The organism is Streptomyces sp. NPDC048644 (assembly GCF_043199105.1).
Taxonomy (GTDB): domain Bacteria; phylum Actinomycetota; class Actinomycetes; order Streptomycetales; family Streptomycetaceae; genus Streptomyces.
On the sequence record NZ_JBICVO010000005.1, the window covers coordinates 225,019 to 282,689 of the forward strand.

At 71.3% G+C, this 57,671-nt stretch carries 44 protein-coding genes and 2 pseudogenes (1 of these 46 running past the window's edge); 22 read left to right on the forward strand and 24 right to left on the reverse strand.

Annotation, left to right across the window (positions count from 1 at the left end):
* Nucleotides 1–318 precede the first annotated feature (318 nt).
* Entirely contained in the window at nucleotides 319–1,209 is an 891-nt protein-coding gene (locus ACGFNI_RS13455; RefSeq protein WP_393683392.1) for a hypothetical protein, read from the forward strand.
* Nucleotides 1,210–1,917: 708 nt separating this feature from the next.
* Entirely contained in the window at nucleotides 1,918–2,358 is a 441-nt protein-coding gene (locus ACGFNI_RS13460) for a DUF3631 domain-containing protein (protein WP_393683394.1), read from the forward strand.
* Nucleotides 2,359–2,622: 264 nt separating this feature from the next.
* Here the strand turns inward: ACGFNI_RS13460 and ACGFNI_RS13465 are convergent, their stop codons facing one another.
* Entirely contained in the window at nucleotides 2,623–2,991 is a 369-nt protein-coding gene (locus ACGFNI_RS13465; protein WP_393683395.1) for an amphi-Trp domain-containing protein, read from the reverse strand.
* Between the two features lie 507 nt (nucleotides 2,992–3,498).
* Nucleotides 3,499–4,116, reverse strand: coding sequence for a GAP family protein (locus tag ACGFNI_RS13470; RefSeq protein WP_393683397.1), 618 nt, complete (start codon nucleotides 4,114–4,116; stop codon nucleotides 3,499–3,501).
* A 109-nt stretch (nucleotides 4,117–4,225) separates the two neighbouring features.
* Between ACGFNI_RS13470 and ACGFNI_RS13475 the strand changes: the two genes are divergently transcribed.
* The 3 genes from ACGFNI_RS13475 to ACGFNI_RS13485 all read left to right on the forward strand — a co-directional run bounded on the left by ACGFNI_RS13475 (nucleotide 4,226) and on the right by ACGFNI_RS13485 (nucleotide 7,142).
* Entirely contained in the window at nucleotides 4,226–5,056 is an 831-nt protein-coding gene (locus tag ACGFNI_RS13475) for a cation:proton antiporter (protein WP_393683398.1), read from the forward strand.
* Nucleotides 5,057–5,246: 190 nt separating this feature from the next.
* Entirely contained in the window at nucleotides 5,247–5,573 is a 327-nt protein-coding gene (locus ACGFNI_RS13480) for a carboxymuconolactone decarboxylase family protein (protein ID WP_393683400.1), read from the forward strand.
* A 138-nt stretch (nucleotides 5,574–5,711) separates the two neighbouring features.
* Nucleotides 5,712–7,142, forward strand: a complete 1,431-nt coding sequence (locus ACGFNI_RS13485) for a DUF2252 domain-containing protein (protein ID WP_393683402.1) — start codon at nucleotides 5,712–5,714, stop codon at nucleotides 7,140–7,142.
* A gap of 267 nt (nucleotides 7,143–7,409) precedes the next feature.
* On the opposite strand, the pseudogene ACGFNI_RS13490 reads toward ACGFNI_RS13485, so the two are convergent.
* Nucleotides 7,410–7,566, reverse strand: a pseudogene (locus tag ACGFNI_RS13490) (tyrosine-type recombinase/integrase); the annotation flags it as partial.
* Nucleotides 7,567–8,101: 535 nt separating this feature from the next.
* Between ACGFNI_RS13490 and ACGFNI_RS13495 the strand changes: the two are divergent.
* Nucleotides 8,102–9,166, forward strand: a complete 1,065-nt coding sequence (locus tag ACGFNI_RS13495) for an HNH endonuclease (RefSeq protein WP_393683403.1) — start codon at nucleotides 8,102–8,104, stop codon at nucleotides 9,164–9,166.
* Between the two features lie 214 nt (nucleotides 9,167–9,380).
* Here the strand turns inward: ACGFNI_RS13495 and ACGFNI_RS13500 are convergent.
* Nucleotides 9,381–10,233: pseudogene (locus ACGFNI_RS13500) on the reverse strand (AraC family transcriptional regulator).
* 49 nt (nucleotides 10,234–10,282) lie between these two features.
* On the opposite strand from ACGFNI_RS13500, the gene ACGFNI_RS13505 reads away from it, so the two are divergent.
* Nucleotides 10,283–10,714, forward strand: coding sequence for a DUF2000 family protein (locus tag ACGFNI_RS13505; protein WP_393683405.1), 432 nt, complete (start codon nucleotides 10,283–10,285; stop codon nucleotides 10,712–10,714).
* Nucleotides 10,715–10,914: 200 nt separating this feature from the next.
* Nucleotides 10,915–12,993, forward strand: a complete 2,079-nt coding sequence (locus ACGFNI_RS13510) for a restriction endonuclease (protein ID WP_393683406.1) — start codon at nucleotides 10,915–10,917, stop codon at nucleotides 12,991–12,993.
* 52 nt (nucleotides 12,994–13,045) lie between these two features.
* Here the strand turns inward: ACGFNI_RS13510 and arsB are convergent, their stop codons facing one another.
* The 4 genes from arsB to ACGFNI_RS13530 all read right to left on the reverse strand — a co-directional run bounded on the left by arsB (nucleotide 13,046) and on the right by ACGFNI_RS13530 (nucleotide 17,180).
* The gene (gene arsB, locus ACGFNI_RS13515) at nucleotides 13,046–14,164 is read right to left on the reverse strand and encodes an ACR3 family arsenite efflux transporter (protein WP_393683408.1); all 1,119 of its coding nucleotides are present in this window, start codon (nucleotides 14,162–14,164) and stop codon (nucleotides 13,046–13,048) included.
* A complete protein-coding gene (locus ACGFNI_RS13520; RefSeq protein ID WP_393683409.1) occupies nucleotides 14,161–14,475 on the reverse strand; it encodes an ArsR/SmtB family transcription factor in 315 nt (104 codons plus the stop codon). Before ACGFNI_RS13520 ends, arsB begins: the two co-directional genes overlap by 4 nt.
* Before the next feature lie 173 nt (nucleotides 14,476–14,648).
* Nucleotides 14,649–15,302 (reverse strand): response regulator, encoded by a 654-nt coding sequence (locus ACGFNI_RS13525; protein ID WP_393683411.1) that lies wholly within the window; start codon nucleotides 15,300–15,302, stop codon nucleotides 14,649–14,651.
* A gap of 108 nt (nucleotides 15,303–15,410) precedes the next feature.
* Nucleotides 15,411–17,180, reverse strand: a complete 1,770-nt coding sequence (locus ACGFNI_RS13530; protein WP_393683413.1) for a sensor histidine kinase — start codon at nucleotides 17,178–17,180, stop codon at nucleotides 15,411–15,413.
* Nucleotides 17,181–17,415: 235 nt separating this feature from the next.
* Here ACGFNI_RS13530 and recQ point away from each other — a divergent pair, with 235 nt between their 5' ends.
* Nucleotides 17,416–19,473, forward strand: a complete 2,058-nt coding sequence (gene recQ, locus ACGFNI_RS13535; RefSeq protein WP_393683868.1) for a DNA helicase RecQ — start codon at nucleotides 17,416–17,418, stop codon at nucleotides 19,471–19,473.
* A 138-nt stretch (nucleotides 19,474–19,611) separates the two neighbouring features.
* On the opposite strand, the gene ACGFNI_RS13540 is transcribed toward recQ, so the two are convergent.
* Both ACGFNI_RS13540 and ACGFNI_RS13545 read right to left on the reverse strand, forming a co-directional pair.
* Entirely contained in the window at nucleotides 19,612–20,898 is a 1,287-nt protein-coding gene (locus ACGFNI_RS13540; protein ID WP_393683414.1) for a sensor histidine kinase, read from the reverse strand.
* 320 nt (nucleotides 20,899–21,218) lie between these two features.
* On the reverse strand, nucleotides 21,219–21,992 hold the full coding sequence (locus ACGFNI_RS13545; protein WP_393683416.1) for a hypothetical protein: 774 nt from the start codon (nucleotides 21,990–21,992) through the stop codon (nucleotides 21,219–21,221).
* 550 nt (nucleotides 21,993–22,542) lie between these two features.
* On the opposite strand from ACGFNI_RS13545, the gene ACGFNI_RS13550 reads away from it, so the two are divergent.
* Entirely contained in the window at nucleotides 22,543–22,845 is a 303-nt protein-coding gene (locus ACGFNI_RS13550; RefSeq protein ID WP_393683418.1) for a hypothetical protein, read from the forward strand.
* Nucleotides 22,846–23,030: 185 nt separating this feature from the next.
* On the opposite strand, the gene ACGFNI_RS13555 is transcribed toward ACGFNI_RS13550, so the two are convergent.
* Both ACGFNI_RS13555 and ACGFNI_RS13560 read right to left on the reverse strand, forming a co-directional pair.
* The gene (locus ACGFNI_RS13555; protein ID WP_393683420.1) at nucleotides 23,031–24,548 is read right to left on the reverse strand and encodes a glycosyltransferase family 39 protein; all 1,518 of its coding nucleotides are present in this window, start codon (nucleotides 24,546–24,548) and stop codon (nucleotides 23,031–23,033) included.
* 222 nt (nucleotides 24,549–24,770) lie between these two features.
* Complete coding sequence (locus ACGFNI_RS13560; RefSeq protein WP_393683421.1) at nucleotides 24,771–27,644, reverse strand: D-alanyl-D-alanine carboxypeptidase family protein; 2,874 nt, start codon at nucleotides 27,642–27,644, stop codon at nucleotides 24,771–24,773.
* 239 nt (nucleotides 27,645–27,883) lie between these two features.
* On the opposite strand from ACGFNI_RS13560, the gene ACGFNI_RS13565 reads away from it, so the two are divergent.
* From ACGFNI_RS13565 to ACGFNI_RS13575, 3 genes are all read left to right on the forward strand, one after another.
* Nucleotides 27,884–28,660 (forward strand): GPP34 family phosphoprotein, encoded by a 777-nt coding sequence (locus ACGFNI_RS13565; protein WP_393683423.1) that lies wholly within the window; start codon nucleotides 27,884–27,886, stop codon nucleotides 28,658–28,660.
* 302 nt (nucleotides 28,661–28,962) lie between these two features.
* Nucleotides 28,963–29,829 carry a helix-turn-helix domain-containing protein gene (locus tag ACGFNI_RS13570; protein WP_393683425.1) on the forward strand — a complete coding sequence of 289 codons (867 nt, stop codon included), beginning with the start codon at nucleotides 28,963–28,965 and terminating at the stop codon, nucleotides 29,827–29,829.
* Nucleotides 29,830–30,042: 213 nt separating this feature from the next.
* A complete protein-coding gene (locus ACGFNI_RS13575) occupies nucleotides 30,043–30,252 on the forward strand; it encodes a DUF397 domain-containing protein (protein ID WP_393683427.1) in 210 nt (69 codons plus the stop codon).
* 90 nt (nucleotides 30,253–30,342) lie between these two features.
* On the opposite strand, the gene ACGFNI_RS13580 is transcribed toward ACGFNI_RS13575, so the two are convergent.
* A complete protein-coding gene (locus ACGFNI_RS13580) occupies nucleotides 30,343–31,221 on the reverse strand; it encodes a hypothetical protein (protein WP_393683428.1) in 879 nt (292 codons plus the stop codon).
* A gap of 154 nt (nucleotides 31,222–31,375) precedes the next feature.
* Here ACGFNI_RS13580 and ACGFNI_RS13585 point away from each other — a divergent pair, with 154 nt between their 5' ends.
* The 4 genes from ACGFNI_RS13585 to ACGFNI_RS13600 all read left to right on the forward strand — a co-directional run bounded on the left by ACGFNI_RS13585 (nucleotide 31,376) and on the right by ACGFNI_RS13600 (nucleotide 36,240).
* Nucleotides 31,376–32,599, forward strand: a complete 1,224-nt coding sequence (locus ACGFNI_RS13585; protein ID WP_393683430.1) for a PLP-dependent aminotransferase family protein — start codon at nucleotides 31,376–31,378, stop codon at nucleotides 32,597–32,599.
* A gap of 183 nt (nucleotides 32,600–32,782) precedes the next feature.
* The gene (locus ACGFNI_RS13590; RefSeq protein ID WP_393683432.1) at nucleotides 32,783–33,415 is read left to right on the forward strand and encodes a DUF2690 domain-containing protein; all 633 of its coding nucleotides are present in this window, start codon (nucleotides 32,783–32,785) and stop codon (nucleotides 33,413–33,415) included.
* A gap of 84 nt (nucleotides 33,416–33,499) precedes the next feature.
* Nucleotides 33,500–34,285, forward strand: coding sequence for an SDR family oxidoreductase (locus ACGFNI_RS13595; protein WP_393683434.1), 786 nt, complete (start codon nucleotides 33,500–33,502; stop codon nucleotides 34,283–34,285).
* Between the two features lie 383 nt (nucleotides 34,286–34,668).
* On the forward strand, nucleotides 34,669–36,240 hold the full coding sequence (locus ACGFNI_RS13600) for a sodium:solute symporter family protein (protein ID WP_393683436.1): 1,572 nt from the start codon (nucleotides 34,669–34,671) through the stop codon (nucleotides 36,238–36,240).
* Between the two features lie 34 nt (nucleotides 36,241–36,274).
* Here the strand turns inward: ACGFNI_RS13600 and ACGFNI_RS13605 are convergent, their stop codons facing one another.
* Nucleotides 36,275–37,396, reverse strand: coding sequence for an ADP-ribosylglycohydrolase family protein (locus ACGFNI_RS13605; RefSeq protein WP_393683438.1), 1,122 nt, complete (start codon nucleotides 37,394–37,396; stop codon nucleotides 36,275–36,277).
* A 201-nt stretch (nucleotides 37,397–37,597) separates the two neighbouring features.
* On the opposite strand from ACGFNI_RS13605, the gene ACGFNI_RS13610 reads away from it, so the two are divergent.
* Nucleotides 37,598–38,557, forward strand: a complete 960-nt coding sequence (locus ACGFNI_RS13610) for a D-2-hydroxyacid dehydrogenase family protein (RefSeq protein ID WP_393683440.1) — start codon at nucleotides 37,598–37,600, stop codon at nucleotides 38,555–38,557.
* 78 nt (nucleotides 38,558–38,635) lie between these two features.
* Entirely contained in the window at nucleotides 38,636–38,908 is a 273-nt protein-coding gene (locus ACGFNI_RS13615; RefSeq protein ID WP_393683442.1) for a hypothetical protein, read from the forward strand.
* 22 nt (nucleotides 38,909–38,930) lie between these two features.
* Here ACGFNI_RS13615 and ACGFNI_RS13620 read toward each other — a convergent pair whose 3' ends face one another.
* The 3 genes from ACGFNI_RS13620 to ACGFNI_RS13630 form a co-directional block, all read right to left on the reverse strand.
* Entirely contained in the window at nucleotides 38,931–41,594 is a 2,664-nt protein-coding gene (locus ACGFNI_RS13620; protein WP_393683444.1) for a bifunctional FO biosynthesis protein CofGH, read from the reverse strand.
* A gap of 43 nt (nucleotides 41,595–41,637) precedes the next feature.
* Entirely contained in the window at nucleotides 41,638–42,039 is a 402-nt protein-coding gene (locus ACGFNI_RS13625; protein ID WP_393683446.1) for a VOC family protein, read from the reverse strand.
* Nucleotides 42,040–42,269: 230 nt separating this feature from the next.
* The gene (locus tag ACGFNI_RS13630) at nucleotides 42,270–43,094 is read right to left on the reverse strand and encodes a TIGR03619 family F420-dependent LLM class oxidoreductase (RefSeq protein ID WP_393683448.1); all 825 of its coding nucleotides are present in this window, start codon (nucleotides 43,092–43,094) and stop codon (nucleotides 42,270–42,272) included.
* Nucleotides 43,095–43,237: 143 nt separating this feature from the next.
* Between ACGFNI_RS13630 and ACGFNI_RS13635 the strand changes: the two genes are divergently transcribed.
* Both ACGFNI_RS13635 and ACGFNI_RS13640 read left to right on the forward strand, forming a co-directional pair.
* Nucleotides 43,238–44,752 carry a CehA/McbA family metallohydrolase gene (locus tag ACGFNI_RS13635; protein ID WP_393683450.1) on the forward strand — a complete coding sequence of 505 codons (1,515 nt, stop codon included), beginning with the start codon at nucleotides 43,238–43,240 and terminating at the stop codon, nucleotides 44,750–44,752.
* Nucleotides 44,753–44,856: 104 nt separating this feature from the next.
* The gene (locus tag ACGFNI_RS13640; protein ID WP_393683452.1) at nucleotides 44,857–45,762 is read left to right on the forward strand and encodes a zinc-binding dehydrogenase; all 906 of its coding nucleotides are present in this window, start codon (nucleotides 44,857–44,859) and stop codon (nucleotides 45,760–45,762) included.
* A 124-nt stretch (nucleotides 45,763–45,886) separates the two neighbouring features.
* Here ACGFNI_RS13640 and ACGFNI_RS13645 read toward each other — a convergent pair whose 3' ends face one another.
* From ACGFNI_RS13645 to ACGFNI_RS13675, 7 genes are all read right to left on the reverse strand, one after another.
* Entirely contained in the window at nucleotides 45,887–47,452 is a 1,566-nt protein-coding gene (locus ACGFNI_RS13645) for an APC family permease (RefSeq protein WP_393683454.1), read from the reverse strand.
* A 303-nt stretch (nucleotides 47,453–47,755) separates the two neighbouring features.
* Complete coding sequence (locus ACGFNI_RS13650; protein WP_393683456.1) at nucleotides 47,756–49,258, reverse strand: aldehyde dehydrogenase family protein; 1,503 nt, start codon at nucleotides 49,256–49,258, stop codon at nucleotides 47,756–47,758.
* Nucleotides 49,255–50,994 carry an amidohydrolase family protein gene (locus ACGFNI_RS13655; protein WP_393683458.1) on the reverse strand — a complete coding sequence of 580 codons (1,740 nt, stop codon included), beginning with the start codon at nucleotides 50,992–50,994 and terminating at the stop codon, nucleotides 49,255–49,257. Before ACGFNI_RS13655 ends, ACGFNI_RS13650 begins: the two co-directional genes overlap by 4 nt.
* Nucleotides 50,995–51,085: 91 nt before the next feature.
* On the reverse strand, nucleotides 51,086–52,216 hold the full coding sequence (locus tag ACGFNI_RS13660; RefSeq protein WP_393683460.1) for an LLM class flavin-dependent oxidoreductase: 1,131 nt from the start codon (nucleotides 52,214–52,216) through the stop codon (nucleotides 51,086–51,088).
* 97 nt (nucleotides 52,217–52,313) lie between these two features.
* A complete protein-coding gene (locus ACGFNI_RS13665; RefSeq protein WP_393683462.1) occupies nucleotides 52,314–53,099 on the reverse strand; it encodes an SDR family NAD(P)-dependent oxidoreductase in 786 nt (261 codons plus the stop codon).
* 83 nt (nucleotides 53,100–53,182) lie between these two features.
* Nucleotides 53,183–54,133 carry a TIGR03619 family F420-dependent LLM class oxidoreductase gene (locus tag ACGFNI_RS13670; RefSeq protein WP_393683464.1) on the reverse strand — a complete coding sequence of 317 codons (951 nt, stop codon included), beginning with the start codon at nucleotides 54,131–54,133 and terminating at the stop codon, nucleotides 53,183–53,185.
* 32 nt (nucleotides 54,134–54,165) lie between these two features.
* The gene (locus ACGFNI_RS13675; RefSeq protein WP_393683870.1) at nucleotides 54,166–55,392 is read right to left on the reverse strand and encodes an amidohydrolase family protein; all 1,227 of its coding nucleotides are present in this window, start codon (nucleotides 55,390–55,392) and stop codon (nucleotides 54,166–54,168) included.
* 437 nt (nucleotides 55,393–55,829) lie between these two features.
* Here ACGFNI_RS13675 and ACGFNI_RS13680 point away from each other — a divergent pair, with 437 nt between their 5' ends.
* Nucleotides 55,830–57,671: the 5' portion of a BTAD domain-containing putative transcriptional regulator gene (locus ACGFNI_RS13680; protein ID WP_393683466.1), read on the forward strand. Its footprint extends 1,101 nt past the window's final position; only the first 1,842 of its 2,943 coding nucleotides appear in the window; it begins with the start codon at nucleotides 55,830–55,832; its stop codon lies beyond the right edge, outside the window.

Sequence of the window (57,671 nt, forward strand, 5' to 3'; positions counted from 1 at the left end):
CCCCAACGGCTCGCCTGGCCATCTGCTGCGGTGATCCCCCACCGCGGGCATTCACGCAACAGAGCCAAGCGAGGCGACTGAAACGTGTGCAGGCGCTGATGAGGGCGGCGCCAGAACGTTGAAGATCATTATTCGCCCAATGCCGCTCACCAGCGATTTGTACCTTGAGTCTGCCTACTAACATCTACTGCCGTGGCTTAATGGGTCGCTTTGCTGACGATGCGTTACTGGGCACCCGCTGAGCCGCTGATCATCAGCTGTCGGCGCAAGGCATCGAGGCCGCGCGACCAACTCACAGGTCGTGCCAGCATGTCCGCCATGAGCAACCAGCCCACGCTCGATCAGGACAGGACAATCCGATTGGTATTGGAGCTGTCCAGGCGTACGGGGCGGGCCGTCCCCATCCGCCGAGCTCTCGCCCAGATCACGCTTCCAAAGCCAAAACAACGACTCAGGAGAAAGACTGAAGGCACGGACCCCGAGCCTCCTCGTCGGCCCACAAAGCCTGGCCCATTACATGAGCTGGTCGGGCACCGGCGACATCATGCACTCGACGTGCTCTTGCTCGTGTACGCAGCAACATCTGGAGGAGACTTCGGCGTTAGCCACTTTGCGACGACTTGGTCCCGCTCCATCGGAGCATCCTTTGAGAAACGCAGCGCGTCGTCGCAGATGACCAAGATATGGAACCAGCTGGCCGAGGCCCAGTTAGTCAAGCGCGCAGGTCAACAGGGTCGCCGAGCCAGGGTCATCAAACTCCGGGAAGACGGGACTGGCGCCGACTACACAGTGCCCGTCGGCGGCGCCCTCGAAGAGGTCTACTTCAAGCTGCCCTTCGCCTACTGGCTTGAGGGGTGGCACAGTCGCCTCTCCCTGCCAGCGAAGGGTGTACTGCTCGCCGCCATGAGCCGTCGGTCGTCGGACATAGCGATCACCGATGACGGCTTCTCTCGCTGGTACGGGTTCTCCGCCGCCACGGTTGCCCGAGGACGGGAGCAGCTCATCCAGCTAGGGCTCCTTGAGGAAACGGGAGAGGAGGAATACCCGTCCCTCAACCTGATCAACGGCGTCGGTACACGGCCACTCTACTCGCTGCGGCACCCCTTCACCCTGAGCCAACGACCGCCTGAACAACGTCCAGCCGGAATCGTGATCCCAACGCCCGCCACTGGAGCCATGAACCCTATGGCCTCGGATGTGCCCAGATGAGTTGTCCCTCGGGAAATTTCTTCCCTGCGAGCTTGCAGGAGCGCGGGCCTGCGAGCTTGCAGGAGCGCGGGCGGCCCTGGCTACCTCCGGGAGCCGCCCCCGGAAATCGACCACACTTCGCTACCTACTCGGAGGCCGCGATCAACACCAATCACCCCACGGGGGCGGGGCAGCTACCAGAACCACGCCCTGCAAGTCAGCCTCGGAACAACGGCGAAACCCAACCGCCCTCCTCGTTACACATCGCAGGTGCTGGCGGGGTAGTGGTCCTGCTCGCCGCCGCCCCTTGGGCCTTAGCCGCCGTGGCAATCACTCTCGTGATTGCGGTCGTGTTGCCGGCGGTTTGGTCGAAGAGCGCCGACCGCCGTAGCGCTGCCATGAATGTGGTGGACCGCATCTTGGGTGTCGTCAGGCCCCACAGTAACTCCGCGCCTCCGCGATCGGGAGAGTGGCCAACCCCGGTCACATGCTGCGCAGATGCGCGCACGGAACGGATTCAGCACACATGAGGCTGGGAAACCCCGCGAACACGTGAGAACTATGAAGGGGAGTTTTCCCAGGCCAGGCGCACTGCAGCCGACGTACCCGCAGGCCACAGCCTTGATCAGGAAAAACTCCTAAAGCGGGTGTCGCAGGTTCGAATCCTGCCGGGGGCACAGAGAAACACCTGGTCAGAGGCCCTTCCGTCTGGTGGACGGGAGGGCCCAGGTGTGTGACCGGCTCGCCGCGTGGCTTCGGACGCTGCTCGGCATCGCCGCCGACCTGGTGCCCCCGACGCCGGTACAGGACCGGGCGGCGGACACCTGGGAGCCGCTGGTGGTCGTCGCCGAACTTGCAGGCGGCTCCTGGCCGGAGCAGGCCCGCGAAGCATGCGTGGCCATGTGCGCGGCCGGGGTGGGCCAGGACGACGAGTCGGCCCTGAAGACCCGCCTGCTGCGGGGCGTACGCCGTGTTTTCGCGCGCGATGGCGATCCCGACATCATGCGCACGCGAGACCTGCTGAAGGAGCTCCTCAAGGACCAGGAGGCTCCGTGGGCGGAGTACCGCAACACGGGTCTGACCTCGCGCTACTTGGGGATCCTCCAGATGCTTCCCGACCTGCTGACCCACCGACGCGGTCCACGGCCGGCCGCGCCGCGACCACCCTGACCGCCCAGGAGGTCTTCATCGATGCGGACGAGCCCGAGATCGAAGCAGGGGTCGACGGTACGGCACTGACCTTGCCAACAGTCGTACGATGCATGATCCGGCCCCGGGCCCTGCACGTACGGATACCACGCGACCGCCCTGGCGTGCCCCGGACGAAAGCCCCCATGGACTGGCGGCGGTAACGGAAGCCGGCGCTGAGCTGAGGAGCCGTCGTCCATCGAGGTAGAGAGGGCGTGGTGGTCAGCCCGAGGTCCCCGGCACGACTCAGGGCGTTTTCGTAGCGGACCGCTTCGCGCTTTTGGTCCTGCTGGTGGCCGTGCTGCTCCGACCGGGCTTGGCAGGCACGTTCTTCCGCCCCCTGGCCTTCTCGGTGCCTGCGACCGTTCGCGATGGCGCTTTCCGGGTCGGCGCGGTCGGCCACTTGAACTCGATCTCCAGCTCGACCTCCCCGTTACCGATCTCGACCTCTATCTCGCTGCGAAGGTCGTCGGGGATCCGCAGGCTCAGCGTTCCGGGGCTGAGTTCCAGTTCGGCATCCCCGCCTTCCCTCAGCGCGGCTGCGAGTGCCGTGAGCTGGTCAGCCGCCTCAAGGCGTGACAGCGAGCGCTTCTGCTCAAACTTGAGGTCCTTCATGGGTGTCTCCGATCCAGCAGAAAGAGTAGATAACGGCCATTCTGGTGTCATGTGCGGGATGGGACATCCGCATGGCCGGGCGCAGTCGCACGGCTGGCATTCCGGCGCCCCTGGCCCACGCCACGCTCAGGTCTCCGCATCCGGTCGTCCCGCGGCGAATGCGATGGTCGGTGAACTCCGCACGACACGGCCTCCGGGCGCATCGCCGACGGTGCGTCCCTCCCCCGCAGAGCGCATCCACCGGCAGCCGGAACAAGAAGCCGGAGACGGCCCTGGGCTTGTCGGGGACCGGGCGGATGTCGTCCCGGCCGGTCACGGCCGATGCCATGGCAGCCATGGCAGCCATCGGTGCCACACCGACATCGGGGCACAGCGGGCGATGTCGAAACAGGGTCAGGCCCAAGCGCGCGTGGCGACCGCCTCGTTCTTCAGCCGATGACGTGCCAGGCCAGGCCGGAAGTCCGGGAGGCTTGGCGGACAGGGTGGCACGCCGCTGTCGATTGCCTGCTACCCCACCAGGCTGTTGATGGTGAGGGCGATGAAGAACACGATCACGATCTCGCTGACCACCCACGAATTGGTGTTCATCCAATCGCGCACCTTGGGAAGGAAGGCCCGTCCCCGTTTGCCGAACGCGAGCAGGAGGAGCGCCGGCAAGGCCAGGAACAGCAGTGTGAGCAGCAGGAAGGGAAGAAGGTGCCACCAGGGATCGCCGTGGCTCGACAGGTAGGCACCCACGGCAACCGAGGTGACGATGTCGGTGGGGAACAGCCCCAAGAGGAGGAAGCCGAGCCTGAACGAGAGTCTCGGGTTCGCCGTCTCCAGCTTGCCCATCCACTTCGGCGGCTTCGATGTCTTCCTTGTCAGGAAGACATGCGCCATAGCGGCCAACAGCAGTACGCCGACGATGACGTTGACGGTGTCGTTGGAACCACCCTCACGGGGAGCACCGCTGCTCGCCAGGTACGCGACCGAGACGGCGAGGGTGATGGAGAGGGCGGCGCCGACGAGATACGCCGCGGTGTTCCGCTGCCACTTCTCGCTGGTCGCCAGGAAGATGGCGCTGAGAATCTGCGGGCCGGCGACCATCACGAACGCCATCGGGAGGACGGCCAGAAGGTTCACGGTCGGAGCCTTTCAGTTCGGACTGCCCGCGCCCTCCATCACACCCGCCCGAGCCCAGCCAGCAGTGCAGGCGCCAGCCCTGAGGTTGCTTTTTCCGCCGGATGCCGCAGTGGCGGATCACGGAAAGCCGATTGCCGGACTTGTCGAACCGCTGGAGATCCCCGGCACCGTCGCCTCCGAGGAGGGCGTGGACGGAGTGTTCTTACGGGCACTCGTGGTGAGCACCGTGATCGGCCTGGCCTTCGGCGGGCTCGGCGGACGGCTGCTGACCCTCTCGCGAGCCCGGGGCTGGGCGGCGGGTGAATGGCAGCAGGTCGTCGTCCTGGCGGTGGCGTTCTGCGCGTACAGCGTGGCGACGGCCTTGGACGGGAGCGGCTTCATCGCCACCTGGATGGGCGGGTTCGCGTTCGGCGTCGCACTGCGCAAGGGCAAGCCGGCGGACGGGAAGCCGGCCAAGGAGGGGCCCGCCGACCTGGCCGAGTACGTGGGCGTGCTGCTGGGGAACCTGAGCTTCCTGGTCTTCGGCGCGGTCCTGCTCGGCCCGGCGCTGGAGCACCTCGGCTGGCGGATCATCACGTACGCGGTGCTCAGCCTGACGGTGGTCAGAATGCTTCCGGTGGCCCTTGCGTTGGCCGGCACCGGCATGCGGCTGCCCACCGTGGCCTACCTCGGCTGGTTCGGACCTCGCGGCCTGGCCTCCGTGGTCTTCGGACTCCTCCTGGTGGAGGACGCCGTGCCCGGGATCGCACTGCTGGGGCAGGTCATCGCGGTCACCATCGGCCTCAGCATTCTGCTGCACGGCATGTCTGCCCCGTACTTCGCCGACCGCTACGGGAACTGGTACGACGCCGAGAAGGCCACCGCTCCCGACCTTCGCGAGGCCCAGAACGCGCCGGCAGGCGCCGGGAAACAGCACAGCGGTTCGCGACGCCTGCGCTGAGAAAGCGCGGGATCGGCCAGCGCGGCCCGCCGCCCTCGGCCGGAGCGGCGGGCCTCCGTCGGGACGGACGATCACCCCCAGGCGTGGGGCCCGGATGCGTTCTACGGTTGAGAGGAACCCCCACTTCCGCGGATCCGTTCTTCCGTCTCACCCCCCGACCAGCGGAAACACACCCAGGAGTGCATACGCCATGTCCACTGCATCCGACACCCCCGTCCTGGACACCCTCGCCGCCATGACGGTCGACTCGATCGAGCGATGCGGGTTGCCCCCGGACCTGCTCATGCTCACGCGCATCGCGGCACTCGCCGCCTCGGACGCCCCGCCCATCTCCTACGCGGCCCACATAGACCCCGCTCTCAAGACCGGCGTCACCGCTGACCAGCTGCAGGACGTCCTGGTCGCCATCGCGCCCATCGTGGGCACCGCCCGTGTCATGACAGCAGCGGGCAACGTCGCCAAGGCGCTCGGCATCGCCATCGCCGTCGCCGATGCCGAGATCGACGCCCAGGGCTGAGAGCAGCCGCTCACCCGGCCTCGATGATCCGCACGGCCGACATCGGGCAGAAGGCCACAGAGCTGCCCTTCTGCCCGAGGTCCCCTGTGCCGGGCGTCCAGGCGGCCGCAGTACCGGACCAGGCGGGAGGGGCCTTCGATGTCCCAGAACGCGATCACAGCCATGCGCGCGGCACCCCACACCACGCCCGAGGAACGCGCGGCTCTCGGCAAGGAGGCGCGGCGCCGCTCGCCGCGGTCGGGCCACGCCGTGTACAAGCCGTCTCCCGACCGGCCGGACCCGCTGGCGATCCTGGAGGCGCAGTCCGCGGCACGGGTGCAGGAACTCGTCCCGATCCGCTACGGCCGGATGGTGGAGGCCCCGTTCCGCTTCTACCGGGGCGCCGCCGCGATCATGGCGTCCGACCTGGCCGACAGCCCGGTCTCGGGGATCACGGCCCAGCTGTGCGGGGACGCGCACATGCTGAACTTCCGTCTGCTCGCCTCGCCAGAGAGACAGTTGATGTTCGACATCAACGACTTCGACGAGACACTGCCGGGCCCCTGGGAGTGGGACGTCAAGCGGCTCTCGGCGAGTCTCGTCATCGCGGGCCGGGCGAACGGCTTCGACGACGCCGAGCGCACCCGCATCGTGAGGTCCACGGTCCGTTCGTACCGCGAGGCGATGATCCGCTTCGCGGGCACGGGCAACCTCGGCGTCTGGTACGCGAAGATCGACCAGGACCTCCTCGAGGCCCTGGCCCCGAGCCGGCTCCACAAGCACGGTCAGAAGAGCCTGGCCCGCGCCATGGCGAAGGCCCGCACCCGCGACACCCTCCAGGCTTTCGACAAGCTCACCGAGACGGTCGACGGCCGGCCCAGGATCGCGGCGGATCCCCCGCTGCTCATCCCGGCCGGCGACCTCCTTCCGGACGTCGAGCGCAGCGCGCTGGAGCGCCGGTTCCGCGATCTCATCGAGCGGTACGGCCGCACTCTGGCTTCCGACCGGCGCACGCTCCTGGAGGACTACCGACTGGCGGACGTCGCCCGCAAGGTGGTCGGCGTCGGCAGTGTCGGCACCCGATGCTGGATCTTCCTCCTGCTCGGCCGGGACGGCCAGGACCCGCTCTTCCTCCAGGCCAAGGAAGCCGACACCTCCGCACTCGCCGCACACGCCGGCACGAGCCGGTACACCAACCAGGGCGAGCGGGTGGTCTCGGGCCAGCGGCTGATGCAGGCCGCGAGCGACATCTTCCTCGGCTGGGAACGAGTGGACGGGATCGACGGCAAGCAGCGCGACTTCTACGTCCGCCAGCTGCGCGACTGGAAGGGCATTGCCGTGCCGGAGAAGATGCGGCCGGAGGACATGCAGGCGTTCGGCGAACTGTGCGGGGTCACCCTGGCCCGTGCGCACGCGCGGTCCGGCGACCGCATCGCGATCGCCGCGTACCTGGGCAACGGCGACTCGTTCGACCGAGCACTCGCCACATTCGCCGAGGCATACGCCGACCAGAACGAGCGCGACCACCAAGCCCTGGTCGACGCGGTACGCGCAGGCCGACTACCCGCGGAAGAACTGCCGGCCGCCTGACCCGGGAGAGGACACCCGGCACGCCCTGCCGCTCGTCAACAGATCCTGGAAGTCCCGCTGTCGAGCAGCCTCCGGCCAGAACGGATTCAGCACACATCAGAACGGGAAACCCCGCGAACGCGCGAGAACTGCGGAGGGGTATATTCCCAGGCCAGGCTACCTACACCCGACGTTTGCACAGGTCACGGCCTTGCCCAGAGGAAACTCCCAAAGCGGGTGTCGCAGGTTCGAACCCTGCCGGGGGCACCAGCGGAAAGACCCCCAGCCGTGGAGGACGCCACGTCGACGCTGAGTCTGCTGGCGGACGTACAGAACCCGCTGCTCCAGATCGACGTCGGCCCAGCGGAGCCCGACGATCTCGCCCCGGCGGCCCCATCGTGATGGCAAGGACCAAGGCCGCGTACAGCAGGGCCTTTCGCACTGCTCTGAACTCCTACGCCCCATCAACTCCGGCACACAGCAGATGAGTAACAACTTCCTCTACGAGTTCAAGGCACCCGGCTGCGCTCCGCTCCGCCGAGCGCGTTTTCCGGCTCTGGCTGCGCCCGCGCTTCTGCCTTCGGCCCGCTCGGCGCTGCCGCCGCCGACGCGCGCCCACATGGATAGGCCCGGAGGAACATGAGACGAAAAGCAAGCCCGCGGCTTCAAGACATGCCTCCGGCGGGGGCGCTCAGACTCTGGGACAGACGGGGCACCGTCGCGAGTGCCGACCGGAGCGTGGCGAGGGTCGTGGGCTCCCGTCCCGACCGCCTTCGCCCCAGGTAGAGCTGAGCAGTCGCGGCCGGTCGTGTGGTTCCAGGAAACCGGGAGCGAGTCCAGTCGGCGGAGGACCACGATCGCCTTGCAGCAGTTGGTCCCTCCCGTTCTTCCTAGCCGCTCAGGGCAAGCAGGCCATCGGATCAGGGCAGTCACGTGGGCAACCGCCAGCCGATGTCAGCCCTGAGGCATAGCGTGCGTTCATGCGTCGAGGAGCGATCACACGAGAAGCCGTGCTCATGGCCATTGCAGAGCACGACGAGTTGGGCCGCGAAGCCTTCCTGGTGAAGTACGGCTTTGGGGAGGCGCGGTCCTATGTCCTGGTACATGAGGGGCGGGAGTACGACTCCAAAGCAGTCGCCGGGGTGGCGCACAAGTGGGACCAGGGTCGGGCTCTCGCGCCAGACGAGTTCAGCGGGGGCAAAGACCATGCCGCGGCATGGCTCAAGCAGGTGGGCTTCCAGGTCAAAGCCATCAAAAACCCGGATTGGGCCCGCGACGAGATCATCCTCGCCTGCCACCTGGTGATGGAGAACAGCTGGAAGGGGCTGGATGGCCAGGACAGCCGAGTGGTGGAGCTGTCTGCCCTGCTGCAGCTGCTCCCCATCCATCCTGAAGCGGAGCGCAACGAGAAGTTCCGTAACTCCAACGGTGTCGCTCGCAAGACGTTCGACATCGCTACCCGGCACCCGGAGTACCGAGGAAAGCCCACCAACGGCGGCGCGCTAGATGTCGCGGTGCTGCACGAGTTCCTCGCCCGGCCGGAGGAAATGACCGACGCCGCGCGGCTCATCCGCCAGGGCATCGCGACGAGCGAACTGCAGTCCCTCGCACCAACTGAGGACGAGGAGTTCGATGACGACTACGGTGCGCCCGAAGGGCGATTGCTCATGCGCCGGCACAGGGCGCGTGAACGGAACAAGGGCCTGCGCAAGAAGAAGATCGCTTCTGTTCTTCAGCGCGGCGGACGGCTCGCTTGCGAGGCGTGCGGTTTCGACTTCGAGAGGGTATACGGGGACCGCGGCGCCGGGTATATCGAGTGCCATCACGTTCTTCCGCTCCACGTGGCGGGGGAGGGGCGGACCAAGCTCAGCGATCTGGCCCTCATATGTGCCAACTGTCACCGCATGATCCACCGGCGTGCGCCGTGGCCGACTCCTCGGGAGCTGCGGGCCTCCATAGAGCAGAAGCATGCAGCTGACAGGCGTGCAGCGGAAGCCTTGGCGCGACCGCGCAGGCCGGCCGACGAACAGATGCCGAACCCGTGATCTGACATCCAGCACTGCCATTAACGTCTGCGCACAACGGCAGGCCCGGGGGATCGTCGACGGCAGACAGCACCGGGACCGCCATGCCACTCAGCCGCCTTCAGCCGAACTCCCAAGCCCAGGGCTCCCACCGACAGTTGCTCCTGAGTGGATTCGGCCGTCGTGCCCAGGTCAGGGCCCGACCTCCCCGCAAGGCACGCTGGCCAGCCCCTCGTCACCGCCCGCCCCTACCTGCAGGCAGTGGCTTCGCCCCAAGCCGCCCTCCCCCGGCCGGCGGTCGGCCGGCGTAGCGGCCCGGGGTGGTGCCTGTGAGGCGTTTGAAGTGGCGGGTGAGGTGTGACTGGTCGTGGAAGCCGGTTTCAGGTGCTACCTCTGCTGGGGGGGCGGCCGTCGAGGAGGAGGCGGCGGGCGTGGGCGACGCGGCGGGAGAGCAGGTACTGGTGGGGGGCGATGTCGAAGGAGGCGGTGAATGCTCTTACCAGGTGTGCGGGGTGGGCGCGCACCAGCTCGGCGGCCTCGTTCAGGCGGATGCCGTGGGGCAGTCGCTCGTCGAGGAGGTCCCGCAGGTGGTGGGCCACGCCGCGGGCGGGCTGCGGTGGGTGGGTGAGGAGGCGGGGGCGCAGGTGGTTGCGCAGGCGTTCGGTGATCAGGGCGAGGCGGCTCTCGGCTTCCAGGTCGTCGCCCGGGGGCGTCAGGGCCGTGTGCAGCTGTCCGATGCGCCGGCGCAGCAGGGGGTCGGTCAGGTCGGGGCCGTCCACCGCCGGGCCGATGAAGCTCTCGTCCAGCTGGGTCAGGTCCAGGTAGAGGACCCGTTTGCGGAAGCCCTGCGAGGTGGCGGACGAGCCGTTGTGCGGCACCTGTGGGGGGAGCAGGGACACCGTGTCGTGCGGGGTGCCGTGTTCGCGTCGGTTCAAGTCGTAGCGGACCGCGCCGTCGTCGACGATCAGCAGCGTCCATACGTCGTGGAGGTGCATCGGGTAGGCGTGCTCGGTGAAGTGGGCGTGGAGGACCTCCGCGACGCCAGGGATCCGCGGGCGCCACGCGGAAACCTCTTGCCATGCCTCCATGCAAAGAACGTACAAGAAGAGGTGGCAGGGCGGTTGGCAGCCTCGGAGCATGACGAATGAGAACCCCGGTGCACGCTTCGATACCAAGATCGCTGTTCTGCTGCGCGAGGATCTGGAGCCCTGGCAGCGGCTGAATGTGACCGCGTTCCTTGTGAGCGGACTCGGCTCGGAGCTGCCCGAGGTCATCGGCGAGCCGTACGCCGATGCCGACGGCACCCCGTATCTGCCGATGTTCCGCCAGCCCGTCCTGGTCTTCGCGGGGACGAAGGAGACGCTGACCGCCGCGCACGGCCGCGTCCTGTCCCGTGCGCTTCCCCGGTCGGTGTTCACCTCCGACCTCTTCGCGACCGGTAACGACCGGGACAACCGCGCGGCGGTACGGGCCGTGCCGAAGGACCAGTTGGATCTGGTGGGTCTCGCCGTGTACGGGCCGCGCAACGCGGTGGACAAGGTGCTCAAGGGGGCTCGTATGCATCCCTGAGCCGTACGGGTTGAGAGTTGATTGAGGGTTGAGAGTGTGGTGGTGGGGCCGGCCGGGGGCGAGGGCCGGGCTCCGGCCAGGTGTGGCAAGCGGATGGGCGGGTGGCCGGCTGCCGATTAGAGTCGTCTCATCACTGCTGGTTATGGGGCCAGGGACGGGTGCCTGCGCGCCGGGGCTCTGGTGGGGAGGGCCTGTAGGGCATGAGTCGTCGCTCCAATGGGTTGGTCGGCATCTGGGCTGAGGCGCAACGCCAACAGCAACGTCAGCTGGAGGCGCAAGCCAGGCAACAGCGGGATCAGGAACGGCAACAGCGGGCCTATCAGCGGGAGATGGCGCGCAGTCATCGCGAGCAGAAGGCGGCGTACCGGCAGCAGCGGGAGGCCGATGCGAGGCGGCGGACGGAGGGGCTCGACGCGCGGGTCGAGTCGTTGCAGGGTCTGTTGGCGGCAGGGTGCCGGGCTCCGGCTTTCCGGGCCGGCACGCTGGCCAGGTCCGAGCGGATTGAGCCTTTTTCCCCGGGCGGGCTCGCCCATCCCCTCCGGATGCCGGACCCCAACCAGTATCAGCCGCAGGGTGGTTGGTCGGCCGGCCGGCGGGCTCAGGCGCAGGCGGAGGCGCGGGCCAGGTTCGAGCACGACTGGCAGGCCGCGCAGGCCGCGGAGGCGCAGCGTCAGCAGCAGCTGGCCGCGTACCGGCATCAGTACCAGCAGTGGGCCGACGCCCAGTTGGGGGAGATCCGCCGGCACAACGCCGGTGTCGCCGAGATGACGGCGGGGCTTCGCAACGGTGATGCCGAGGCCGCGGTGGAGTACTTCTCCGCCGCTCTCTACGCCTCGACCGGGTGGCCGGACGGCCTGCCGCGTCAGGTGTCCGCCGCGTACGACTCGGGTGCGCGCCAGTTGGTGCTGAACTGGGAGCTGCCCAAGTACGACGTCGCCCCGGAGGCGAAGTCGGTGCGCTACCTGCCGTCCACGGATCAGGAGAAGGAGACGGCGCGTCCGGTGGCGCAGCGCCGCGCGCTGTACCGGGACGTTCTCGCGCAGTGCGTCCTGCTGGTGTTGCACGATCTCTTCGCGGCGGACGAGTTCGGCGCGCTGGAGTCGGTGGCGTTGAACGGGTTCGTGGACGATCACGACCCGGTGACCGGCAGGCGGGCGCACCTGTTCCTGGCGACCGTCATGGTGTCGCGTGCCACCTTCGCCGGGCTGCACCTGGAGCAGGTCAACGCGGTCGACTGTCTGGTGGACGGGCTCCGGGGGCAGTTGTCCCCGCGTCCCGACCAGGGCACGACGGTGCGGCCCGGTCGGGTTCCCGAGGACATCGGCAACGGCGTCGTCACGCACGGAGGGGACGAGGAGCCGGATCTGTACGCGATGGATCCCCTCGCCTTCGAGTCCCTGGTCGCGGAGCTGTTCCGGGCCATGGGGATGCAGGCGGTGACGACGCAGCGCTCCAACGACGGTGGTGTGGACGTCGATGCGCTGGATCCGGCGCCGATCCGTGGCGGCAAGATCGTCGTGCAGGTCAAGCGCTACCGCAACACGGTGCCCCCGACGGCCGTCCGTGACCTGTACGGCACCGTCCAGGACACCGGCGCCAACAAGGGCGTGCTGGTCACGACGTCCCGGTTCGGCCCCGGCTCGCACACGTTCGCCAACGGCAAGCCGCTGGAGCTGGTCCCGGGTTCCGAACTGGTCGATCTGCTGCACCGCTACGGGCTGCGCGGCCGGCTGGGCGGCGGCGACGGCACCGTACCGGCTCCGCGGACGGCGCCGGAGAGCGAGCCGGCGGCTGACGACCACAACGTGCTGGGCATGTACTGGTCGGGCAGCGTCGCCCTGGACGTCTGCGCGCTCGTCTGCCAGGGCAACCGGGTTCTGGACGACGACCACTTCGTCTTCTTCAACAACCCCCGCACGCCCGACGGCGCGGTCCGCGCGCTCCCCCCTGCCGCGCCGGACAGGGCGGCCGTCCGGGTCTCCTTCGACGCGCTGCCCGAGCGGGCCGACCGCCTCGTCATCGTTGCCGCCGTGGATCCCGTGGCCAACCCCGGGGCCGACCTGTCGGGGTTCACCGCCGCCGGTATCCGGCTGCTGGACTCCGCGGGGACGCCACTGGACCGGCTGGAGGTCTCCGACGGCCGCCCGGACGAAACCGCCCTGGTGCTCGGGTCCTTCCGCCGTCGCGCCGGCGGCGACTGGGACTTCGTCATCGGCGGCAAGGGGTACAGGGGCGGCCTGGAGGAACTGGTGCGGGAGTACGGGATCGACGTGGACTAGGGAGCGGGGTCAGGGTGGGGAGTGGCGCCGGGTGCGTGGCGCTCCCGGCTGTTCACGGGAGGCCCCGGCCGGTGGCGGGTGTGGCCTGCGGTGCGGGGGTGAACTTCCGGCGCCAGGCCAGGGATACGTGGACCAGGGCGATCAGGACGGGCACTTCGATGAGCGGGCCGACGACTCCGGAGAGCGCCTGTCCCGAGGTGACGCCGAAGGTGGCGATGGCGACGGCGATGGCGAGTTCGAAGTTGTTGCCCGCCGCGGTGAAGGCGAGCGTGGCGGTGCGGTCGTAGGCCATCCCCAGGCCCTTGCCGAGGAGGAAGGTGCCGAAGAACATGACCGCGAAGTACACCAGGAGGGGCAGCGCGATGCGGACGACATCCAGGGGCTGCGAGGTGATCGTCTTCCCCTGGAGGGCGAAGAGGATGACGATCGTGAAGAGCAGGCCGTAGAGGGCCCAGGGGCCGATCCCGGGCAGGAATCGCTGCTCGTAGCCTTCGCGGCCCATCTTCTTCTCGCCGATGCGGCGGGTCAGGAAGCCGGCCAGCAGCGGGATGCCGAGGAAGACGATGACGTTGAGGGCGATGTGCCACATGGAGACGTCGAGGCCCTGGCCGTTTCCGAGGTGGAGCCAGCGCGGCAGCAGGTCCAGGTAGAGCCAGCCGAGCAGGCCGAAGGCGATGACCTGGAAGACGGAGTTGAGGGCGACGAGGACGGCGGCGGCCTCGCGGTCGCCGCGGGCCAGGTCGTTCCAGATGATCACCATGGCGATGCAGCGGGCCAGGCCGACGATGATCAGGCCGGTGCGGTACTCGGGCAGGTCGGGCAGGAAGATCCAGGCCAGCGCGAACATCACAGCGGGGCCGACGATCCAGTTGATGACCAGCGAGGACACCATCAGCTTCCGGTCGCCGGTGACGGTGTCGAGCCGGTCGTAGCGGACCTTCGCGAGCACCGGGTACATCATGACGAGCAGCCCGATGCCGATCGGCAGGGAGATCCCGCCGATCTCGATCTTCGCCAGGGCGTCGTTCAGGCCGGGGATCAGCCGCCCCAGGCCGAGCCCGGCGCCCATCGCGATGAGGATCCAGACGGCCAGGAAGCGGTCCAGGGTGGAGAGTTCGGCGACGACGCCGGTCTCGGGTGCCGTGGTCGCTGCGGTATCGGCGGAGGTCACGGGCAGGCCCGCTTTCTGTCGGCGGCGCCGGTGGCGCGGGCGGCGGCGGCCAGGTCCGCGAAGGCGCCGGCCACCGTCTCGATGACGTCGGGCCGCAGCCGGTAGTACGTGAAGCGTCCGCACGGCTCGGTCTCCACGACGCCGGCCTCGCGCAGCACGCGCAGGTGGTTGGAGAGGTTGGTCTGCCGGGCCCCGGTCTCCTCGACCAGGTGCGTCGTGCAGAGGGTCTCCTGGGCGAGCAGGGTCACGATGCGGAGCCTGAGCGGATCCGCGAGCACCCGGATCAGATCAGTGTCTACTGACGTCAGCATGGGCTGATGTTCTCATGTCGGTGGCGGCTGACGCCATCGGGCGGCGGTGAGGCGATTCGCGTCTCAAGAGAGCCGGGAAAGATCCGGGAGAGAGCCGGGAAGGGTCCGGGACAGGATCCGGGAGAGATCCGGGAGAGCCCGGCCGGGTCAGCCTGCCGGAGGCCGTGTCGAGGTCAGGCGCCGAGGCCCGCGTCCCGTGCCAGGAGGGCTGCCTGTACGCGGTTGTCGCAGTGGAGCTTGGCGAGGATGCGGCTCACGTACGTCTTGACCGTGGCCTCGCTCATGTGGATCCGGCGGCCCGCGTCCGCGTTGGAGAGGCCCTCGCCGAGCAGTTCCAGGACGGCCAGCTCCCGTTCGGTCAGGGCGTCGAGGCGCCGGCGTGCCTGTTCGGCGCGGTGGGCGGAGGCGCCGGCCGCCAGGGAGTTCACGACGTGCCGGGTGGCTCCGGGTGACAGGTAGGCGTCGCCTGCCGCGGCGGCGCGTACCGCGCCGATGAGTTCCGCCGGGGCCGAATCCTTCAGCAGGAAGCCCGCGCTGCCCTCCGAGAGGGCCCGCAGGACGTTCTCCTGCACGCCGAACGTCGTGAGGATCAGGACGTGCGCTCCGGGGACGGCCCGGCGGAGTTCGGCCAACGCCGTCAGGCCGTCCATGACCGGCATCTGGATGTCGAGCAGTACGACGTCCGCCCGGTGGGTGCAGGCCAGTTCGACCGCCTCGCGGCCGTCCGCCGCCTCGGCGACGACGTCGATGTCGTCGGCGGAGTTGAGGATCAGCCTGATACCGGCGCGGATGAGCGGCTCGTCATCCGTGATGAGAACCCTGATCACGACTCTCCTGCGGGCCTTCGGGCGGTCATGCGGACGGGTGCCCCGCCATCATCCATGACCCGGCGGCCCGCCCGGGGGCCAGGGCTTGCGGCACCGCCGGCACACCCCTTACGACGCGACCTCGAAGGTCTTCTTCTCGACCAGCTTGTCGTTCCTGAAGCAGAAGCGGAAGACGACGTCGCCGTCCGTCCTGTCCAGGCTTTCCGAGGACATCAGGCTCAGGCAGGTGACCCCGTGGGGCTCGGGCGGCGCGCCCTTGTCCAGGTCAGCGGTCAGGAACGTCCTGCCGTCAGGCAGCTGCTTGCGCACCGCCGCCTCGGACTGTCCCACCTTCACCGCGTCGTACTCCTTCCGCTCGATCATGCCCCTGTCCAGACCGCGGAAGATCACTACCGCGAGGGCGACGACGACGGCCACGGCGATCAGCGCCAGCACTCCGCACCCGATGGCCACGCCCTTGCGTCGCCTGTTCCTGCTCACTGCCTTCACCAGCTCCTTCGGCAGACCGTTCCGGTGGATGAAGGAGCCACTGTCACCGGGGAAGCCGGCCGGCGTCTGCCCCCGGAAGTCGTCCTGCGGTGCGACGAACGGTGACGGTGCCGGTACGGGCGCGCCGCCTTCCGTCGCGGTGCGCGGCAGCACACCTGCCAGCCGGAAACCGCCGTCGTCCGTGGGGCCCGCGTGCACGATGCCGCCGGCCAGCCGGGCCCGCTCGGCGAGTCCGGCCAGGCCCTGGCCGCCGCTCACCACGCCCCTGTCGGGGTGCACGGGCGCGGGCACCGGGCCGTTGACGACCTCCACGGCCAGCGCGTCCGTGTCGTAGCGCAGGGTGAGGGTGATCGGTGCGCCCGGCGCGTGCTTGTGGGCGTTGGTCAGGCCCTCCTGGGCGATGCGGTACGCCGCGTGCCCTGCGGCCTGAGTGAGCGGCCACGGTGCGCCGGTGCGCCGCAGTTCCACGGCCGTCCCGGTGCTCCGCGACGTCACCGCCAGGCCCTCGATGGCGTCGACTCCCCCCGGTGCGGCCCGGGTGTCCGCCGCCGCTTCGGGCATCTCCGTGCCGTCCCGCAGCAGCCCCACGACCTCGCGCAACTCCCGCATCGCGGCCACCGACGCCTCGCGCAGCACGCCCACGGTCTCCCGCTGCCGGCCGGTCAGCCCGGGGCCGACCTCCAGTGCGCCGGTGTGCACCGAGATGAGGGCGAGGTGGTGGCCGAGGCTGTCGTGCATGTCCTGCGCGATGCGCTGGCGCTCCCGCAGCCTGGCCTGGGAGACGACCATCTCGCGCTCGCGCAGCAGTTGGGCGTGGTACTCGTGCAGCATGTCCGCGAGGGTGCGGTTCTGCGTCCAGTAGCGGCCGACGAGTCCGGGCACGACCATCACGGCCAGCAGCAGCAGCGCGCCGAAGACGAGGTCGGAGAGGGAGAAGTTCCAGAGGAGTGGCGGGGAGAGAAGGGCGAGGAGGTAGGCGAGGGCGAACGTGCCGGCCGCCCGGCCCGGCGGCGCGACCCGCCGGCCCGCCGACCAGGAGGCGATAAGGACGAGCGGGACGAAACCGGCCCAGGCGCCCGCCCCGGCGCTCGCCACCAGCAGCGTGCCTGCGGGCAGGGCGCGGCGCAGGAGCGACAGCAGCGCGGCGGCCACCGCGACGGCGGCGATCCGCACCGGGCTTGCGCCGTCCAGACTCTCGGCGCCCGCGCCCAGCAGCCCCAGCACCGCGCTGAGCAGCATCTCACCGGCGATCCGCCCGGGGGGCCACATCCCGGGGGCGAAGAGGCCCCCGACGGCGCCGGCCAGCCGCTGCGCCGCCCGGAGCGGCACCCGCGCCGGCGTACGGGCAGCCGGCTCGGCGGGGTCGTCGGTACGTTTCAGGAGTCTCACCCAGCCACGGTAGAGGGCTCCCGCATGCCGGGGCAGCGGCCTTTGGTCGTTGCCGGCGGAGACGAAAGTCTCGGGGCGGGGGCAGGGGCGGAAGCTATCGGGCGGGGCGCGGGTAGCACGGTGGCGGTGGCGACGGCTGAGTTATCCACAGGCTCGACGCGGGTGGTCGAATTGCTCGTACGCTTCAGGCATGGGTGAGGCGGACGTGGATGTGAACGTGGACGTGAACGTGGCGATGGCCGAGGGCAGGGAGGCAGGGGACGCGACGGAGACCGGCGAGGCGGTGCAGGTGCTGCGCCGCGTCTTCGGGTACGACGCGTTCCGCGGAAGCCAGCAGGACATCATCGAGCATGTCGTCGGGGGCGGGGACGCCGTCGTCCTGATGCCGACCGGTGGCGGCAAGTCGCTGTGCTACCAGATTCCGTCGCTGGTGCGGCCCGGGGTCGGCGTGGTGATCTCGCCGCTGATCGCGTTGATGCAGGACCAGGTCGACGCGCTGCGGGCGCTCGGGGTGCGGGCCGGGTTCCTCAATTCGACGCAGGACTTCGAGGAGCGGCGGCTGGTGGAGGCCGAGTTCCTCTCCGGGGAACTCGATCTGCTGTATCTCGCCCCGGAGCGGCTGCGGGTCGAGCAGACGCTGAATCTGCTCGACCGCGGCAAGATCTCGCTCTTCGCGATCGACGAGGCGCACTGTGTCGCCCAGTGGGGCCACGACTTCAGGCCCGACTACCTGGCCCTGTCGATGCTGCACGAACGCTGGCCCGATGTGCCGCGCATCGCGCTGACCGCCACCGCCACGGGAGCGACGCACGCCGAGATCACCTCGCGGCTGAAGATGGAGGACGCCCGCCATTTCGTGGCGAGCTTCGACCGGCCCAACATCCAGTACCGGATCGCTCCGAAGAACGAGCCGAAGCGGCAGCTGCTGGAACTGCTGCGGACCGAGCACGCCCAGGACGCCGGCATCGTCTACTGCCTCTCGCGCGCCTCGGTGGAGAAGACCGCCCAGTTCCTGGTGCAGAACGGCATCGATGCCGTGCCCTACCACGCCGGTCTCGACGCCCGGGTGCGCGCCGAGCACCAGTCGCGCTTCCTGCGGGAGGACGGGCTTGTCGTGGTGGCCACCATCGCGTTCGGAATGGGCATCGACAAGCCTGATGTGCGGTTCGTCGCGCACCTGGACCTGCCGAAGTCCGTGGAGGGCTACTACCAGGAGACCGGTCGCGCCGGACGTGACGGGCAGCCGTCGACGGCGTGGCTGGCGTACGGGCTGCAGGACGTGGTGCAGCAGCGGAAGATGATCGACGGTTCGGAGGGCGACGACGCGCACAGGCGGCGGCTGTCGGCGCACCTCGACGCGATGCTCGCGCTCTGCGAGACGGTGCAGTGCCGACGGGTGCGGCTGCTGGCGTACTTCGGCCAGGAGAGCACCCCGTGCGGCAACTGCGACACCTGCCTGGCGCCGCCGCAGACCTGGGACGGCACGGTCCCCGCGCAGAAGCTGCTGTCGACGATCGTGCGGCTCAAGCGTGAGCGGGGGCAGAAGTTCGGGGCCGGCCAGATCATCGACATTCTGCTCGGCCGCAAGACCGCGAAGGTCATCCAGTTCGACCACGACGGCCTGAGCGTCTTCGGGATCGGCGAAGAGCTCAAGGACACCGAATGGCGGGGCGTCGTACGGCAGTTGCTGGCGCAGGGACTGCTCGCCGTCGAGGGCGACTACGGCACGCTGGTGCTGACCGAGGCGAGCGGTGAGGTGCTGCGCGGCGGGCGTGAGGTGGCGATGCGGCGGGAGCCGGAGAAGGCGCCGCGCGCCGCGAAGGCGAAGTCCGGCTCGAAGGGACGCCGGGCGCCGGTCGATCTGCCGGAGGCCGCGCTGCCGGCCTTCGAGACGCTGCGGTCCTGGCGGGGCCGCACGGCCAAGGAACAGGGCGTCCCGGCATACGTGATCTTCCACGACGCCACGCTGCGGGAGATCGCCCTCGCTCAGCCGACGACCACCGCCGAGCTGGGCACGATCAACGGCGTCGGCGAGAACAAGCTCGCGAAGTACGGCCAGGCGATCCTGGACGTGCTGGCCGGACGGGACGAACCGGCGGGCGAGACCACCGAAGCCCCCGCACCGAGCGGCGGTGCCGCCGCCACTGCCGCACCCGCAGCGCGTACGGGCACGGGCGCCGCCCCCGGGGCGACGGGGTCACGCGGCCCGGCCGCAACCGCAGCCGCGCCGACGACGGACGAGGCCCCGCCGGAGGACTGGGACGCGCCGGAACCGGAGGACATCGATTGGTGAGCACAGGGGGATGACGGGGGGTGACGGGGGACCTCGGGCGTGAGCAGCGGCCGGACGGCGCCTGCCGGTGCGGGGGGGCGGACGGTGCCTGCCGTGCGGGGGGCGGGGGCGGCAGGTGGTCGTCCGCGCTGTGGCGGGTCAGGGGGTACGGGGATGTACGGGGGAAGGGTGAGACAGATGCAGGAGGGTGCGGGCGCCGCCGTCGGGGGCGTTGTCGAAGCGGAGAGTGATGCCGAGGACCGCGGCCTGGCCGACGGCGATGGTCAGGCCGAGGCCGTGGCCCTTGCCGCGGCCGGGAGCGTCGGTGCGGAACCGCTGCGGACCGTGGTGCAGCAGGTCGTCGGAGTAGCCAGGACCGTGGTCGCGCACCTCGACGGTGGGAGCGCCGTCGGGTGCTGCGCCGACGGTGACCACGACCGGGGGCCGGCCGTGGCGGTGCGCGTTGACGACGAGGTTGGTGAGGATACGGTCCAGGCGCCGCCGGTCCGTTTCGACGACCGCGGCGGCCTCGATGCGCACCTCGGTGTCGAGGCCGGTGGCCCGGACACTGCGCTCGACCAGCGCGCCGAGGTCGTACGAGTCGAGGTCGGCGCGCTCGGTGCCGGAGTCGAGGCGGGAGATCTCCAGGAGGTCTTCGGTCAGCCGGTGCAGCGCCCGCAGGCGGTCGTTGATCATCTCCTTGGGGCGGCCCTCAGGAAGCAGCTCCGCGGAGGCGAGGATTCCGGTGAGCGGGGTACGCAGCTCGTGGGCGACGTCCGCGGTGAACCGCTGCTCGGCCTGGAGGCGGCTCTGCAGCGAGCCCGCCACGGAGTCCAGGGCCGCCGCCACCGCGGCCACCTCGTCGCGCCCGGCCGTGCCGCGGCGTCGCGTCCCATGGGCCTGCGCGTCCCCGACCCGTGCGTCCAGATCACCCGCGGTGATCCGGCGGGCGACGGCGGCCGTGCTGGTCAGGCGGCGGCTGATGCGCTGGGCGAGGAACAGCCCGGCGAGTGCGACGGCGGTCGCGGCCAGGATCGCCGAGCCGAGGATGGCGGTGTCGAACGTCTCCAGGGAGCGCCGGGTGTTGCCGTACGGCGACCACACGGCCATGATCTGGTCGCCCGCCGGCGCCGCGGCCCACATGACGGGCTGCCCCCGATACGTACCCACCATGCTGCCGCGTTTGCCGTCGCGCGCCAACCGGCGTAGCGGCGCGGGGAGTTCGGGCGGGTCCAGGACGGAGTTGATGCCTTCGCGGGACGTTCCGTACTCGAAGAGGTCCAGCGCGGTGTCGAGGTCCGCACGGGTCTCCTTGCGCACCTGACCGACGGTCTGATGGGCCACGGCGTTGTGCACCAGCACCCCGAGCACGGCGGCGACCGCGCAGCACACCGCCGTCACGGTCAACGCGATCTTCCAGCGAAGGGAGACCGCGGCGCGGCGCACACCGAGGCGATGCGGGGGCCGGAAGCGGCGCGGGAGCTGGAAGCGGCGCGGGGGGTCGGGGTTGTGCCCGGGGGCGGGGCTGTGCCCGGGGCCGGGGTGGTGTGAGGGCCCGGTGTGATGGGAGTGGCCGGGGTGGTGCAGGGGGTCTGGGCTCCGGTGTGCGCGGTCCGGGGCCGGGCCGTCTCTTCGGTCCGCAGGGTCGTCGCCCGTGCGGGCTGTCGGGTCCGTGCGGTCGTCGTCCGCACGGCCTATTCGGTCCGTGCGGCCGGTGCGGTCCGTCCGGCTGGTGCGGTCCGTGCGCTTTCGCCATTTGGGGTGCCTCACCGGGGGGCTCCGCGAGGCGACTCCGGATCTTGGGGCGGGGGTGGCGGTGGGGAGGGTGGGGGCGGGGAGGGAGGGGAGGGAGGGCCCGGGGCAGGAGCCGGAGCAGCCGGAGCAGGAGTGCCCGGAGCCGGAGTAGCCGGAGCCGGAGTAACCGCCCCACCCCCGCCACTGTGGGCCGGCTGGGGTTTGCGGGCCTCGTCGAGGGTGAGGTCCCACAGGGTCATCTGGCCGTCGTCCCAGAGGTAGTCGGTGACGCTGACGTAGCGCGGGTCCTTGGTCGGTTCGCGCACGGCGAGGTGCCCGGCTGCCAGTTCGACGCCTGCCAGGACCCCGCGCAGCGCCAGCACGCGGGTCACGACCTGGTGGCGGACGCTGTAGACACGCAGTTCGCTGGTGCGGCTGTCGACGTCCACGGCCATGATCAGGTCGGGTTTGCCGTCGTCGGTGAGGTCGTGCAGCACGGGCCGGCGGACGGATTTCGGGTTCGGCGGCGGACGCCCGTCGTCGGTCAGGTCGGCGTCGAGGACGGTGAGCGGGTCGGCGTCGGCCATGCTGCCGCTCGGGACGTGCGGGACGCCCGGCACCGCCTTGAGGACTGCCGGATTCTCGTCCCGCCCAAGGGGTGCGGGCGAGTGACCGGCCCACAGGGCGAGCGGCGCCTTCACGTCCCTGGCCTGCCCGTCGCTCTGCAGCCCCTCCAGCCCCGCGCACCCCGCCACGAGGGCGAGCGAAGCCAGCGCCGCGAGGGTCAGCGTCGCCCGTTGCCGCATGCGGTCACCGCCCTCCGTGGGGTGTGGTGCCGGATGGCGTCGTACCGGGCGCGTACGGCGCACCGTCGGCAGGACGTACGCGGGTGGCGAAGGGCGCGAGCGGCGGCGCGCGCCCGCCGGCCGCGCGCCAACAAGCTCCGCACCGCACAGCCGCGCACCAACAAGCCCCGCGTCACAAGGCCCCGCGCCCACCGCTCACACGCCCACGGCCCACGCGCCCCCGGGACCGCCGCCCCGGACGCTCGAAAACCGCAGGCCACAGGCCGGTACGCCCCGCGTACCCGAGTGCCCGCACGACCTTTCCCATACCGGTACATAGCTTGACCAAGCTACCCAAGATGGCGGCGGGAGGAAGGTTCAGGAGGGCCATTCCGTGACGGGACCGCACCAAGAGATCTTGGTGACTGTTACACGATGGAGGGATCGCCGTGAAGATCTCTCCGTAGCGTTGCCCCTGTCAGTTCGGCCGTGGCTGCCGCCGTCATCGGTGCGGCGGCCCCGCACACAGCCTTCCGGCGGACCCGGTCCGCCCACGACGAGGAGTACCCCCATGCCGGCCCAGCGCCGCTCCGTGATCCGTACCGCCGCCGTCGCCACCGGTGCGCTCGCGCTCCTGCTGCTGCCCACGGGTGCCGCCTTCGCGGCCGATTCCACCGCGCCGACCGGCAGCCGTACGTCGATCATGCTCCCGGACGACGGACTGGCCGGACTGGCGGAGAAGGCCGGGCACCTGCCCGCGGCCGGACTGCTCGGCGGCGTGGGCGCGCTGGGCGCCGCGGCGGTGGGTCTGTCGATGCGGCGGCGGCGCCCCGCGACGGGCCGGACGGCGACGGCGGTGCGTCGGCCGGAGTGAGCCGCCGGCGACGGCGGGTTCGACGGTGCGGCCGGGCGGGGAAACCCTCCCGGCCTTTCAGCTCACGGCCCGCTCCCCCGGGCCGTGCACACAAGCCGGTTCCCCAGGGTCAACGGCACCATCCCCCACCTCACCCCCTCATCCGTCCCGCATCACCCGTCCCCCATCACCTCACCCATCCCCCATCACCTCATCCGCCCCGCACACCCACCGCTCCCCTTCCGCGCATACACCGCCACCCGGGCGCCGTGTACCTCCTTGCTGTGGCAGAGGACGAACGCGTTGCGCAGCGTGGTGCGTTTGGCGATTTCCTGGTCGTTGGTGTCGGTCGGCTGGCCGTGCGGGTCGCCGACGACGACGAGGTGGCGGGTGGCGAGCATCCGGTCGCTGACGGTGTCGCCGGAGCGTTCGGTGCCGTAGAGGGTGTGGGAGGCCACCGGGCTGCGGTCCAGGGCGAGATCGCGCAGCCCCTGGTAGGCGTCCGGGTGGGCAGCCACCCAGATGCGGCGCCTGGCCGGTGTGAACAGCAAGCCGTCGCCGGGCGCGGCCAGTTCCTGTACGGCGCGGGCGACGGCGGTGGCGTCGTCGACCCGGCTGTCCGGGCTGCGCAGATGGACGTCGACGGGCAGCAGCGCCACGAGGACCAGGGCCGCCACCAGGGTTCTGCCCAGCCGCCGGCCGCGGGTCTGGCCCTGTTCGCCGGGCGGGCGCAGCAGCCGGGCCAGGGCGGCGCCGGCCAGCAGGGCGAAGCCGGCGACGTAGTAGAGGACGTAGCGGTCGACGTAGGCGGGTTCGGCGTGGGAGAGGAGGAAGAGGAGGAGGGTGGGGAGGAGGAGCAGGGGGAGGCCGATGGCGCGCAGTCCGATGGGGCCGCGGGAGCGCACCGCCACGCGCGAGCAGCCGATGCCGGCGACCGCGAGGACGGCGAAGGTGAGCAGTTGGACAGGGTCGGGCCACATCAGCCAACTGATCTGTGCCGTCTGCCGGGTGCTGAAGACGGCGAGCGGTGCCAGCCCGGCCAGTACCGCGAAGGCGGCGTACGCCCAGGTCCGCAGGGTGCGGCGGGGCAGCCGGCCGAGGATGAGGGCGACGCCGTGCACGGGCAGCACCAGGGAGGCGAACTCGTGCAGCAGGCAGGCGCACAGCATCAGGGCCGCGTAGCCGGTCCACAGCAGCCGGTGCGGCCTGCCGGGTGTGCGCCGCGCCTCGCCGGCCGCCCGCACCAGCAGGTAGGTCGCCCAGACGACCAGTGCGCAGACCATCGCGTAGGAGCGGCCCTCCTGCGCGTACTGCTGCACGACCGGGATCAGCGCGAAGACGACTCCGGCGGCCAGTCCCGCCCGGCGGCCGACCAGTCGCTGTCCCAGGAGGGCGACGCCGGCCGCGGCGGCGGTCATGGCGGCGACGGAGGGCAGCCGTAGCCCGATCACGTCCTGGCCGAGCGTGTCGCCGACGGCGCCGCCGAACGCCGTGCCGAGGAGTCCGTCCGGCCCGAGGGTCGCGTCGAAGGCGGCGAACCAGACGTGCATCAGGGCGTAGTAGAGGCCGTGGACGACATCGACGTGTTGCAGCGCGGCCCAGAGGCCGGCCGGGCTGCGGTGCGCCATGTCGAAGGTGACGACCTCGTCCCGCCACATGGCGCCGTCGCGGCGGATGCCCCACATGCCGAGGGCGAGCATCAGGGCGGCGGGGACCAGCACCACGGCGCTCCGCACCGCCGGTGCCGCTCGTGCGGGCGAGCCGTCGGATACGTGGGGCTGCTGGGCTTGCGTGACGTCGATGGCGGGCTCCGGGCACGTACGGACGCATTGCCTGGGGAACTGAGGAGCGGGCGGGGCCGCGTAACTGCGGGGCGCGGAGGGCCGGTTGGGCCTGTCGGGTGGAGCGGGCGGGGCCCGGTCGGTGTGGACCGGGCCCCGCTGCGCTCACCCGATCCGGGTCAGCTTCGCGCCGAACGTCGGCTCGGTCAGGTCCTGCTGGAGCGCGACCGGCACCTTCTGTTCGCTGGATCCGCTGCCGACGGTCAGGACGCCGACCGTCGTTCCGGCCTTCGCGGCGTGCGGGATGGTCTTGCCGCCGTCGCCGATGGAGAAGGACGCCTTCATGCCGGGCCAGCCGACGGCGGTGAGGTCCTTGGTCGCGACGACCGGGGTCTCGCTGCCGAGGCCGTCATCGACGTAGCCGACGACCTGCCCCTTCTTCACCACGGTGTCCGAGACCAGCGCTTCCTTGGTCGCCTTGATCACCTTCGCGCTGTTGTCCAGGGCGAGCGCGAGGTGGGCGTTGGGGTCGGAGCTGCTGGTGCGCTGGTCCATCGTCACGCCGAGCAGCAGCTGATCCTTGCCGCCCACGGTGTGGTACGCCGCCCACATGAACGCGCCGCCGGCCGGCGTGCTCGAACCGGTCTTGATGCCGCGCACGGCGGGCGACATCGTCGTGAGCAGGCTGTTGTTGTTGAAGAGCCGCTCGGGCAGGCCCTCGATCTGGACGTTCTCGGTGGCGACGACGGCGCGGAAGGCCGCGTTCTTCATCACCTCGCCCGCCAGCTTGAGTTGGTCGACGGCGGTGCTCACGGTCGACTTGTCCAGGCCGCTGGGGTCGGTGTACGTCGTCTTGGACATGCCGAGCTTCTGGGCGGCCGTGTTCATCTTCTTCACGAACGCGGCCTCGCTGCCGGAGTCCCAACGGGCCAGCTGGCGGGCGGCGTTGTTGCCCGAGGGGATCATCAGCATCTGGAGCATCTGGTTCTCGTTGAACTTCTGCCCCTCCTTGAGCGGCACCCGCGACTCGTCCTTCTTCTTCGAGTCGGCCTCCGCCTGGGCGTCGATGGTGATCGTCTCGCCCTTGTCGGTCTTGTCCTTCAGCGGGTGGTCGCGCAGGATCACGTAGGCCGTCATCACCTTGGCGACACTCGCCGTCGGCACCGGCTTCTCCTGGCCCGACGTCCCCAGGCTGCCCACGCCCACGACCTCGGCCGCCGACTGCCCCTGGTCGGGCCACGGCATGGCGAACTTGCCGCCCTTGAACGTGAATGCGGTCGACGAGCCGACGGCGAGCGTCGGGGCCGGCAGCGTCCGCACGGACTGGACGACCACGAAGATGACCGCCAGCAGGATGACCAGCGGCGTCCAGATCTTGAACCGGCGCACGACCGTACGGAACGTGGTCTCGGGCGGCGGCGGGGTGTTGGTGAGCTGCGCGAGCAGGTCGAGCGGGGGCAGCGGCTCCTGGCGGGTCCGCTCGGCTTCGGGGACGCCGGCGGCGCCGGGCTGCGGCTGCCTGGCATCGGTCGCGCCGGTGGCGGCAGCGGTGGCTCCGGTGGCGGCCGGCTGCGCACCGGCCTTCTCCGGGGCGGACTTCGACTTCTCCGGGGCGGCGGGAGTCTTCCCCGCGGCCTTGTCGGCAGCCTTGTCGGCGGTCTTGTCTGCGGTCTTGCCGTCGGCGGTCTTGCCGATCGACTTCTCGGCGCCGATGTCGTCCGACTTCAGCGCGATGAACTGGCTGGTGCGCTCGGCGTCCTTCTCGGCTGCCTTGCCGGGCTCCTTCTCGGGTGCCTTCGCGGCTCCCTTGCCGGATTCCTTCTCGGACGTGGCGGGCTTGGCGTCGGGCTTGGCGTCGGGCTTGCTGCCGACGGACGCCGTGTCGGCGCCCTTGTCCTTGCCCTTGCCCTCGCCCTTGTCCGCCTCAGCCTTGTCCGCCTTGCCGTCGGTCGCCTTGCCGTTGTCGGCCTTGGCATCCGCCTTGGCCGCAGGCTTGCCCGCGAGCTTCTCCGGCGGGGTGATCTTGAAGACGGCGGTGGCCTGGTCGACCGGCTCGGCCGGGACCTCGTCCGAACCGCTCCCGCTGTCCGGCTCGCTGCCGCCGCTCTCCCCCTCCCCCTTCTTCTCCTTCTTCTTCCCCTTACCGGCGCTCTTCTCCTCGCCCTTGCCCTGCGACGCGTCCGTGTCCTGCGTCTTGTCCTGCGCCTTGCCCTTGGGCTTCGCGACGGCAAATGTGCGCGTGGCGTCGTCGACCGGCGCTTCACCCTCACCGGGCTTCGCGTCCAGGGTCTTGAACACCGCCGTCGGCCGGTCCACGACCTCGGCCGCGGCCTCGGCTCCGGACTCCGGCTCGGCGTCACCCTTCACCGCGGACCGGGCACGCTCGGCCGCCGGACGCTTTGACTTCGGGCTCCCGGACTTCGGGCTCCCGGACTTCACCCCGGCCGCGCCCTCGCTCTCGGCCCCCGCGTCGGCAGCGGTCGCGGCGTCACCCTTCACGTCACCGCTCGCCTCGCCGTCCGCAGCGCCGTCCGCACCGTCCGCCGCCTTTGCTCCCGGCTTTGCGGCGGCAGCCTCCGTATCGCGGTCGGGGCGCTCGGCGCCGGCTTCGGAGCGGTCGGCATCGGAGGATTCGTCACCGGATTCGTCCTTGCCTGCGACCCACGCGGCCACGACGTCCCGCAGCCGGTCGGCGTCGCCCTCGTCGCCTGCCTCGTCCGCAGCGTCCCCGGAAGCCTCAGACGCCTCGGCAGCCTCCGAAGCCCCCGGCATCCCGGACGTCTCGGCGGACGCCGCACCGGACGCCTCAGCGCCCTCAGAGGCACCACCGGCCCCGTCGGCCCCGCCGGCCCCGTCCGGCGCCTCCACCGACTTCTCCGACTTCTCCGACTCCCCCGCCGGCTTCTCCGGCCTCTCCGGCTTCTTCGCCGGTTCGTCCGGCTCCCCACGGAAGACGGTCAGGCGCGGATCGCTTCCGCTCCGCGCCGTCTCCCCCGACGACTGCTTCTTGTCCGACTTGTCGGGGGACTCGCCCGCCACCGATGTCTCCTTCGTACGTCGCACTGCTGCCTGGCCCAGTGTTCCCAAGTGTCCTGTGTCCGCGAAGGCGCTACCGTGCCGCCACGCGTCCCACCCGCCGCCGCACCCCACGGAAGGTGCCGCCGACGTGCTAGACGAGAACGACATACCTACCGGTTCCCTCTCGAACCCCCCACGCACTCTCGACAGATGAATGTGAGAGGGGTCACCCTGTCATTCATCCACGCGGGGAGGCATGGATGGGCAGGAGCCGTAGAACAATTCCGGAGGAGCTTCTGCTGCTCGCTTTGGACCCGACCACGGGCACCACAGCGCAGCCGCAGTCGCTCGACCTCGGCCTGGCCGGGGCCCAGCTAGTAGAGCTGGCTCTGGCAGGACGGATAGCCCCAGACGGGGATCGTATCGCCGTGGTGATGCCACGGCCGACCGGAGATCCGACTCTGGACTCCGCGCTCGAACTGCTGCGCCGACGCGGCAGCCCGGTGCGCGCGGTCCACTGGATCGGCGGGCCCCGCCTGGGGCTGCGCCAGACGTATCTCTCGCATCTCGAACGCTGCGGCATGGTCCACGCCGTGGAGGGGCAGATGTGCGGGGTGCTGCCGACGACGCGCTACCAAGCGACGGAGACGGCCATCAGCCGGGAAATCAGGGCCCGGCTGGACAATGCGATCCGCACCGGCGTACCGCCGGACCCGCGGACCGCGGCGCTTGCCGCGCTGGCCCACGCGGTCGGACTCGGCAAGCATCTCTACCCGGGGAACGAAGGGCGTTCATCGCGCTCCCGGCTCCGGGATCTGATCCGTCACGATCCGATGGGCGGCCTGGTCGCGCACGCCGTGATGGACGTGCAGAACGGTGTGGCGGCCCCACCACGGCGCCCTTCGGCCCCGGGTTCGGCAGCGGGCGCGGGCCACGGCCCGGCGCGGCAGCCGGCCCGTGCCGCGGCGGAGCCGTCCGGTGTGCCCGGCCAGTCCCGGCACGGGCACGGGAGCATGGCCCGGGTCGGCGCACGGTGAACCACGCCGGCGCACGGTGAACCACGCCGGCGCACGGTGAACCGCGCAGGCGCACGCTGAGCCTGCGCGCCGGGCCGTGACGGCGCACCACCGCGGCATCGCAGCACCGTCCCCACCGGCCCGTTCGGGAGCCGCAGCAAGCGCGGGGTGGCGTATCGGCCGTCGTTCAGAGCGGCGGGTACGCCACCCCGCGCGCATGCGTGCTCGCCTTCTGTGTCCATTTCACTGCGCGGCGTCGGCTTCGGGTGGCACTCTGCTGAACAGAACACCACAGCAGTACGGACCCGGAGGTGCACGTTCCCGTGGCGTCCCATGTCAACCCCACCGTCAGACGACGCCGGTTGGGCCAGGAGCTGCGCAGGCTCCGGGAGCTCAAGGGCATGACGGCGGAGCAGGTGGCCGAGCATCTACTCGTCTCCCAGTCGAAGATCAGCCGGCTGGAGAACGGCCGCCGCAGTATCAGCCAGCGTGACGTCCGCGACCTGTGCGGCGTCTATGAGGTGGACGACCACCGCATAGTCGAATCGCTGATGCAGATGGCCAAGGACTCGCGACAGCAGGGCTGGTGGCACGCGTTCGGCGACATCCCGTACAGCGTCTACATCGGTCTGGAGACCGAGGCGGCCTCGCTGCGGGTCTACGAATCGCTGCTGGTTCCCGGTCTGCTCCAGACGCCGAACTACGCCGAGGCGGTCATCCCCGGCGCGGTTCCCGAGCTGGCGGCCGACCAGTTGGAGAAGCGCATCCAGGTGCGGCTGCGGCGTCAGGAGCGGGTCAACGACCGGGAGAAGCCGCTGCGGCTGTGGGTGGTGCTGGACGAGAGCGCGCTGCGGCGTGTGGTGGGCAGCCACCTGATCATGCGCGAGCAGCTGGAGCATCTGGTCGAGGTGAGCCACATGCCGCATGTGACGGTGCAGGTGCTGCCCTACGACACCGGGGCGCACGCCGGGATGTCCGGCACGTTCTCGATTCTCGAATTCGACGATGCCGCCGATTCGAGCGTGGTCTACATCGAGGGCGTCACGAGCGACCTGTATCTGGAGAAGACCAACGACGTCAACAAGTACACGATCATGTACGAGCATTTGCGGGCGCAGGCGCTGAGCGCCGAGCAGAGCCGCGAGTTCATCGCGGTGGCCGCCAAGCGGCACGCGGACGCCTCGAACTGACCTGACGGGGCGGCGCGTTCGCGGTGGGCGGGCCAGGGCCGGAATCAGCACTTCCGGTAGAAAATTCTGCACGGTACACCTGGCCCGCCCGGCACGAAAAGAGATCACGGCATATACCGTTCGGACGGGTGAACTCCCCCTGCCGCAAGCGATGTTGGCGCGTAGCGTCAGCACTACCGAATCCGCGGCAACTCAGAGTGAGTCGGAGTGAACATGGATATGCAGCCCAATTCCGCATTCTCCTGGACGAAGTCCTCGTACTCGGGCGGTAACGGCGCCTGCGTCGAAATCGCCGTGCCGACCGCCGAAGCCATGGCGGTCCGCGACTCGAAGGACCCCGAAGGCCCGCGCCTCACCTTCGACAACTCCGCCTGGAACACCTTCGTTTCGGACGTTGCCGGCGGCACGTTCGACCTGGCCTGATCCGGACACCACCGCAGCATCGCAGTACCGCAGAAACGGGCCCTCTCGACTGGATCGCCGTCCCGGCCGAGGGGGCTCGCCCCTGTCCGCTCAACGCAGTTCGGACACATACCGGTCGGTCCCGGGGACGGTCGGGATGAAGGGCGCCACCAGCTCGACCCGGCCCCGCCCGGACGCGGCGACCTCCGCGCCCAGACCGGCGAAGCCGTCGCCCCAGACCTGACGCGGGTCCTCCTGGAGAAACCACAGCAGCGTCAGCCGGGTGTCGACACCCTCGACCTGCCGCACGTACGCCATCCGGTCGGCGGGCAGCGGCGTCGGCCGGAAGACGGTGACCATCGCCGCCGCCGAGCCCGCGAGCCGCCGCGGCAGATGGCTCTCCCGCAGCCACGCCAGCAACTCGGCCCGCTGCTCGGGGCCGTCCGCGTCGATCACCTCCAGGACAAGACCGGCATACGGGTGGTCCAGCGCGTGGAAGTCCCGCGGGCCCGCCGCGCCGTCCCGGTAGACCGTCGCCTCGTGGTCCTGGAAGGCCGTGAAGACGTGCGTACGCGCCTGGTGGACGCGGTCGTCGCGGTTGAGGCGGGTGTTGATGCCGACGGTCCAGCGCATGTGGTCGTCGTAGCGCCCCTCGGTGATCCAGTAGGTGGTCAGGTAGCAGCCGGCCGTGACGGGGCGGGCGACGGCCGAGTCCGCCGGGTAGCGCAGCAGTTGCAGGTCGCGGGTGGCGACCCAGCGGCGGCCCGCGAAGAGCCACGGCATCGCCATCGCGCCGGCGATGTAGTGGTCGTCCTCGTACCAGCGGTTGTAGGCGCGCTCCTGGCCCGGATGCGGTTCGACCATGGTGATCAGCGCATGGCCGGGGTGCACGCCGTAGGGGCCGACGGCGGCCAGTTCGCCGTAGGTCTCGCTGCGGGTGGCCCCGTCCGGGTCCGGTGCGGCGTCGCGGAGGTTCCCGTTTCCGGTCATGACGACAGGTGTAGCTGACGTAACGTCAGAAAGGGAGGGGTGGGGGGCGGACGCTCACCATGCGGGCGCCCCTGCGCACGCGGGGATCGGCGCTTAGGGTCTGCGTCATCTGAAGCCGGCGCGGGTCAACCGCGTAGGAGCGATGGGAGTCGCCATGACGGACAGTCCCCTGACCCCGGGTTTTACCCCCGCCCCCGGCCTCGCCGCGCGTGCGGCGCGGACCGGCAGTTCGCCCGTGCGCGACATCCTGGCGCTCACCGCCCGCCCCGAGGTCATCTCGTTCGCCGGCGGGCTGCCCGCGCCCGAACTGTTCGACGCCGCGGGGATAGCCGCCGCCTTCCAGCACGTACTGGCCGAGCAGCCGCAGCGCGCCCTCCAGTACTCGCCGACCGACGGCGATCCCGGCCTGCGCGCCACGATCGCGGCGCGCACCACCGCGCGGGGGCTGCCGACGGACGCCGGCGACCTGCTGGTGACCACCGGTTCCCAGCAGGGGCTCTCGCTGCTGGCGACGGCCCTCCTGGAGCCGGATGACGTGGTGCTCGTCGAGGACCCCTGCTACCTGGCCGCGCTCCAGATCTTCTCGCTCGCGGGCGCCCGGGTGGTGCCGGTGCCCACCGACGACGAGGGTCTTGATCCGGCGGCGCTGGACGAGATCGCCGCGCGCGAGAACCCCAAGCTGCTGTACCTCGTGCCGACCTTCCAGAACCCGACCGGCCGGACGCTGTCCGCCGGGCGCCGGGCCGCGGTGGCCTCCGTCGCGGCGCGTCGGGGCCTGTGGATCGTGGAGGACGACCCGTACAGCGAGCTGCGGTTCGACGGCGACGCGGTGCCGTGGGTCGCGTCCTTCCCCGGCGCCGAGGACCGCACCGCGCTGCTCGGCTCGTTCTCCAAGGTGATGGCGCCCGGCCTGCGCCTCGGCTGGCTGCGCGCGCCCGCCGCCCTGCGGCCCGCCTGCGTCATCGCCAAACAGGCCGCCGATCTGCACACCTCGACCGTCGACCAGGCGGCTGCCGCACGGTACTTGGCGACCGCGGACCTCGACGGCCACCTGGCGCGGGTGCGCGGCGCGTACCGGGCACGGCGGGACGCGCTGCTCGGCGGCCTCGGCGCGGCGCTGCCCGCGGGCTCGCGCTGGAACCACCCGGCGGGCGGCATGTTCGTGTGGGCGACGCTGCCGGGCGGGTACGACGCGGGTGCGCTGCTGCCCGATGTGGTGCGCCACGACGTCGCGTACGTCCCGGGTGCGCCGTTCTACGCGGGCCCGCCGGACCTCACGGCCGTCCGGCTGTCGTTCGTGACGCACTCCCCCGACGAGATCCGCGAGGGCCTGGACCGGCTGGGCACGGCGCTGCGCGGGGCCCGCCAGGCGGGCTGAGGAGGGCGGGGCGCGGCCCGCCCCGCCGCATCCCGGACAGCGCCAACTGCGGTATGTCGTGCGCCCCTTGGTCTTCCACGCGCCTCTTCCGGGCGGGGAATGCGCCTTCCGGCGGGGCCCGGGTGTGCCGGACAATGTGCGCACCCGGGGCCTCTCCAGGAGGCCGCACTCCCAGGAGGCCGGATGGGCACGTCCGCGGACGACCCGGCGCAGCGCCGGGCGGACGACGAACCGATCAACGCCACGGATCACACCACCCCTGACGCCGGCGGGCCCGGCGCCCCCGAGGGCGGCAGCGCCTCGCTCGGACACCGCGCCTGGACCCGGATACGGGCCGTGGGCCACTGGCTGCGCACGCACGCACGGCACACCCTGGTGGTGGGCGTGGTGACCGCCGTCGTCGGCGCGCTCGCCCCCATCGTGCTCCCCCCGCTCTTCGCCGACCCGCCGCCCGCCTGCCCCGGTGCCGGCTGCGACGGCAAGAGCCCCAAGGGTCAGTGCTCGGCCGACGCCACCACCTGGACGCCGACGGACGGCAATCCGGTGCGGCTGCACCTGCGGTACAGCCCGTCCTGCGGGGCGGTCTGGGGCCGGATCATCAACGGCGAGCCGGGCGACATGGTGACCATCCAGGTGACCGGCGGCTCGTCGCGCAGCGCCTCCATCGACTACAACCACGACAAGTTCACGGACATGGCGACGGTCGGCAAGACCTTCCACGTCCGGCTCTGCGCGGTGCCGTCGACGAGTCCGAACCGCACCGGCAAGTGGGTCAGGTACTGCTACGAGGCGACGGAGCGCTCCGCCTGGGAGTGATCCCGTGCCGGTCTCTCTGGCCATTCCACTGCCACGGCCCTACCCTGACGGATCGTCAGTTACGGACCGGGCCGGGAGGCGCGCATGCTGCTGCGGGACAAGACCGTCGTCGTCTCGGGTGTCGGGGCGGGGCTCGGCCACCAGGTGGCGGCGGCCTGCGTGCGGGACGGCGCGCGGGTGGTCATGGGGGCCCGCACGGAGGCGAAGCTCGCCGGGTCGGCGGCGCTGATCGACCCTTCGGGCACCCGGACGGCGTGGCGGGTGACGGACATCGGGGACGAGGCGCGGTGCGCGGAGCTGGCGGCGCTCGCCGTGGAGCGGTTCGGCGGTATCGACGCGGTGATCCATGTGGCGGCGCTGGACACGCACTTCGGGGGCCTGCGGGACGCGGACTTCGAGGCGTGGTGCCGGGTCGTGGACACCAATCTGTTCGGCACGCTGCGGATGACCCGCGCCTGCCTGCCGGGCCTCATGGCGCGGGGCGGCGGGTCGGTCGTGATGATCGGCACCCAGTCGTCGCTCGCCGCCCCCTCCCAGGTGCGGCAGACCGCCTACGCCGCGTCCAAGGGCGGTCTGGTCTCGGCCATGTACGCACTGGCGCGGGAGCTGGGTCCTGACCGTATCCGGGTCAACACGGTGCAGCCGGGCTGGATGTGGGGGCCTCCGGTCGAGGCGTACGTCCGGCACACCGCGGCGGCCGACGGGGTGCCGGAGTCCGAGGTGCTGGGGCGGCTCACCGAGCGGATGGCGCTGCCCGAACTCGCGACGGACGCGGACGTGGCGGACACCGCGGTCTTCCTGGCATCCGACCGGGCGCGCGCCATCACCGGCCAGTCGCTGCTGGTCAACGCGGGCGAGCTGATGCGGTAGCGGTCGGCCGCGCGCCGGCGTGCGACGGCCGCTCCCTTCCCCCTTTCCTGCCCCCCACGCGCGCCCTGCGCAGGGATCCCGCTCCCGTGCGGCGTACGCGTGGTGTGGGTGGCTGCTGGGTGTTCGGGCTCGTGGCGCCCGGCGAAGTGTCCGCACATCGTGGGTGCGGCGTCCGGGACGGGACAACGGCCCGTGGAGTCAAGAGACGGCAAAATCGTTCGCTTTGCTGATCCTGGTTCATATCCATGACCCTGCGTCCCCTTGACCGGCCCGCGCGGCGGACGGTTCAATCCCCGAAGTCCCCACTCCCGCACGGGGATACCGCCCCACAGGACGTCACGGCGAAGTGATCCACGTTCACATGGCGGACCCCTGGAGGGGGCATGAACAGTCTCGACTGGGCCGTGCTCATCGGCTACTTCGGCGTCATGATCGCGATCGGCGTGTGGTCGCACAAGCGCGTCGACGACGTCAGCGACTTCTTCACCGCCGGCGGCAAGATGCCGTGGTGGCTGTCCGGCATCTCCCACCACATGTCCGGCTACAGCGCGGTGATGTTCACCGGTTACGCCGGCATCTCCTACCAGTACGGCATCACCTCCTACGTCACCTGGTCCTTCCCCATCGCCGTCGGCATCGCCATCGGCGCCCAGCTGTTCGCCGGGCGGCTCAACCGGCTGCGGTCACGGCTGCACGTGGCCTCGCCGCTGGAATACCTCAAGAGCCGCTACAACCTGCCCACGCAGCAGGCGCTCGCCTGGTCAGGCGTGCTGCTGAAGATCGTGGACGTCGGCGCCAAGTGGGCGGCCATCGCCACCCTGTTGTCCGTGTTCACCGGCATGTCCCTCAACCAGGGCATCCTCATCACGGGCGTGATCACCGGCATCTACTGCACCGTCGGCGGTCTGTGGGCGGACGCGCTCACCGAACTGGGCCAGTTCGTCATCCAGTTGCTGGCCGGCGTGGCGATGCTGGTCACCGTCATGGGCGAACTGGGCGGCTTCAGCTCGCTGTGGACCGTGTGGGACAGGCTGCCGGCCGGCCACACCGAGCCCACCGTCGGCCCGTACACGCTGACCTTCCTGCTGGCCTACCTCTTCATCAAGACCTTCGAGTACAGCGGCGGCATGTGGAACCAGGCCCAGCGCTACATGGCCACCCGCGACGCCCGGCAGGCCAAGCGCTCGGCCCGGCTCTCGGCGGCGCTGTGGTTCGTCTGGCCCGCGGTCCTCTTCTTCCCGATGTGGGTCGCCCCGCTGCTGGTCAAGGCCGAGAAGCCGGACGCGTCCGACGCGTACGCGCTGCTGACCGAACGGCTGCTGCCGCACGGCCTGCTGGGGCTCGTGGTCGTCGGCTTCTTCTCGCACACGATGGCCATGTGCTCATCCGACGCCAACGCCATCTCCGCGGTCTTCACCCGCGACATCGCACCCGCCCTGCCCAAGATCGGCGTACGGGCCCGCAGTTGGTCCCACCGGGCCGGGCTGCTGGCCGCGCGGCTGTCGACGGTCGCGTTCCTGGCGCTGTCCATGGCCATAGCGACGCAGGTCAACTCGCCGACGTTCAAGGACATCATCACCGTCGTCATCAAGTGGGTCGCCGGTCTCGTCGGGCCGATCTCCATCCCGTTCCTGCTCGGGATGTTGCGGGCCTGCCGCAGGTCGGGGCCGACGGCCGCGCTGGTCTCCTGGGCGGCAGGACTCTTCGCCTTCTGGCTGACGAACTACGGGATGAGCGGGCTCCAGCTCCAGATCCAGATCGTCGCGCCGGTCGCCACCTCGCTGGTCCTGTACCTCCTCATCGGCCTGCTCAAGCCCGAGGACACACCGGAACGGGACGCGGTGCTGGCCCGCATCAACTCCGACGACGACGGGGAAAGCGCTGGCGGGGCGGCGCTGCCGATCCCCGGGCAGGGGGCCGCGGGGGACGAGGACGGGGTGCCACGGTCCGTCTGACGGCGGCGGGCGCGGCGCCCGGCCGCGGCTACGGCTACGCGCGCGGGTAGCGGGCGAGCCAGCCGGGCGCCGAGCCCGCGGGCCCGTGCAGGGCGGGCCCCTGGGTCATCTCCAGGGCGAAGTCGTCGGCGAGCTGGAGGATCGTGTCGCGGCCCTCCAGCTCGACCAGCCACACCGGCGGCAGGGCCGTCTCGCCGTGCAGCGTGCCGAGGATGTTGCCGCAGATCGCGCCGGTCGAGTCGCTGTCGCCGCCGTGGTTGACGGCCAGCAGCAGGCCGTGCCTGATGTCCTCGGCCACCAGCGCGCAGTAGACGCCGATCGACAGCGCCTCATCGGCCGTCCAGCCCTCGCCCAGCGACTCCACCCTGGCCGGTGTCGGCATGCCCTGCCGTACGGCGCCGAGCGCCCGCTTGAGCGCGTCGGTGGTCTCCTCGTGGCCGGGGCGGGTGCCCAGGTGCACCAGGGCCTTCTGCACGGCGCTGTCGAGGTCGTCGCCGCGGGCCAGCGCGTGGCTGATCACCGCGAAGGCGCCGGCCGCCAGATAGCCGGTGGGGTGGCCGTGGGTCTGCGCCGCGCACTCGACGGCGAGCTGGAAGACCAGCTGCGGCTCCCAGCCCACCAGCAGGCCGAACGGCGCGGAGCGCATCACGGCGCCGCAGCCCTTGGATTCGGGATTCTTGGGCTTGTCGAGGGTGCCCATGACGTCGTCGCCGAGGCCGCTGAGGCAGGCACGGCCCGGCGCCCGGCGCGCGTACAGCCACTCCTCGCGGGCCAGCCAGCCGTCCTCCTCCTTGCGCTCGTCCGGGCCCCAGTCGCGCTGGGTGGCCGCCCACCGCAGATAGGCGCGGTGCACATCGGTGGGCGGATGCCAGGCGCCGGTGTCCCGGCGCACCTGGGCCCGGATCAGGCCGTCGACGGTGAACAGGGTCATCTGGGTGTCGTCGGTGACCGCGCCGCGCCGCCCGAAGGCCGGGACGAAGTCCGTCACACCCTCCTGGCCGTGCGCCTCCCGGATCACGTCCAGCGCGTCGAATTCGATTCCCGCGCCGAGTGCGTCGCCGATCGCGCCGCCGAGCAGACAGCCGCGTACCCGGCTGCGGAAGTCCTGCTGCTCGGCGCGGCCCCAGATGGCGGTATTGCCTGCCGCTGCGTTCACTGCGTGTCCCTCCCGAAGCCCCACGTCGCCCGTCCTGGGCCGTACGGGCCCTCTGGCGCAGCACTGTAATCGACCGGGAATGATCGTCTCCGGGGCAGGAACATAATGCGAGGAGTCGCACATCAGATGGCTTTTGACCGGGCAGATCACGATCGGTACGAGACGCCCGGCACCGCCCGACCACCCAGGGGAGAACCACCGATGACCATGCAGTGCGCCGTTCTCGACGACTACCAGGACATCGCCGGATCCCTGGCCGACTGGTCGCTCCTGGACGGCTCCGTGGACGTCCGTACGCTGCACACGCCCTTCCACTCCGAGGACGCGGTGGCCGCGGCCATCGGCGACTGCGAGATCGTGGTGGCGATGCGCGAGCGCACCCCGTTCCCCGCCTCGCTGCTCGCCCGGCTCCCCCGGCTGCGGCTGCTGATCACCTCCGGGATGCGCAACGCCGCCATCGACCTCGACGCGGCGGCCCGGCACGGCGTCACCGTCTGCGGCACGGACAGCAACAGCCAGCCGGCTGCCGAGCTGACCTGGGCGCTGCTGCTGGGGCTCGCCAGGAACGTCGTCACGGAAAGCGCCGCGATCCAGACCGGCGGCCCCTGGCAGAGCACCATCGGTGCCGATCTGCACGGCCGCACGCTCGGCCTGCTGGGGCTCGGCAAGATCGGCAGCCAGGTCGCCAGGGTCGGCCTGGCCTTCGGCATGGACGTCATCGCCTGGAGCCGGAACCTCACCGCCGAACGGGCCGCGGAACAGGGCGTGCGCGCCACCGCCACCAAGGAGGAGCTGCTGGAGAGCAGCGACTTCGTCTCCGTCCACCTGGTCCTGGGCGACCGCACCCGCGGGCTGCTGGGCGCCGCCGACCTCCACCGGATGCGGCGCACCGCCTACCTGGTCAACACCTCCCGGGCGGCGATCGTCGACCGGACGGCGCTGCTGCGGGCGCTGCGCGAGAACTGGATCGCCGGCGCGGGCCTCGACGTCTTCGAGCAGGAGCCGCTGCCCGCCGACGACCCGCTGCGCACCCTCCCCAACGTGCTGGCCCTGCCGCACCTCGGCTACGTCACCCGGCGCAACTACGAGGGGTACTTCCAGCAGGCCGTCGAGAACATCCAGGCGTTCCTCGCGGGCAGCCCCGTGCGCCGGCTGGGCTGAGCCGCGCCCGGCCCGGCCCCGCTCGCGTTCTTCCGTACGCGACGATGCCGGGGCCGCGGGGCTGGGCATGCTCTCCCCATGTCCGAGTACGAGTGGGACCGCACCACGAGGGCCGTCGTCGCCTCCGCGCTCGCCGGTGACAGTGACGGCGCGGTGGAACTCCTCCGTCCGCTGCCGCAGCGCGATCTCTGCCACATAGCGGTCCGGCTGGCCGCCATGACCGCCGACGCGCTGATCAGCGCGGCCCGGGACACCGGCGGCGACCGCGCCGATGCCCTGTCGCAGTGGCAGCGCTCCATCCTCCGGCACGAGGCGGAGCACGACGGCGGCCAGGGGCCGGGCGCCCCCTAAAGGCGCCCGGCCGCTTCCAGGGCTACTCCAGGACCGGCAGCAGCTCCGGGAGATGGCCGTCGGACGACAGGGCGGCCGACTGCCGTTCCTCGGGCACCGGGCCGTAGCCGGTCGTACGGGGCCTGGCCGGGCGGCCCGCCAGGTCGGCGATGGCGATCAGGTCCTGGATGGAGCGGTACGAGCCGTAACTGGAGCCCGCCATCCGGGAGATGGTCTCCTCCATCAGCGTCCCGCCCAGGTCGTTGGCGCCGGAGCGGAGCATCTCGGCCGCGCCTTCGGTGCCCAGCTTGACCCAGCTGGTCTGGATGTTGGGGATGTGCGGGTGGAGCAGCAGCCTGGCCATGGCCGTCACGGCGCGGTTGTCGCGGGTGGTGGGACCGGGGCGGGAGATGCCCGCGAGGTAGACGGGGGCGTTGGTGTGGATGAAGGGGAGGGTGACGAACTCCGTGAATCCCTCGACGCCCTTCTCCAGCGCGGACTGCTGGATCTGCGCCAGCAGCCGGAGGTGGCCGAGCCAGTGGCGGGGCTGGTCGACGTGGCCGTACATCATCGTCGATGACGAGCGGATGCCCAGCTCGTGGGCGGTCTTGATGACCTCGACCCATGTGGCGGTCGGCAGCTTGCCCTTGGTGAGGACCCAGCGGACCTCGTCGTCCAGGATCTCGGCGGCGGTGCCGGGGATGGAGTCGAGACCGGCTTCCTTGGCCGCGGTCAGCCACTCGCGGATGGACATCCCCGTACGCGTCGCGCCGTTGACGACCTCCATGGGCGAGAAGGCGTGGACGTGCATCCCCGGGACGCGTTCCTTGACGGCGCGCGCGATGTCGAAGTAGGCGGTGCCGGGCAGGTCCGGGTGGATGCCGCCCTGCATGCAGACCTCCACCGCGCCGACGTCCCACGCCTGTTCGGCGCGGTCGGCGACCTGGGAGAGGGACAGGGTGTAGGCGTCGGCGTCGGTGCGGCGCTGGGCGAAGGCGCAGAAACGGCAGCCGGTGTAGCAGACGTTGGTGAAGTTGATGTTCCTGGTGACGATGTAGGTGACGTCGTCGCCGACGGTGGCGCGGCGCAGGTCGTCGGCGATGGTGCACAGGGCGTCCAGGGCCGGGCCGTCCGCGTGCAGCAGCGCCAGCGCCTCGGCGTCGCTGAGCTCGGTGGGGTCGTCGGCCGCCTGCGACAGGGCCTGGCGTACGTCGGTGTCGATGCGGGACGGGACCATCCCGGGGGCCGCGGCCTCGCGCAGCGCCTCCCAGTCGCCGTAGACCTCGTCGAAGTCGTTGCGGCGGTCGCCGGTGCGGCCTTCGGTGTCGATGGTGCGGTGCAGGTCCGTACGGCCCGTACCGGCCATCGAGAAGCCCTCGTCGGGCTCCTGCCAGGGGCGGCCCACCACGGGGGCGTCCTCGACGGCCAGGCCCGTCTCCGGGTCGGCGAGGGCGCGGACGTGCGGCAGCAGGCGGGGGTCGAGCCAGGGCTCGCCGCGTTGGAGGAACTCGGGGTAGATGGTGAGCCGTTCGCGCAGCGTGAAGCCGGCGGCACCGGTCCGCTCCGCCAGTTCGTCGATGTGCGGCCAGGGGCGCTCGGGGTTGACGTGGTCCGGGGTCAGCGGCGAGACGCCGCCCCAGTCGTCGATGCCGGCGCCGATCAGCAGCGCGTACTCGGCGTCGACGAGATTCGGCGGCGCCTGGATGCGGGCGGACGGGCCGAGGATGTGGCGGGTGACGGCGATGGCCGCGGCCAGCTCCTCCAGTTCGGCGTCGGGCATCCCGCGCATCGCCGTGTCCGGCTTGGCGCGGAAGTTCTGCACGATGACTTCCTGGATGCCGTGGTAGGCGCGGGCCGTCTTGCGGAGCGCGAAGACCGAGTCGGCCCGCTCCTCGTAGGTCTCGCCGATGCCGATCAGGATGCCGGTGGTGAAAGGGACGTTGGAGCGCCCGGCGTCCTCCAGGACGCGCAGCCGTACGGCCGGGTCCTTGTCGGGCGAGCCGTAGTGCGGGCCGCCCGGCTCGCTCCACAGGCCCGTCGCCGTCGTCTCCAGCATCATGCCCATGGAGGGCGCGACGGGCTTGAGGCGCTGGAGGTCCGTCCAGGTCAGCACACCGGGGTTGAGGTGCGGCAGCAGGCCGGTCTCCTCCAGGACGCGGATGGCCATGGCGCGGACGTAGGAGATCGTGTCGTCGTAGCCGTGCGCCTCCAGCCACTCGCGGGCCTCGGGCCAGCGGTCCTCGGGGCGGTCGCCGAGCGTGAACAGCGCTTCCTTGCAGCCCATTTCGGCACCCTTGCGGGCGATGTCCAGCACCTCGTCGGGCGAGAGGTACATGCCGTGGCCTGCCCTGCGCAGCTTGCCGGGGACGGTGACGAAGGTGCAGTAGTGGCACTTGTCCCGGCACAGCCGGGTCAGCGGGATGAAGACCTTGCGCGAGTACGTGATGACACCCGGCCTGCCCGCCGCCTCAAGGCCGGCGTCCCGCACCCGGGCTGCGGAGGCGCACAGGTCCTTGAGGTCGTCGCCGCGGGCCTGGAGCAGCACCGCGGCCTCGCCGACGTCCAGCGCCACACCGTCGCGGGCGCGCCGCAGCGCGCGGCGCATCGCGTTCGCGGTGGGCCGCTCGGAACGGTTCGTTCCGTCGCCCGCCGACGGGTCGGCTTCTCGGTCGGATCCCTGGTCAGGTACCTGCGCGCTGGAAGTCATCCCCCGAGCATACGAGCGGCATCCGACAGTCGGACGAGCGCGCTTACAAACTTGTCAGCAACTCCTCCGAGTACTTACGCGTAATGAACTCCATGGCGTGGCCGTCCGGGTCGTCGATGTACACGCCACGGCCACCGTCGAGGTGGTTGATCTCCTGCGGTCCTGCGTGCCGGGGCCCGGCCCAATAAGCCAGCTGCTGCTCCTGGATGCGGCCGAATATCCCGTCGAACTCGTCCTCCGTCACCAGGAACGCGTAGTGCGTGGGCACGAATGCGCGCCCGGCGGCGACGTGCTCGGCGAAGTCGAGCACCACACCGTTGTCGAGGGTGAGGGCCGCGAACGGGCCGTACGCCTGCGGTTCGGGGGCGTCGAGCAGCCCGGCGAGGAAGCGGGCGGAGGCGAAGCGGTCGGTGCTGTGCACGATCGTGTGGTCGAGTTGCGGCATGGTCTGCTCCTTGGACCTGCGTCGTCGGCCGCGCTCTGCGGCCTGCGGTCCGCGGCCCCGCGCGGCCGGCCCGTACCGGCCCCTGCGCGCTGCGACGGCCCGCAATAACGACGTTACGGCGGGCGGGCGCCGCCGCGGATCGGTCTGCGGTCCCCACCTCGTGCGAGGCGCCGTACGCCGTTGGTCTTAGGGCGCCGCCGCGTTCCGCCGCCTGCTCGCCGAGTGACGTGTCACAGATACTGCGCGTAGTCGTCCAGCGTGCGCAGCACCTCAGCCTCGTCGGCCGGGGGCAGTTGCAGCACCACCTCGTCGATGCCCAACTCCCGGTAGTAGGCGAGCTTCCCGGGCGTCGGGAGGACCGCGAACGGCACCACGACGGGCTCGCCCGGCCGCCCGGCGTCCGTCCAGGCGGCGCGCAGCGCGGGCAGCGTCCCGGTCAGGCCGCGCCCGCCGATCGGCAGCCAGCCGTCGGCGTAGGCGGTGACGTGCGAGAAGAGCTTGGGGCCCGCGGCGCCGCCGACCAGGGTGCGGGGCGCACCGCCGCCCGGCTTGGGATGCGCGTACGACGCCCGTACGGAGCCGAACGCGCCCTCGTGGGCGGTGGGTTCGTCGGCCCACAGGGCCCGCATCAGCGCCATCCGGTCGCGCGTCAGCTCCCGCCGGGTCGACCAGGTCACCCCGTGGTCGGCGGCTTCCTCGACGTTCCAGCCGAAGCCGACACCCAGGGTGAAGCGACCGCCCGAGAGGAAGTCGAGGGTGGCGATCCGCTTGGCGAGGTCGACCGGGTCGTGCTGGGCGACGAGGGTGATTCCGGTGCCCAGGCGCAGCCGTTCGGTGACGGCGGCTGCCTGGCCGAGCGCGACGAACGGGTCGAGGGTGCGGCCGTACTCCCGCGGCAGCGGCTCGCCCATGGGCGCGGGGGTGTCCCGGCTCACCGGGATGTGGGTGTGTTCGGGGAGATAGAGACCGTCGAAGCCGCGCTGTTCCAGCTCCTGGGCGAGCCGTACGGGCCGGATCGTCTCGTCGGTCAGGAAGATCGTGGTCGCGATCCGCATGCCGCGCGCACCTCCGCGTGAAGGGTGTGGGTGACCGCATGTTGCCCTACCGTCCACGGGTTATCCACAGCCCTTTCCCTCCGTGTCACACCCGCGTACAACAGTTTTCACGCGGGGATACACGGCGATGTGCGGGGGCGGAAATGGAACGGCGCGAGGTACTGAAATGGCCGGCGGTTGCGGGGGCGGCGGGCGCGCTTACGCTCGGTCCTGTGAGCTTCGCCGACGCGGCGGCGGACGCCGGGCGCGGGGCGGGTGACAGCCGGACCCGCAAGGTCAGCGGGCGGCTGCCTCCGGGTGTGCCTGACTACGTCTACGTTCCCGTCGAAGTGCCGCCCGGCGTACGGGAGATCGCCGTCTCCTACACCTACGACAGACCCGCGGTCCCGGACGGCACGGTCGGCAACGCCTGTGACATCGGCATCTTCGACGAGCGCGGTACGGCTCCGGGCGGCGCCGGGTTCCGGGGCTGGTCGGGCGGGGCGCGCACGGAGTTCTTCCTGCGCGCCGACGACGCCACCCCCGGCTATCTGCCGGGCCCGGTGCGCCCCGGCCGCTGGCACGTCGCCCTCGGCCCGTACACCATCGCCCCGCAGGGCCTGGCGTACGAGATCACCGTCACGCTGCGGTACGGCCCTCCGGGGCACACCACCGCGCCGGTGTATCCGCCCGAGCGTGCCCGGGGCCGTGGCCGTGCCTGGTACCGGGGGGACAGCCATCTGCACTCGGTGCATTCCGACGGCGGGCGCACCCCGGCCGAGATCGCCGCGCTGGCCCGCGCCGCCGGTCTCGACTTCCTCAACACCTCGGAGCACAACACCACGTCGTCGCACCGCGCCTGGGCCGGTCTGTGGGGCGACGACCTGCTGGTCCTCACCGGCGAAGAGATCACCACCCGCACCGGTCACGTCGTGGCCATGGGCACCGACCCCGGCGCGTTCATCGACTGGCGCTACCGCGCGCGTGACCACACCTTCGGACGCTACGCGCGGGCCATCCGCCGGGCCGGCGGCCTGGTCATACCGGCGCATCCGCACGCGACCTGCATCGGCTGCGGCTGGCAGTTCGGGCTGGCCGACGCCGACGCGGTGGAGGTGTGGAACGGCCCGCACACCCCCGATGACGACATCGCCCTCGCGGAGTGGGACGGCATGCTGGCCGCGCACACCCGCGGCGAGCGCGCCGGCTGGCTGCCCGCGGTGGGGCACAGCGACGCGCACCGCGATCCCGATGTGGTCGGCCTGCCGCAGACCGTCGTGCTGGCCGACGACCTGTCCCGGCGAGCGCTCCAGGACGGCATACGGGCGGGCCGGGTCTGGATAGCCGAGTCCGCCGCCGTCGACCTGGCGTTCTCCGTCAGCGGGCCGCGCGGGGAACACGCCGGGATCGGCGAGCGGCTGGCCCTCCCCGGTACGACGCCCGTCGCCGTCCGCCTCACCGTGTCCGGCGCTCAGGGCTGCACGGTCACCCTCCACACCGACCAGGGAGTGCTGCACACCGCCCCGCTGCCGCCGTCCGGTTCCGGCACGGTCGACTGGTCCACCACACCCGACCGCGCCGCCTACGTACGGGCCGAGATACGCCACCCGGCGACCACTGACGGCCTGCCGGGCCGACCGGCGGCGCTGACCAACCCGGTGTTCCTGGGCCGGGGTTGACGACCGTCGTCGCACCGCCCCGCCCATCGCGGGCCCGCGCCGGAATATCCGCAGGTGGCCGCCGGTTACGCCTCATCACGTCCGCCCTACCGAGGAGATTGCCGATGCGCGCTCTTGTTGTCGACCACGCCGCACCCGGACGGCTCGCCCTGGGTACCGTCGCCGACCCGGTGCCTGGCCCCGACGAGGTCCTGGTGCGCACCACCGCGATCTCGATCAACTACGGCGAACTCCCCACGAACACCGGCGCCGCCGAGGGCGTGGTGCCCGGCTGGGACGCCGCAGGTGTGGTCGAGCGGTCGGCGTCCGGCGGGCGCGGCCCGCAGCCCGGCGACCGGGTCGTCACCCGCGGGCGCAGCGGCGGCTGGGCCGAGCTGCGCGCCGTCCACGTCGACGAACTCGCCGTGCTCCCCGACGCCGTCGGCTTCACCACGGCCGCAGCCCTTCCGGTGGCCGGCGTGACGGCGCTCCAGGCGCTGCGGGCGGTGGGGGTGCGGCCCGGTCTGCGGGTGGTCGTCACCGGTGCGTCCGGCGGCGTCGGCAGGTTCGCCGTACAGCTGGCCCGTCTCGCGGGCGCCGAGGTCTACGCGCTGGTCGGCAGCGCGGCCCGCGGCGAGGGCCTGGCGGCGCTGGGTGCCGACCACGTCCTGACCGGCGCCGCGGAGATCGAGGGGCCGGTGGACGCGGTGCTGGACAACGTCGGCGGGCCGCTGCTCTCGGAGCTGCTGGGGCACCTCGCCCCGGAGGGCGTCGTGGCGTCCGTCGGCACCGCCTCCGGGCAGCCGACCCCGATCCACCCCTACCAACTGGTCCCCAACCGGCTCACGTTGCGCGGCGTCAAGCTCGGTGAGGGCATCGGCCATGACCTCGCCCACCTCGTGCAGTTGGTCGCGGACGGCCGTCTCGACGCGAGCGTGGACCGGGTCGCTGACTGGTCCGAAGCGGGCGAGCTGGCCACCGCTCTGGTGAACCGCGAGGTGCGCGGCAAGGCGGTTCTCACGCTCGGCTGACCGCCGGCCCGTCGGCCCGTAGGCCCGTTCACCGGGCCGGCGGGCGACCGGACGACCGGGCTGCCGGGCTGCCGGACGACCGGACGGCCAAGGCCCTCACCAGGCCGCCCGCCGCCGTGCTCCGCTACTCGGCCACCACCAGGGCGGGAGTGGACCGCGTCAGGACCTCGCCGCGGAAGAAGGCCGGACTGCGGCGCCGCATCACCAGCATGATGACGAGGCCGATGAGCAGCAGTCCGACGCCGATGACGAAGACCGAGCCGACGCCGAGCACGGAACTGCCCGAGCCGTAGGCGGGGTTCCACATGTCGATCAGCGTCTTGCCGAAGACCGCCGTCAGCAAGGCGCCGCCGAGTACCGGGAAGACGCCCTTGAAGAGCAGGTCGCGGGCAGAGTTGCGCAGGTCGCGGCGGAAGAACCAGGCGCAGGCGAAGGCCGTGATCGCGTAGTAGAAGCAGATCATGAGGCCCAGCGCGTAGATCGTGTCGATCAGGACGTTCTGGCTGAGGAAGCTCATCACGGCGTAGAAGACGCCGGTGGCGGCGCCGGCCGCGAGGGTGGCCCGGCCCGGGGAGCGGAACCGCGGGTGGATCTTCGCGAAGGACGCGGGCAGCGCTTCGTAGGCGCTCATCGCCAGGACGGTGCGGGCCACCGGGATGAAGGTGGTCTGGAGGCTGGCGGCTGCGGAGGCGAGGACCGCGACGAACAGCAGCACGCCGAGCACGGTGCCCATGACCGGGTCGGCGAGCGCGGCGAAGACGTTGTCGGCGGTGTCCGGGTTGCCGAGTCCTGGGCCCTTGTCGCCGACGCCGGAGAACATCTGAGAGGCGACGGCGGTGAGCAGGTAGGAGCCGATGAGCACCAGCATGGCCAGGAGGGCCGCGCGGCCCGGGGTCTTCGCGCTGCCCGCGGTCTCCTCGTTGACCGTCAGGCAGGCGTCCCAGCCCCAGAACATGAAGATCGAGAGCGAAAGACCGGCGGTGAAGGCGGAGAAGGACTGCACGGCGAACGGGTCGAGCCAGGTCCAGGAGAAGTCGATGGAGCCCGCGAAGGTGCCGGAGCGTGCCTTGACGACGGCCATCACGACGAAGACGGCGAGCACCGCCAACTGGAGCCCGACCAGGGCGTACTGGACGCCTTTGGTGGCGGTCATCCCGCGGTAGCTGATGGCCGTGGCGGCGGCGATGAAGACCAGGCAGGTCAGGACGTGCGCGGCCTTGTTGCCGTCCAGGTCGGCGACGGTCTGGCTGCCGGTGAGTTCGCCGAGCAGGAGGTAGAAGAAGGAGGTGGCGACGCCGGCGAGGTTGGAGAGCACGATGATCGTCGCGATCACCAGGCCCCAGCCGCACATCCAGCCGATGCGCGGGCCGAACGCCTTGACCGTCCAGGTGAAGGACGTGCCGCAGTCCGGGACCGCCTTGTTCAGCTCGCGGTAGGCGAAGGCGACCAGCAGCATCGGCAGGAATCCGGCGAGGAAGACGGCCGGCATCTGCAGGCCGACCTCGCCGACGGTCGGGCCGAGGGTCGAGGTGAGGCAGTAGACCGGCGCGACCGTCGAGACGCCGATGACCGCGCTGCCGAGCAGGCCGACGGAGTTGCCGCTCAGGCCCTTGCTGCGGGTGTCACCACCGGTGGCGCCGACGCTCGTTACCGTGTCTCCGGTCTGGGGCCGGGGGTCTACCTGAACCATGAACAGGACGTTAAGTGCTGCTGTTTCCGCATCCGGAGGATCGGACTCCGACACGGATGCCTTCACTATGAATGCGAATCAGCGGCATCACTCAATGAACACAATGAACTTAACTCAACCCACCTTCGACTTCATGGACCCCCGGCCACCCTTCCGCATTGCGGGAACCGCAGCCCTGCCCGATTTGCCCGTTCCGAAAATTTCCCGTCCGTTTTTCTGACGGCCCGTCCCCGCTCTCGGTCCCGGCCCGTCCCTGCCTCCGTCCCGGCCCGTCCCTCTCCCGGTCCCGGCCGGATCCCGCCCTCAGCCCGGCCAGACCACCGACTGGAGTTCGCTGTACGCGTGCAGCGCGTACGAGCCCACGTCCCGGCCCACCCCGCTGTGCTTGAAGCCGCCGAACGGCGCCTCCATGTTCCGCCCGACGGTGTTCACGCCGACCCCGCCCGCCCGCAGCCGCCCGGCCACCCGGAAGGCCCGCGCCACATCGCCTGACCAGACGTAGTCCAGCAGGCCGTAGTCGCTGTCGTTGGCCAGCGCGATGCCCTCCTCCTCGTCGTCGAAGGGGACCACCACGACCACCGGGCCGAAGATCTCCTCGCGCACCACCCGCATCGCGGGGGTGCAGTCCGCGAACAGCGTCGGCGCGACGTAGAAGCCGCGCGCCGTGTCCGGGCCGTCCGGGCGCTCCCCGCCGGCGACCACCGTGGCCCCCTCCTTGCGCCCCAGCGCGATGTACGACTCGACCCGCTCGCGGTGCGCCGCGGAGATCACCGGGCCGACGACGGTGCCCCGCGCCCGCGGATCGCCGACCGTGAGCTGCCCGGCGTAGCGGGCGAGGCGCTCCACCAGCCGGTCGTGGATCCCGCGCTGGGCCAGCACCCGGGTCGGCGCGGTGCAGATCTGTCCGCTGTAGAAGGCGAAGGTGGTGCCGATGCCGGCCACCGCCGCGTCCAGGCCCGCCTCGTCGAGGTCGTCGAAGACCAGTGCGGCGCCCTTGCCGCCCAGCTCCATCAGCTGGCGTTTCATCCCGCGCCCGCACACCTCGGCGATCCGCTGCCCGACGGCCGTGGAACCGGTGAAGCTCACCATGTCCACGTCCGGCGACTCGACCGCAGCCGCGCCGACCGCCGCCCGCTCGCCGGAGACCACGTTCACCACCCCGGGCGGCGCCCCGGCGTCCGCCAGCGCCTCCTGGAGCGCCTCGGCCATCCGGTACACCGACAGCGGGTCCTGCGGCGCCGGTTTGACCACGACCGTGTTGCCCATCGCCAGCGCCGGGGCGACCTTGCCCGCGGGATTGGCCCACGGGTTGTTGTACGAGGTGATGCAGGTGACCACGCCGACCGGACGGCGGGCCGCGAACGCCCCGAACACCCCCGCCCGCCCCATCGGCCCGGCCTCGTTGATCTGCGGCGGCAGCGGGGTCTCGACGGGCTCCAGGGCGCCGCGCGCGTACCGCTGGAAGCGCGCCACCGACACCCCCACCTGCATGCCGCGCGCGGTGGCCGTCGTCGCGCCGCTCTCCGCCTGCGCCAGTTCCGCGTACCGGCCGAAGTTGCGCCGGATGATCTCCGCCGTGCGGTCCAGGACCCGGGCGCGGGTCTCCGGCGCGGTGCGCGACCACGGGCCGAAGGCCGCGCGGGCCGCCTCGGCCGCCGCCTGCACCTGCGCACCGCTCGCCTCCGGCGCCCGCCCCACGACCTCTTCGGTCGCCGGATCCCGCACGTCGTAGTGCCCGCGCTCAGGCTCGGTCCACTCGCCGCCGATGAACAGCCGCTCCGCGAACTCCCCGCCCGCGCCGCTCACTTGGTGCTCACCGTCTCCGTGTCCCGCCCCGAGCGCAGCACCGTCCCCGGCACCGCGCCGGTCACCACGTCGTGCCGGATCGTCTCCACGCCGTTGACCCGTACGCTCACGATGCCCAGCGCCTTGGAGTCGAGCCGCGGGCTGTCCCCCGGCAGGTCGTGCACCAGCGTGGCGGGCCCGGCGTCGATCCGCTCCGGGTCGAAGAGCACCAGGTCGGCGTGGTATCCGTCGGCGATCCTGCCGCGCCCGCGCAGCCCGAACAGCCGCGCCGGATCGTCGGTCAGCATCCGGACCGCGTCCTCCAGACCGACGAGCTTGCGCCCGCGCAGGCAGTCCCCCAGGAAGCGGGTGGTGTAGGGCGCGCCGCACATGCGGTCCAGGTGCGCGCCGGCGTCCGAGCCGCCCAGCATGACGTCCTCGTGCTGCCAGGTCTCGCGGCGCAGTGCCCAGCTGTCCGGGTCGTTGTCGGTGGGCATCGGCCACAGCACCGTGCGCAGCGCGTCCTCGGCGCAGATCTCCACCAGGCAGTGGAAAGGCTCCTGGCCGCGTTCGGCGGCGATGTCGCCCACCACCCGGCCGCTGAGCCCTTCGTTGGCCGCGGAGTAGGTGTCGCCGATGACGTAACGGTCGAAGCGGGCCAGCCGGCGGAAGATCCCGGCCTCTTCGCTGCCCGCGCGGCGCAGCATCTCGGCCCGTACGTCCGCGTCACGCAGCCGGGCGATGCGTTCGGGCACCGGCAGGCCGAGGATGTCGCCCCAGCCGGGGATGAGGTTGAGCGCGCAGAAGGTGCCGAGCGACATGTTCATCGGGGTGAGGATGGGCATGGTCAGCGCCACGATCCGGCCGCCCGCATCGCGGGCGCGGGCGCTGGGTATCAGCTGGCGCGGTACGCGTTCGGGCACCGCCGCGTCGATGGTCAGCACGTTCCAGTTCAGCGGGCGCCCGGCGGCGGCCGTCATCGCCACCAGCAGGTCGATCTCCTCGTCGTCGAACCGGTCGAGGCAGCCGGAGACGATGGCCTCAAGCTGGGTGCCCTCGTGTTCGGCCACCGCGCGGGAGAGCGCCAGGAGTTCGGCGGGGGAGGCGTGCCGGGAGGCGACGGGCGCGCCGTCGCCGTCGGAGTGGGTGGACGACTGCGTCGTGGACAGGCCCCAGGCGCCGGCGTCCATCGCGTCGTGGAACAGCGCGACCATCGCCGCGAGCTGCGCCTCGGTGGGCTGCCCGCCGACCGCGTCGGCCCCCATGACGTGCCGGCGCAGCGCGCAGTGCCCCACCATGAAACCGGCGTTGACCGCGATCCGGCCCTCCAGGGCGTCCAGGTATTCGCCGAAGCCGCGCCAGGTCCAGGGCGCGCCTTCCTCAAGCGCCACCAGCGACATGCCTTCGACCTTGCTCATCATCCGCCGGGTGTAGTCGGCGTCGTCGGGCCGGTCGGGGTGCAGCGGGGCGAGCGTGAAGCCGCAGTTGCCGCCGGCGACGGTGGTCACGCCGTGGTTGAGCGAGGGGGTGGCGTACGGATCCCAGAACAGCTGCGCGTCGTAGTGCGTGTGCGGGTCGACGAACCCCGGCGCGAGCACGAGGCCGGTGGCGTCCTCGCTGGTCAGGGCGGGTTCGGTGACCTTGCCCCGGTCCGCGACGACGGCGATGCGCCCGTCCCGGATGCCCACGTCGGCTGCGCGGCGGGGCGCACCCGTCCCGTCCACGACGGTCGCGCCCTTGATCAGGTGGTCGAGCATGGCGTGGATCCCTTTCTCGGTGGGTGCGTGCGGGGCGGGCGGCGCCGTGCCACGTGCGGGGCGCCGCCCGTGCCGGAACGGGCCTGCGGGCTCAGCTGCCGCCCGCCGCCTGCCGGAAGCGCGTCGTGCGGTGCACCGGATCGGTGTCGATCTTCGGGATGACGTGCTCGCCGATCAGCTTGATCGAGGTGAGCGTGTCCTCGTATCCGATGCCGATGGGCAGGCCGAAGGAGAGCTGGTCGGCGCCCGCCTGTTCCCAGCGCCTGCACTGGCCGAGCACCTCGTCCGGGTCGCCGCAGATCATCAGCTCCTCGGCGATCAGCAGCTCGACCAGTTCCTCGGTGTAATCGGGCAGCAGCTCGGGCCACTCGGGGACGCCATCGGGCCGCGGGAAGGTGTCGTGGTAGCGGAACAGCAGCGACTGGAGGTAGTTGAGCCCGCCGCCGACCGCGATCTCGACGGCCTTCTTGTGCGTCTCGGCGCAGATGGCGGTGGAGGTCACCATCACGTTGTCGTTGACGAAGTCGCCGACCGCCTCGGCCTCCTTGACGGCGGTCTTGTACGACTCGACGACCCACTCCATGTCGGCGACCTTCTGCACGCTGAAGCCCAGCACCCCCAGGCCCTTGCGCCCGGCCATCGCGTACGAGGACGGCGAGCCCGCCGCGTACCACATGGCCGGGTGCGAGGCCCCGTACGGCTTGGGCAGGATCTTGCGGGGCGGCAGCTCCCAGTGCTTGCCCTTGAAGCCGACGTACTCGTCCTGGAGCCACATCTTGGGGAACTCCGCGATGGTCTCTTCCCAGAGTTCCTTGGTGTGGTTCATGTCGGTGACACCCGGCATGAAGCCGAGGATCTCGTGGCTGCCTGCGCCCCGCCCGGAGCCGAACTCGAAGCGTCCGCCGGAGAGGTGGTCGAGCATGGCGACCTTCTCGGCGACCTTCACCGGATGGTTGACCGGCGCGAGCGGGTTGAAGATGCCGGAGCCGAGGTGGATGCGCTCGGTGGCGTGGGCGAGGTAGCCGAGGAAGACGTCGTTGGCGGAGATGTGCGAGTACTCCTCCAGGAAGTGGTGCTCGGAGGCCCAGGCGTACTTGAAGCCGGACCTGTCCGCCTGGATGACGTACTCGGTCTCCTCCATCAGCGCGTGGTGCTCGGCCTCGGGGTCCGTCCTCGCCCGCGACGCGGGCACGTATCCCTGCACAAAGAGCCCGAATTCCAAGGGGGTTCACCGTCCCAGTGTTTTCTGACGCATCGTCAGATTCGAATGTGGTCGACTGTTCCACCGGCGCCCGGGGCCGTCAATACCTGACGGAGCATCAGGAAAGGCCGACGCCGGCCAGCCACCCCCCGTCGATCACGAACGGCTGACCTGTGATGTACGAGGAGTCCTCGCAGGACAGGAAGAGGGCGAGCCTGGCGATCTCGTCAGGACGGCCGATCCGCCCCATCGGCACCAGCTTCCGGTACAGGCCGTCCACCGCCCGCCGGGATTCCTCCGGATCGGTGTCCGGGGCGAGCCCGGCCGGATTCGTCATCGGCGTGTCCACCGCCCCGGGGCACACCGCGTTCACCCGGATCTTCTTCGCGGCGAGCTCCATCGCCGCGACCCTGGTCAGCCCCAGGACGGCGTGCTTGCTCGCCGCGTAGGCGCCGACCCCCGCCATGCCCGTCAGGCCCGTGTACGAGGAGGTGTTGACGATGGTGCCGCCGCCGGCCGCCGCGATCTCGGGCGCCACCGTGCGGATGCCCAGGAAGCAGCCGGTCTGATTGACCTGGACGACCTGCTGGAACTCCTCAAGCGGCGTGGACACCAGCGCGTTGAAGCGCAGGATCCCGGCGTTGGCGACCAGCCCGTCGATCTTCCCGAAGGCGTCCTTGGCCGCGCCGACCGCCGCCCGCCAGTCCTCCTCCCGCGTCACGTCAAGACGGACGTACCGCGCCACGTCCTCACCCAACTCATCGGCCAGTGCCGCCCCCTGCTCGTCCAGCACGTCCCCGAGCACCACCCGGGCGCCCTCCGCGGCGAACAGCCGCGCCTCCTGCTCGCCCTGCCCGCGCGCCGCGCCCGTGATGACGACGACCCGCCCGTCCAGCTTGCCCATGCCGCTCTCCCAGCGTCGCGTGATGCGGGCGCGCCCGGCGCCCGCCGTCCGTACCGGTGGCCGCCCGCACCGGCGGGCCCCGCCTACTCGTCCAGGTGCACCGCGACCCGCTCCCCGAACGCGGCCATCTGGTCGAGGAGTTCACCGCGGTCGCGGCTGCGGAACCGCACCTGGATCTGGTCGACCCCCAGCTCCCGGTACTCCCGCAGCGAGGCGGCGATCCGCTCCGGCGGCCCGGACAGCGTCCGCTTGCCGACCGCCCAGGAGGGTGCGCCGACGTAGAGCGGCTCGGCGATGGTGCCGATCTCCGCGGGCTCCGCGATCCCGGCCGCCTCCCGCAGCTCCCGCAGCCGGGCGATCTTCGCCGGCAGCTGCTCGCGCCGGTCGCCCTGCGGCAGCCAGCCGTCGCCGCGCTCGGCCGCCCGGCGCACCGCGGCGGGCGAGGAGCCGCCCACCCACACCGGGGGCCGCGGCACCTGCACCGGGCGCGGCGCCTGCCCGAGATCCGAGAACGCGAACCGCTCCCCCGCGAACTCGGCGAACTCCCCTGGCCCCAGCGCCGCCTTCAGCGCGTCCACGGTCTCGTCCAGCACCGCGCCGCGGCCCGCGAAGTCCACCCCGAGCGCCGCGAACTCCTCCTGGACGTGCCCCGCGCCGACCCCGAGGATCAGCCGGCCGCCCGAGAGCCGGTCGAGCGTGGCGTACTGCTTCGCACTGACCAGCGGATGCTTCAGCCCCACCACGGCGACGTGGCTCAGCAGCCCGACCCGCTCGGTGACCGCGGCCAGATGCGCCAGCGTGGCCACCGGGTCGTACCAGACCGTCCCCATCGCCCCCGCCAGCCGCCGCGGCACCACGACATGCTCACAGCAGGCGACATACGCGAAGCCGTACCGGTCGGCGGCCCGCGCGACCTCCACCAGATCACCGGGCCCCGCGTCCGCCTCCCACTCCTCGGCGAACAGCACACTCTGCGCCTGCACCGGCAGCTGCATGCCGTAGGACAGCCGTCCTTCGGGCAGTATCCGCACCATGTGCCCCTCCGTGGCGTCCCGTCCGGCCCGGCTCACGGCTTCCGGCCCCGCCACAGCCCCTCCCCCGTGAGCCCCAGCAGCTCGATCGCGTTGCCGCGTACGATCCGTTCGACGACGTCAGGGGCCAGGTGTCCCATCTGTTCCTCGCCGACCTGGCGGGACTTCGGCCAGGTGGAGTCCGAGTGCGGGTAGTCGGTCTCGTAGAGGACGTTGCCGACGCCGATCGCGTCGAGGCTCTTGAGGCCGAAGGCGTCGTCGAAGAAGCAGCCGTAAACGTGCTCGGCGAAGAGTTCGGACGGCGGGCGTAGCACCTTGTCGGCGACGCCGCCCCAGCCGCGGTTCTCCTCCCAGACGACGTCGGCGCGCTCCAGGATGTACGGGATCCAGCCGATCTGACCCTCGGCGTACATGATCTTCAGGTTCGGGAAGCGGTCGAACTTGCCGCTCATCAGCCAGTCGGTCATCGAGAAGCAGCAGTTGGCGAAGGTGATCGTGGAGCCGACGGCGGGCGGCGCGTCCGCCGACGTGGACGGCATCCGGCTGGACGAGCCGATGTGCATGGCCACGACCGTGCCGGTCTCGTCGCAGGCGCGCAGGAACGGATCCCAGTAGTCGGTGTGGATGCTGGGCAGGCCGAGGTGCGGGGGTATCTCGCTGAAGCACACCGCCCGTACGCCGCGGGCCGCGTTGCGCCGCACCTCGTCGGCGGCGAGCTGGGCGTCCCACAGCGGGATGAGGGCGAGCGGGATCAGCCGGCCCTGCGCCTCGGGGCCGCACCACTCCTCCACCATCCAGTCGTTGTAGGCGCGCACGCCGAGCAGGCCGAGATCACGGTCCTTGGCCTCGGTGAAGGTCTGGCCGCAGAAGCGCGGGAAGGTGGGGAAGCAGAGCGCGGACTGGACGTGGTTGACGTCCATGTCGGCGAGCCGGTCGGGCACGGAGAAGGAGCCGGGCCGCATCTGCTCGTAGGTGATGCCCTCCAGCCTGATGTCGTCGCGGGAGTATCCGACGGCGGTGTCGAGGCGGGTCAGCGGCCGGTGCAGGTCCTCGTAGACCCACCAGTCGGCCAGCGGTCCCTCCTCGCCCGGCGCACCCATCTTCGGGGCGAACTTGCCGCCCACGAACGTCATTTCCTTCACCGGCGCACGGACGATCCGCGGGCCGTCTCCCCGGTACTTCGACGGGAGCCGGTCCTGCCACACGCGCGGTGGCTCCACCGTGTGGTCGTCCACCGAGATGATCTTGGGGAAGGTCTCCATGGTCTCCATGAGAGGTACGGTAACCGCGATCTGACGACCCGTCAGCAATGCGGACAAGGATGACCCGGACAGAACGCGGGCGCGGAGAAGGACGGTGTGCGAACGAACGGTGAAGAATCCGGGGGGAGATCACGGACCCGGGGCCGGGGCGGCATCCTCGGTGAGGCACGGACGGGACGACGGGGCAGCCGGGGCGTGTCCGAACGGGCACGAAGGCGTCCGAATCAGGACGGGCGCACACCACGGAGCGCGCTCCCGCGTACCGTATCCCTTTGTCATGGCCTCACCACCCTGGGCGGGCACCGGTCGGGCGGGGAGGCTTTGTGCACGCTCCGGCCTCCTACTGACGGAGGGGGCCCTGACAAGGCAGACTGGCCGTTGCGCACGGCGGAACACGGCACACACCGCGCACGATTGGGACAGGGCAGGGGGTCACCATGGACGACGGTCCGGGACAGAGGCGGGAGCGACTGCGCTTCACCGTGCTCGGTCCCGTACGGGCGTGGCGCGGTGAGAGGGAGCTGGCGGCGGGATCACCGCAGCAGCGCGCACTCCTCTCCGCACTCCTGCTGCGCGGCGGGCGCACCGCCACCGCCGCCGAACTCGTCGACGCCCTCTGGGGCGACGCACCGCCGCACGCCGCGCTCGCCGCCCTGCGCACCTACGCGTCCCGCATCCGCAAGGCGCTCGGCGACGACGCCGACATGCTGGTCAGCGAGTCCGGCGGCTACGCGATCAGGTCGGCCGACGGCCGCCCGCTCGACCTGGACATCGACCACGCCGAGCAGTACGCCGTCGAAGCCGAGAAGGCCAAGGTGGCCGGCGACCGCTACCGCGCACGCGACCTGCTCGAAGCCGCCCTGGCCCAGTGGGACGGCGAACCGCTCGCCGGGCTCGGCGGCCCGTACGCTGACAACCAGCGCACCCGCATCGACGAGTGGCGCCGCTCCCTGACCGAGGGCCGTCTCGAACTGGAGCTTGAACTCGGCTGCCACACCGAAGCGGTGTCCGAGCTGACCTCGCTCACCGCCGCCCACCCGCTGCGCGAACGCCTGCGGGAGCTGCTGATGCTGGCCCTCTACCGCAGCGGCCGGCAGGCCGAGGCCCTCGCCGTCTACGCCGACACCCGCAAGCTCCTCGCCGACGAACTGGGGGTCGACCCCCGCGCCTCGCTCTCCGAACTCCAGCAGCGCATCCTGCGGGCCGACCCGGACCTCGACCCGCCGACCGCACCCGCGTCCAGCCGGAACCAGGCCGAACCGGTCATTCCGCGCCCCCAGCAACTCCCCGCCACCGTCTCGGACTTCACCGGCAGGGCCTCCTTCGTCGCCGAGCTGAGCGAACAGCTCGCCACCGCCGAGGGCCACGTCATGGCGGTCTCGGCGCTGACCGGCATCGGCGGCGTCGGCAAGACCACCCTCGCCGTCCACGTCGCGCACGCCGCGCACCGGCACTTCCCCGACGGCCAGCTGTACGTCGACCTCCAGGGCGCGGGCCACAGCCCGTCGGAGCCCGACACCGTCCTGGCCGCGTTCCTGCGCGCCCTGGGAGTGCCCGAAGCCTCCATCCCCGACGGGCTCGACGAACGCGCCGCCCTCTACCGTTCCTCGCTCGCCGGACGCCGGGTGCTCACCCTGCTCGACAACGCCCGCGACGCCGCCCAGATCCGCCCGCTGCTGCCGGGCACCGAAGGCTGCGCCGCGCTGATCACCAGCCGCGCCCGGATGATCGACCTGGCCGGCGCCCACCTCATCGACCTCGACGTGATGAGCCCCGAGGAAGCCTTCACCCTCTTCACCCGCATCGTGGGCGAGGAGCGCGTGAACGCCGAACGCGAGGCGTCCATGGACGTCGTCGGCGCCTGCGGCTTCCTGCCGCTCGCCATCCGCATCGCCGCGTCCCGGCTGGCGGCCCGCCGCACCTGGACCGTCTCCTTCCTCGCCCGCAAGCTCGCCGACGAACGCCGCCGCCTCGACGAACTCCGGGCCGGCGACCTCGCCGTGAAGGCCACCTTCGAACTCGGCTACGGCCAGCTGGAGCCGCAGCAGGCCCGCGCCTTCCGGCTGCTCGGCCTCGCCGACGGACCCGACCTGTCCCTGGCCGCCGCCGCTGCCCTGCTCGACATGGACACCGACGCCGCCGAGAGCCTCCTCGAATCGCTCGTGGACACCTCCCTGCTGGAGTCCGCGGCCCCGGGCCGCTACCGCTTCCACGACCTCGTACGCCTCTACGCCCGCTCCTGCGCCGAACGCGACGAACAGCCGCCGGAGGAAAGGGAC

Excerpts from the sequence above, each read along its gene's own strand:
- ACGFNI_RS13545 (WP_393683416.1), bottom strand. The coding sequence starts at position 21,992 with ATGCGGCAACGGGCGACGCTGACCCTCGCGGCGCTGGCTTCGCTCGCC.
- ACGFNI_RS13480 (WP_393683400.1), top strand. The coding sequence starts at position 5,247 with ATGTCCACTGCATCCGACACCCCCGTCCTGGACACCCTCGCCGCCATG.
- ACGFNI_RS13575 (WP_393683427.1), top strand. The coding sequence starts at position 30,043 with ATGGATATGCAGCCCAATTCCGCATTCTCCTGGACGAAGTCCTCGTAC.
- ACGFNI_RS13455 (WP_393683392.1), top strand. The coding sequence starts at position 319 with ATGAGCAACCAGCCCACGCTCGATCAGGACAGGACAATCCGATTGGTA.
- ACGFNI_RS13465 (WP_393683395.1), bottom strand. The coding sequence starts at position 2,991 with ATGAAGGACCTCAAGTTTGAGCAGAAGCGCTCGCTGTCACGCCTTGAG.
- ACGFNI_RS13505 (WP_393683405.1), top strand. The coding sequence starts at position 10,283 with ATGACGAATGAGAACCCCGGTGCACGCTTCGATACCAAGATCGCTGTT.
- ACGFNI_RS13520 (WP_393683409.1), bottom strand. The coding sequence starts at position 14,475 with ATGCTGACGTCAGTAGACACTGATCTGATCCGGGTGCTCGCGGATCCG.
- ACGFNI_RS13630 (WP_393683448.1), bottom strand. The coding sequence starts at position 43,094 with ATGCGGATCGCGACCACGATCTTCCTGACCGACGAGACGATCCGGCCC.
- ACGFNI_RS13665 (WP_393683462.1), bottom strand. The coding sequence starts at position 53,099 with ATGGGCAAGCTGGACGGGCGGGTCGTCGTCATCACGGGCGCGGCGCGC.
- ACGFNI_RS13580 (WP_393683428.1), bottom strand. The coding sequence starts at position 31,221 with ATGACCGGAAACGGGAACCTCCGCGACGCCGCACCGGACCCGGACGGG.
- ACGFNI_RS13620 (WP_393683444.1), bottom strand. The coding sequence starts at position 41,594 with ATGACTTCCAGCGCGCAGGTACCTGACCAGGGATCCGACCGAGAAGCC.
- ACGFNI_RS13600 (WP_393683436.1), top strand. The coding sequence starts at position 34,669 with ATGAACAGTCTCGACTGGGCCGTGCTCATCGGCTACTTCGGCGTCATG.
- ACGFNI_RS13625 (WP_393683446.1), bottom strand. The coding sequence starts at position 42,039 with ATGCCGCAACTCGACCACACGATCGTGCACAGCACCGACCGCTTCGCC.
- ACGFNI_RS13675 (WP_393683870.1), bottom strand. The coding sequence starts at position 55,392 with ATGGAGACCTTCCCCAAGATCATCTCGGTGGACGACCACACGGTGGAG.
- ACGFNI_RS13495 (WP_393683403.1), top strand. The coding sequence starts at position 8,102 with ATGCGTCGAGGAGCGATCACACGAGAAGCCGTGCTCATGGCCATTGCA.
- recQ (WP_393683868.1), top strand. The coding sequence starts at position 17,416 with ATGGCCGAGGGCAGGGAGGCAGGGGACGCGACGGAGACCGGCGAGGCG.
- ACGFNI_RS13670 (WP_393683464.1), bottom strand. The coding sequence starts at position 54,133 with ATGGTGCGGATACTGCCCGAAGGACGGCTGTCCTACGGCATGCAGCTG.
- ACGFNI_RS13590 (WP_393683432.1), top strand. The coding sequence starts at position 32,783 with ATGGGCACGTCCGCGGACGACCCGGCGCAGCGCCGGGCGGACGACGAA.
- ACGFNI_RS13510 (WP_393683406.1), top strand. The coding sequence starts at position 10,915 with ATGAGTCGTCGCTCCAATGGGTTGGTCGGCATCTGGGCTGAGGCGCAA.
- ACGFNI_RS13595 (WP_393683434.1), top strand. The coding sequence starts at position 33,500 with ATGCTGCTGCGGGACAAGACCGTCGTCGTCTCGGGTGTCGGGGCGGGG.
- ACGFNI_RS13645 (WP_393683454.1), bottom strand. The coding sequence starts at position 47,452 with ATGGTTCAGGTAGACCCCCGGCCCCAGACCGGAGACACGGTAACGAGC.
- ACGFNI_RS13655 (WP_393683458.1), bottom strand. The coding sequence starts at position 50,994 with ATGCTCGACCACCTGATCAAGGGCGCGACCGTCGTGGACGGGACGGGT.
- ACGFNI_RS13565 (WP_393683423.1), top strand. The coding sequence starts at position 27,884 with ATGGGCAGGAGCCGTAGAACAATTCCGGAGGAGCTTCTGCTGCTCGCT.
- ACGFNI_RS13610 (WP_393683440.1), top strand. The coding sequence starts at position 37,598 with ATGACCATGCAGTGCGCCGTTCTCGACGACTACCAGGACATCGCCGGA.
- ACGFNI_RS13640 (WP_393683452.1), top strand. The coding sequence starts at position 44,857 with ATGCGCGCTCTTGTTGTCGACCACGCCGCACCCGGACGGCTCGCCCTG.
- ACGFNI_RS13615 (WP_393683442.1), top strand. The coding sequence starts at position 38,636 with ATGTCCGAGTACGAGTGGGACCGCACCACGAGGGCCGTCGTCGCCTCC.
- ACGFNI_RS13485 (WP_393683402.1), top strand. The coding sequence starts at position 5,712 with ATGTCCCAGAACGCGATCACAGCCATGCGCGCGGCACCCCACACCACG.
- ACGFNI_RS13585 (WP_393683430.1), top strand. The coding sequence starts at position 31,376 with ATGACGGACAGTCCCCTGACCCCGGGTTTTACCCCCGCCCCCGGCCTC.
- ACGFNI_RS13635 (WP_393683450.1), top strand. The coding sequence starts at position 43,238 with ATGGAACGGCGCGAGGTACTGAAATGGCCGGCGGTTGCGGGGGCGGCG.
- ACGFNI_RS13550 (WP_393683418.1), top strand. The coding sequence starts at position 22,543 with ATGCCGGCCCAGCGCCGCTCCGTGATCCGTACCGCCGCCGTCGCCACC.